Origin of the sequence: Streptomyces sp. NPDC087215, from assembly GCF_044744885.1 — a bacterium.
Taxonomy (GTDB): Bacteria; Actinomycetota; Actinomycetes; order Streptomycetales; family Streptomycetaceae; genus Streptomyces.
Genome location: NZ_JBIUZD010000008.1, coordinates 1 through 56951 on the forward strand (window position 1 = coordinate 1; position 56951 = coordinate 56951).

Genomic DNA, 56951 nt, shown 5'->3' on the forward strand with positions numbered 1-56951 from the left:
GGCCCGGGGAATACACCCGGGCCATATGATCACCCAAAGGCCGGTACGACAGACCCAGCGCCACAACCAACGCCACAAGCTGGAGCACCCCAGCAAGAACCGGACTCATCAGCGTACTCAGAACCTCTCGGGCTTGACGAGGGCCAGGACGAGATAGCCCAGCAGAGCGACCGCCACCACCAGACCGACAACATTCTCGGCACTCACAGCTTGGCCACCCCCTTGGCAATGAACGCCACCAGCGCGAAAACCGCGACCACAGTGACGACGAAGGCCAGATCGGCCATCGTGAGCTCCCGGTGAGAAAAGACGAGGAACGGTTCCTCGGACAGGATGAGGAAACCGTCCCCGGGGCCGTCCACCGCCGCCGTTGACGGGCCCCTAACGCCGTACGGGCCCGTCTTGACGCATCCCCTACGAGGGAGCGCCCCGCCGCCGCCTCGCCAGTGGCCGGGAACACACCTGTCTTCGGCCCAGAGCCATCGGCCGGGATGCCGTCAGTGCGGCCCGGCCACCTCGGCCCCCAGCCACACGGCGAGGAGTCCGGCGGTCAGGCTCCCGGCCACGTTGAGCGCCGCGTACGCCTTCGCCCCGCCCTCGTACAGCTTCAGCGTCTCGTACGAGAACGTCGAGTACGTCGTCAGGGCTCCGCACAGTCCGGTGCCGAGCAGGGCGTACGTGTGGGCGGAGGCGACGCCGCCGAGCAGCCCGAGCACGAACGAGCCGACGACGTTCACCACGAACGTGCCCCAGGGGAACACCGAGTCGGTCCGGGCGCGGACCGCCTGGTCCGTGAGGTAGCGCAGCGGGGCGCCGACGGCGGCGCCCACGACGACGAGCAGCCAGTTCACTCCCGCGTCTCCCCGCCCCCGGAACCGTCCCCGTCGCGGCCCGCGTACCGGACGACCTCGCAGGCGTCGAGGAGGACCAGACCCTCCGTCACCAGTTCGTCCAGCTGGGGGAGGAAGGCGCGGACCCGTTCCTCCGTGTCGACGATCAGGACCGCCACCGGCAGGTCCTCGCTCAGCGACAGGATGCGGGAGGTGTGGATGCGGGAGGAGGCGCCGAAGCCCTCGACGCCCCGGAAGACGGAGGCGCCCGCGAGACCGGCCGCGTGGGCCCGGTGCACGATCTCGGTGGAGAGCGGCTTGTGGTGCCAGGTGTCGTTCTCGCCGACGAGGACCGTCAGGCGCAGTGCCCTGCCCGTGAGCCGGGTCATCGTGCTCCCCTCTCTCCGGTGCGCGCCGCCACTGTCCGGGCGGCGGTGACGCCCGCCCAGACGGCGGCGAGCGCGGTGACGGCGGTGCCGCCGAGGTAGAGCACGGCGCGCTCCGTCTCCCCGGTGGCCAACAGCCGCTGGGTGTCGAGACCGTAGGTGGAGAAGGTGGTGTAGCCGCCGCAGAACCCGGTCCCGAGGAAGGGCCGCAGCAGGGGGTGCGGGGCGGTCATGGTCTCGGTGAGCAGCACCATGAGCACGCCGAGGAGGGCGCAGCCGGAGACGTTGACGGCGAAGGTCGTCCAGGGGAAGGCGTCCGTGGCTGTGGGCCAGGCGAGCGAGGCGGCGTACCGGGCGACCGCTCCGAGGGCTCCGCCCGCGGCCACGACCCCGACGACGGGCAGCCGGCCGCGGAGATCCATGCCTCAAGGGTACGAGGACGTCGAGGCGAGGCGCACAGGCGCGGCACCCGGCCTGGGGCATTTAACCGGGGTCCGGCCCGTGCAGCCTCGCTCTGCGATGGTCCGGCCACGCCCCGCGACCGGTCAAAGGGGCGTCGGAGAGTCTGTCAGATCCCCCCGTGGGGTATTCGGGGCGCTCCGGGCAGGGCCGGGGGCGGGTGCCGCGGAGGCGGCTGGACGGTGTTCCGCCACCCTCGGAAGGCACCCTTCTGACCTGCGACGACACGGCGAGGGGTGGCCGGACCACCATCCGGCGGCCGATTCGGGTGCCGGGTACACCTCGTCCCCGGGGGTGGTTCCGGGTGACCTTGGTGGAGCAGCGGGAGGGAGCTGCGCAACCTGAGGGCAGGAGTGTCGTGAGTACATCCGTCGCAACCAAGCGCAGGACCGCCGCCGGGCTCGTTCCGCCGGCCGCGCCCCTGGGCGTCGTCAGGTCAGCGGGCGCGGGGGGTTCGCGCGAGGACGTCTACGCCGAGCTGTGTGCCGCGCTGTTCTCCGGCTTCCCGCGCCGTGACCAGCGGTTGAAGGCCGAGCAGTATCTGCGGGGTCTGCTCACCGCGCAGGGCCGCAAGTCGATCCGGAACATCGCCGCGCAGATCGGGGGGCCCGCCGCCGAGCAGAGCCTGCACCACTTCGTGTCGAGTTCCACCTGGGACTGGCTGCCGATGCGGGCGGCGCTCGCCCGGCACCTGGAGCGGACGAGCTGTCCGCAGGCGTGGGTGGTGCGGCCGATGCCGATCCCGAAGGCCGGGGAGCACTCGGTGGGTGTGGACCGGCGGTTCGACCCGGAGCGCGGGCAGGTCTTCCACGGCCAGCAGGCGTTCGGGGTGTGGTTCGCAGGTGAGGAGCTGAGCGTTCCGGTCAACTGGCGGCTGTTCCTGCCGGACCCCTGGGTGAACGACCGCACGCGGCGCGACCGCGCGGAGGTTCCCCAGGAGGCGGGCGAGGAGACGCTTGAGGAGTGTGCGGTGGCGGTGGCGCTGGACGCGGCCCGCTGGCCGGACGTGGCCCGCAAGCCGGTGCTGCTCGACATCCGGGGCGGTGCGGGGCGGGCGGCCCTGACGCGGCTCGCGGGGGCGGGGGTGCCGGTGGTGGCGCGGATCGGTCCCGGCTCGCGGCTGGCGATCGCGGACCGTTCGCTGCCGGGCTTCGGCGCGGGTCCGCTGTCCGCCGTGCAGATCCTGGAGTCCCTCAAGGGGCTGCGGAGGCCGGTGAGCTGGGTGGACACGGTGGCGGGTGCGCGGACCTCGCGGACCTCGCTGGCGACGGCGGTCCGGGTGGCGCTGCCCACGCCGGGCGGGGAGCGGATGCGTCCGCTGGTGCTGCTCGGTGAGTGGGACGACCCCCGGCGGGCTCCGTCGCGGGTGTGGATCAGCGATCTGACCGGGTCGCCGGTGGGTTCCCTGCTGCGGCTGACGAAGCTGGCGCGCCGGGTGGAGCGGGACTTCGTGGAGATCGGCGAGGGGGCGGGGCTGCGGGACTTCGTGGGCCGCTCGTACCGGGGCTGGCACCGGCACATCACGCTGGCGTCGGCGGCGCACGCGGCGACGGCGCTGTCCAGCGCCGACTGGGACTCGGGCTACCGGTCGGGGCGTACGGCGAGCTGAGCGCCGGGCGCGGTGCTTCCCCGGCGGGCCTCGGGCCCCGCCGGGGATGCCTTGTGTCCGGTGGCGGGTCCCGGCCCTCCGGTGGCTCGGGCGTTGCCGCGGTGAGGGCGCGCGGGGCGCCGTCGGGGTGGTCCCGGCCTCCGGTGGTTCGGGCGGGCGTCGCGCTCAGGCGTTGCGCTCCGGCGGGCCGGGCGGCCTGCGGTGCGGGTCGGTGGCGGCGCGGCCCCGGGCGAGGACCTCGCGGGTGCGCTGGAGGCGGAGCGCGAGCTGGACCTCCAGGACCTGGCCGGGCTTCTGCCATTCGGGGCCGAGGAGTTCGCCGATGCGTTCCAGGCGGCGGGAGACCGTGTTGGGGTGGACGTGCAGGGCCTCGGCCGCGTTGGTGGGGCTGCCGCCGGAGGCGAAGTAGGCCTCCAGGGTGTGGGTGAGGTCGGTGAACCGTTCGGCGTCGTAGTCGAGGACGGGTCCGATGGCCGCCTCGACGAAGCCGTCGACGTCGTTGTCGTCGGAGAGCAGCAGCCCGAGGAAGCCGAGGTCCTGTACGGACGCGGCGGAGCCGGTGCCGCCGAGCGCGCTCATCGCGTCGAGGCAGCGGCCGGCCTCCTGGTGGAGCCGTCCGACGCCGTCGGGGCTCCAGCCGGGTCCGGCGGCGGCGACGGAGACGGGGTGCCCGAGCAGCGGGGACAGTTCGGCGGCGACGGCCTTGGCGGCGGCCGAGGCGTCGATGCCGGGGAGCAGCAGCACGATGCAGCCGCCCTGCACGGTCTTCAGTCCGGAGAGCCGGTACGCGTACGAGGACGCCCAGACCACGGCCCTGCCCTGCTCGCCGCCCTCCGGCCGGGCGAGCACGAGGACGTGGGCCTTGCGCAGGTCCACGCCGAGGCGGCGGGCGCGCTGGGCGATCTGCTGGGGGGCGTGCGGCGGGTCGGCGATGAGGTCGTCGAGGAGTTCGTCGCGGACGGGCCCTTCGGCGACGGCGGTGGAGCGGCGCATCAGGAGGAGGAAGGCGATGGACTGGGCGGCGAGTTCGAGGAGGCGTTCGTCCTCGCCGGTGAGTCCGCCCGCGGTCCGGACGACGAGGACGCCGAGGTCTTCGGAGCCCGCGATGACGGGGGCGACCCAGGTGTCGTCGGCGGCCGGGACGGGGCGGCGGCGGGCGTGCGCGTCGAGCGAGGCCTTGGCGACGGCCTTCTCGTCGAGTGCGGGGACGTCCCCGGCGGTGGCGAGGCAGCGGCCGCCCTGGTCGCGGACCATGACGGTCGCGTCGAGGGCGTCGGCGGCGGCCTTGGCCACGTTGCACAGGTCGCCGCCCGCGAGGACGAGGTTCATGATGCGGCTGTGGGCCTCGCTGACGTGCCGCATCCGGGTGAGGCTGGTGCGGACGCGGGCGCTGTCCCGTTCGAGTTCGGAGACCTCGGTGCGGGTGCGGTCGAGGAGTCCGGCCTTCTCCACGCCGAGGGCGGCGAGGTCGGCGAGGGCGGCGAGGAGCCCGACCTCTTCCGGCGTGTGGTGGCGGACGCGCCGGTCGGCGCCGTACAGGGCGCCGATCACGGTGTCGCCGCTGCGGAGCGGCGCCGCCATGACGGCGTGCAGGCCCTCGGCGCGCAGGGCGGCCTCCGCGGCCTCGTCGAAGGCCGGGGAGTGGATGCCGGTGCCGGTCCTGGCCGTGGGAGCGAAGCGTTCGTCGGCGAGGTGGTCGGCGGTCCAGACGGGTTCGCCGAGGAGCTGGACGAAGCCGCCGACGCCGTATCCCTCGGCGAACCGGAGGCCGGGGGCGAGCCGGGGGGCGCCCTCCCGGCCGACGGGGTGGTCGGCGAGGGCGCCGTCGGTGGTGTGGACGTAGCAGGCGCCGTGCGGGCCGCGCAGCGTCACGTACGCGAGGTCGAGGCCGAGGAGCAGCCGGGCGCGGTGGGTGATGACCCGCAGCAGGCCGTCGAGGTCGTACGAGGAGGTGAGGTCGCGGGCGGTGTCGGTGAGGGCGATGAGTCCGGCCTCGTGGCGGGGGTCGCGGCCCTGTCCGGCGCGGACCACTCCGGCGAGGGCGACGGCCCGTTCGAGCCGGTCGAGCGTGTCACCGTCGAGGCCGGTGGTGCGGGCCTCGGCGAGGAGGGCGTCGAACCGGGCGGGCGGTGCCTGGGCCGCGAGCAGTTCGAGGACCGTGAGCAGCGCGTGGGCACCACCGGCTCCGTCCGCGCCGTACAAGCTCATGGTCCCTACTCCCGTGATCGAGCGAAATCGGGCACCTGGGAGGAAACCCGTACTGCTCGCCGAAAATAATTCGGCTTCGGGAGTCGGTCAACGGTGAGCTGCCGGACTTCATTCCCCACCGGTAACTGTCGGCGGGCGGCTCTGGTTCCCGGGCGTCAGCCGACCGAGGAGCCGACGGGGACGAGACGTCCCCGGGTGGGGCTGAACTGGGTGGGCACGCGGGGCACGTACACGGGGAGGCCGGCGGTGTCCCGGACGGCGAGGACCGAGCGGCGGAGGCGGCGCAGCCGCGCGGAGGGTTCCATGCCGGTCTCGGCGAGGAGCGTGGCGTGGAGCCGGTCGAAGACGGCGAGGGCCTCGTCGTGCTGTCCGCAGCGCAGCAGGGCGACCATGTAGTGGGCGTGGAGGGGTTCGTTGGTGCGGTAGCGGGCGGTGAGGCCGGAGAGCTCGGGGACGAGTTCGGCGTGTCCGCCGAGGCCGAGCTGTGCCTCGGTCCACTGGTCGAGGACGCTGAGCCGGGAGGTCTCCAGGCGCTCGATCTCCCGGCGGAGGCGGGGTCCGGCGGCGACGCCCGCGTAGGGTTCGCCGCGCCAGAGGGCGAGGGCCTCGCCGAGGCGGAGGGCGGCGCGCGGGAGGTCTCCCGCTTCCATGGCCCGGTAGCCCGCTCCGGCCGCGCGCTCGAACTGCCAGACGTCGTTGGTGCCGCCGCCGGTGTCGAGGCGGTAGCCGCCGGGCTGGGAGACGAGGATCGCGTCGGCGGTGCGCCGGTCCGACCAGCCGGGCCGGGGTTCGGCCGGGGTGGCGCCGCGCAGCGCGCCCGCGATGAGGGCGCGCAACCCGGCTATGTGGGACTGGAGTTCGGCGCGGGCCCCGTGCGGGGCGCCGGACGGCCACAGTTCCTCGGTGAGGACCGTCACGGGGACGACCTGGTCGGCGCTGGCCGTGAGCAGGGCGAGGAGCTGACGGGGCGCCGCTGCGGTCGGGGTGATCGACACCCCGTGCTCGCGCACCGAAAGTCCCCCCAGAATCCGGACGTCCACCTTGCCCCCTCAGTGCCTGTGCGGTGTCTGTGTGCGGGATGACTCCCGATGATTAGAAAAGACCCCCGTAGGCATGTCAATAAGAAACCGGAGGGTACGGAATCCCGACCCCTGATATCGTGGTGATTCACCCTCTTTGTCCGGTTATTGAGGCGTAGTGATTTCGTCATTGGCGGGGACCGCACCCATGAAGGAAGGCTGTTTCCGGACTCACAGGTACGCTTTCGGGGGTCCTCGCAGCTGACAACGGGGTTCACACCTGCGATTTCCGGCCAGAAACCGGCCGCCGGGTACGGTCCGGAACAAGGCCCTCCTCACCCGACCGCTGCGGCGGTCAGCAGACCGAACGCGATGACCACCAGGGCCGTACGGATCCGGTGGAAGCCGTTCCAGCGCCGCTCGAAGGCGGCGCGCACGGCCGCCGGGTCGTCGCCGGGGCCTTCGGGGGCGGCCAGCGCGTTGTTGAGCGGGACGTTGCCGCCGACGGTGACCACGTGGTTGAGCAGCGCGCACACCAGTCCCGCGAGCACGAGCCACTTCTGGGCGTCCGTTCGCCCGCCGGCGGGCACGAGGAACGCGGCGACGGGGAAGGCGGCCACTCCGAGGAAGACCGTCATGAAGACGGCCCTCGGCACCGCTTCGTTGATCCGGCGCATCACCGTGACGAACTCGGCGTCCTCCAGCCGGGCGAGCGCGGGCATGATCCCGGTCTGGAAGACCAGCAGGAAACCGGCGTACAGACCGGTGCATCCGACGGCGAGGGCGAGCAGCAGGGAGGCCATGCGTCATTCTGACCGCCCACCGGCCCACCCGGGAGCCTTACGGGACCACAAGTGACACGTGTGACACGGGAGATGGGGGCGGATCGAGTCCGGCGTGGGGATGGAGAGACAGATGAGACGGGAGGGGGCCGGGGTGGGTCCAGTGCGGGGTCCGGTGCGGGGTCCGGGTGCCGGGACGGGTCCGGGGCGACCGGCCGGTGGCCTCACGGATGAGGGTACGGGTGCCGGAGTGACCGGCGGTTGGCCTCACGGGCGGGGGTACGGCGCCGGAACGCCCGATCACCGGCCCTACGAGTGGGGGCACGGGTGCCGGGGGCGCGAGCCGCTGGCCCCATGGGTACGGACGGGGAGGCCGGAGGGACCGGCGAGTGGCCCCCACCGGCACGGGACGGATGCCGGAAATGACCGGCCGTCGGCCCCGCGCGCAAGGGGTACGAGCGGCGGACCACTGGACTGACGGGTACGGGCGCCGGTACGGGTACGGGCGCCGGAACAGCGAGCCGTCGGCCCTACGCGTGAGGGGCGCGAGTCCCGGAATGAGCGGCCGAGGGCGCTACCGGCGAGGGGCAGCCGTGCGGATCGTCGGCAGCCGGGTCCCGGCCGCGCCGAAGGCGACGAGGGCGCCCTCGAGTCGTCGTCGCGGAGTCCGGAGTCCCTCGTCGAGCAGGTCAGGGAGCTCCTTGACGGGTCCGGGGCGACCGGGCTCGGCCGGGTGACCGGAGACGTCGGCGATGGGAGTGGGCGCGACGGCCGGGCGCGGGGCATGACGGTCCGTGTCCCGGGTGACGCGCCCGACCCGCGCCAGGGACCGGCCGTCACATCGACCGGCGTGCGCCCCTTCGAAGACCACCCCGGAACCGTTGCCTGCGGGGCGCGGGCGGTCGGGGCCGAAGCCGTCGACGAACGTCTCGGGGCGCACGGTCGCCGGATCGGGGCCACCTCCCGTCGAAGGGGTGACTGGCGTAGCCGCAGGAGGCGGTGTCGGCGCCGAGGGTGAAGGGGAGGGCGGGGGCGGACAGGTGGTCGGCGGGGCGGGACGCTCGCGCCCGTCTCCGGCCGGGGCTCCGGCCGGACGGACCGGGGGCGCCCCGCCCTCCGCTGCCACCCCAACCCCCGCCGTCGCCAACTCGGTCGGGGCACGGGGGAACAGCTGTGCCGGTCCCCCGAAGCGCGGAGACGGAGACGGAGGCGCTTCCGTCGCCGTCCGGGACGCGCGCCCGATCGTCAGTGCGGCGGTGAGGAGCGCGGCGATGGCCGGGAACCGCCTCCGTCTGCGGCGGATTCACCATGGCTCGCGTCGGCGCACATCATCTCCCCTTCTTCGTAAGGCACTTGTGAATGTGACGGTCGGGATGGCCGCGCGGAGCCGTCGGAGGAGTTGCGGATGCATCTCGGTGCGGCGACGGCGACCGGGGTGACGTGAGGTGGCATGGATTCGCCATCCTTCTCAACAGGGGTTGTCACCGTGTGCAGTCACATGCGTACATTGAGTGGACATCGGATGGGCGGGGGTGGTCAGCGGTGGCAGAGAGCGCGGGCTCCGTGATGCTCGCCCGTTCGGCGATGAACCGGGCCGCGACCGAGGGACAGCGGCCCGCGGGGCGACCGGTCCGGGGGGCGCGGCGCATCAGCGCGGCACTCGCCGGGCTGGCCGCTTCCACGCGGTACGAGCTGTTGACCTTCGACGACCCGGTCGCGTCCGCGGGCTGCGCGATCCCCGAGCCGTTCCTGGAGTTGGCGGGAGCGTGTATGCGGGCCGCGGCGGAGCGGGCCGGCGAGGTCAGACGGATCGTGCCTCGGCACGCGCTGTCCCGGATCGAGGACGGACTCCGGCTCCCCGGCCGGGCCCGGCTGGTCGAGGCGATCCCGTTCAAGCTGATCGTGGTCGACCGGACGGTGGCGGCGGTGCCGCTCGACCTCGAACTGCTCTACAACGGGCTGCTGCTGATCCGGGACCCGGTGATCGTGCAGGCCCTCGTCCGGACCCATCACGCCTGCTGGGCGGCGGCGGAGGAGCTGACGTACGTACCGCCGCCACCGCCACCGCCCCGCGATCTGCCTCCGCAGTTGCGTCCGGTGCTCGACGCCCTCCTGTCGGGGCTCACGGACGAGACGGCGGCGACCAGGCTCGGCATGTCGGCACGGACGTACAGCCGCCGGGTCGGGGAGCTGATGACGGCCCTCGGCACGACGAGCCGCTTCCGCGCGGGCGCGGAAGCGGCTCGAAGGGGGTGGCTGTGAGTGACCGACCGCCCGGGACCCGGCCCCTGACCCGGACCCCGGGCGGTCGGGTCGGCCCGGTGCGGGTCCGGTCGCCCGGGGCAGGTCCGGACGGGCCCGGGACGGGTGCCGGTCGGCCGGATGTAGTCCGGGCGGGTCTCCTCGGTCTAGGACACGATGTCCTTGCGGGCGAAGCCCCGGAAGGCTAGGGCGAAGAGGACCAGGGCGTACGTGAGGGAGATCGCCGTGCCCTTCACCATGCCGCCCCATTCCAGCTGCGGCTGGAGCGCGTCGATCCAGGCGAACTGCCAGTGCGCCGGAAGGTACTCGCGCCAGTCACCGAGAGCGGTCACCGCGTCGAGGACATTGCCCACGATGGTCAGACCGACCGCGCCGCCGACCGCGCCCAGCGGGGCGTCGGTGCGGGTGGAGAGCCAGAACGCGAGTCCGGCCGTGACCAGTTGGGACGCGAAGACGAACGCGACGGCGACCGCGAGCCGGAACAGGGCGTCCCCGGCGGGCACCGCGCCGCCGGTGGGGAGCAGCAGCGGCCCCCAGCCGTAGGCGACCGTGCCCGCCGCCAGGGCCACGACCGGCAGCAGCACCATCGCGGCGGCGCTGTAGCCGAGGGCGACGGCCAGCTTGGAGGCGAGCAGCCGGGACCGGGGCACGGGCGCGGCGAGGAGATAGCGCAGCGAGGACCAGCTCGCCTCGGAGGCGACGGTGTCCCCGCAGAACAGGGCCACGGGAATGACGAGGAGGAATCCGGCCGAGACGAAGAGGCAGGTCGCCGCGAAGTTGGCGCCGGAGGCCGTCGCCGTGTCCATCAGGGTGATGCGTCCGCTGCCGCCCTCCCGGTCGCCGCCGACCGCGAACGCGATGATCAGGACGAACGGCAGGGCGACCAGGATGCCGCCCATGACCAGGGTGCGGCGGCGCTTCCACTGGCGGAGGGCCTCGACGCGCAGCGGCAGGGTGCGCCCGGCGCGGTAGCCGGGTGCGGATTCCACGGGGGCCGTGGGGGTGTCGGGCAGCACGCTCATGCGGCACCTCCTCCGATCAGGGTCAGGAACGCGTCTTCGAGGCGCCGGTGCGGTCCGACGCCGGTCAGCGGCACGTCCAGGGCGACGAGTTCGCCGATGAGCAGGGTGGGTGCGATCCCGTCGAGCCGGACGAGGATGCCGCCGTCGGTACGGGTCGCCCCGGCCACGCCCGGAAGCGCGCCGATCTTCTCCACGAGGACGTCGTCGACGGGTCCTCCGAGCGTCACCAGGAGGGTGTCGCCGGAGCCGGTGATCTCCGCGACCGGGCCCGCCTGCACCAGTTGTCCCCGGTCCATGACGACGAGATGGGTGCAGGACTGCTCGACCTCGGCGAGGAGGTGGCTGGAGACGATGACGGTACGGCCGTCGGCCGCGTACCGGATCATGACCTCGCGCATCTCGCGGATCTGCGGCGGGTCGAGTCCGTTGGTGGGCTCGTCCAGGATCAGCAGGTCCGGCAGGCCGAGCATGGCCTGGGCGAGGGCGAGGCGCTGGCGCATCCCCTGTGAGTAGGTGCGGACCGCGCGTTCGAGGGCGCCGCCGAGGTTCGCGATGCGCAGGGCCTCGTCGACGTGGGCGTCCTCGGCGGGGCGGCCGGTGGCCTTCCAGTACAGGTCCAGGTTCTCCCGGCCGGAGAGGTGCGGCAGGAATCCGGCGCCCTCCACGAAGGCGCCGACCCGGGAGAGGACCGGGGCGCCGGGGCGGATCGCCTGGCCGAAGACCCGGATCTCGCCCTCGTCGGGGGCGATCAGGCCCATCAGCATCCGCAGGGTGGTGGTCTTGCCCGCGCCGTTCGGCCCGAGGAGACCCAGGACCTGGCCCTGTTCGACGCGGAACGACAGGTCCCGGACGCTGTACCGGTCGCCGCCCTTGTACTTCTTGGAGAGTCCGGTGATCACCAGGGGCACGGTGGCGAGGCCGGGGTCCGGTGCGGGGGCGCCGGTGCGGCGGCGGGCGGTGAGCAGCAGTCCGGCGGCGACGGCGAGGCCCAGGAGCGGCAGGCCCCAGACCCACCAGGGCAGGGTGACGGCCTGGGTGTCGAGACCGGGGGCGGTCGGGACGGTGAGCGGGCCGTCGACGGCGACGGTGTATCCGGCGGGGACGAGCGGGGAGGCGTAGCCGAGGTCGGTGGCGGCGACCACGAGCCGCAGCCGGTGCCCGGACTCCACCTCGTGGTCGATCGCGGGCAGGGTGAGCGTGACGGTCCGGCCGGAAGTGGCGTCCGCGACGCGGACGGGCGCGACGAGCTGGGCGGGCAGCACCTGCTGGCGCCCGTCGGGCCCGACGTCGTACACCTTGGCGAAGAGGACGGCGGAGCCGTCCGCGGCGGTGGAGGTCACCTTGACGCGGACGGTCGGGGTGCCGGTGATCCGGAGCTGTCCGGTCAGCGGTGCGCTGTCGAAGCGGGCGTACTGGCCGGGGAAGTCGAGGGAGAGGCCGACGCCGAGGGAGGAGAGGCCGGAGAGGCCGCCGCCGAGTCCGGGGACGGCGGAGACGGCGGGCGGTGTGGCGCCCGCGGGGTTGGTGAAGCTCTGCGGCCCTCCGGTGAGGGTGATGCCGGTGGGGCCCGCGGTGAGTCCGGGGTAGCGGTCGGCGGTGGCGGCGCGCAGGGTGGCCCGCCCGTCGGTGGAGTCGACGCCTCCGGTACGGCTGACGCGGAAGGCGGGGCCGGTGTCGACGGAGGTGTCGCGCTTCAGCCAGCGGTCGAACCAGGTGTTGACGCGCTGTTCGACGCGGTCGGTCTCGCGGTCGCCGCCGTCGTGGCCGCCGGAGATCCAGTCGACGGCGACGGGGGCGCCGTTGGCGGTGAGGGCGCGGGCCGCGGCGTCGGACTGGGCGAGGGTGAAGAGGGAGTCCGACTGGCCCTGGACGAGGAGGGTGGGCACCTTGATCCGGTCGGCGACGGCGGAGGGGCTCCGGGCTTCGAGGAGGGCGCGGGCGGCGGCGTCGGGCTTCCCCGCGACGGCGACGCGCTGGTAGAGGCCGCAGAGTTCGGGGGTGAAGCGGCCGCAGGCGGACCCGGCCCGCTGCCCCGGCCCCTCGGGACGGTCTCCGGTGGAGAAGAAGATCCCGGCCCAGAGCTTCTTGAAGACACCGTCGGGGAACAGCGCGTCGGCGAGGTTCCAGTAGGTGATCCGGGGGGCGACGGCGTCGACGCGCGGATCGTGTCCGGCGGCCAGCAGCGAGATCGCGCCGCCGTAGGAGGCGCCGGTGACGCCGACGCGCGGATCACCGGGCTTGTCGAGGAGGACCTCGGGGCGGTCGGCGAGCCAGTCGATCAGCTTCCGGACGTCCTTGACCTCGTGCTCGGGGTCGTTGAGTCCGATCTCGCCGGTGGAGGCGCCGAAACCACGGGCGGACCAGGTGAGGACGGCGTAGCCGTCGCGGGCCAGCCCTTCGGCCTGGGCGCGCACGTCGTCCTTGGAGCCGCCGAAGCCGTGGCCGAGGAGGACGGCGGGGCGGCGCCCGGCGCCGTCGCCGGTGAAGTAGGAGGTGTCGAGCCGGACGCCGTCGAGGTCGAGCGTCCGGTCCGCGCGGTGCACGGGGGCCGGATCGTCCGAGGCGACGGCGGTCCAGGTGCCGGCGCCCGCGAGAACGGCGAGGACGGCGGTGACCGCGGCCCACCGGGGAATTCGGAGTCGCATGGCATCGAGCCTAAGCGGGCCGCCTGTGTGCCGGAGCTGCCCGGGGGCGGAGCCGTCTCCCCTCCTGGAGTCGTACGCGCCCCGGGGGCGTACCACGGGCGCGGTACGCGGAGCGGTCGGACCCGGCGGGCGGGGCGGGTCGGTCGTCACCGGTCCGGATACGGCTCCGGGCCCCCCGGGGCGCGGTCGTTCGCGTCTCGGGGGCCCGGTCCGCCCGGGGTGGATCAGTGGTTGCGGGGGAAGCCCAGGTCGACGCCCGACGGGGCGTCGGACGGGTCCGGCCAGCGGGTGGTGACGACCTTGCCTCGGGTGTAGAAGTGCACGCCGTCGGTGCCGTAGATGTGGTGGTCGCCGAAGAGCGAGTCCTTCCAGCCACCGAACGAGTGGTAGCCGACGGGGACCGGGATCGGCACGTTGACGCCGACCATGCCCGCCTCGACCTCCAGCTGGAAGCGGCGGGCGGCGCCGCCGTCACGGGTGAAGATCGCGGTGCCGTTGCCGAACCGCGAGGCGTTGATGAGGGCGAGGCCCTCCTCGTACGTGTCGGCGCGCAGCACGCAGAGCACCGGGCCGAAGATCTCGTCCTGGTAGGCGGCGGCCGTGGTCGGCACGTGGTCCAGGAGGGACAGGCCGATCCAGTGGCCGTTCTCGTGGCCCTCGACCGTGTAGCCGGTGCCGTCGAGGACGACCTCGCAGCCCTCGGCCGCCGCGCCGGTGACGTAGGAGGCGACCTTGTCGCGGTGGACGGCCGTGATGAGCGGGCCCATCTCGGAGGTGGGGTCGTTGCCGGGGCCGATCTTGATCTGCTCGGCGCGCTCGCGGATCTTGCCCACCAGCTCGTCGCCGATGGAGCCGACGGCGACGACCGCGGAGATCGCCATGCAGCGCTCACCGGCGGAGCCGTACGCCGCCGAGACGGCCGCGTCGGCCGCCGCGTCGAGGTCGGCGTCCGGGAGGACCAGCATGTGGTTCTTCGCGCCGCCGAGCGCCTGGACGCGCTTGCCGTTGGCGGAGGCCGTGGTGTGGATGTGACGGGCGATCGGGGTCGAGCCCACGAAGGAGATCGCGGCGACGTCCGGGTGCTCAAGGAGGCGGTCCACGGAGACCTTGTCACCGTTCAGGACGTTGAAGACACCGTCCGGGAGACCCGCCTCGGCGAACAGCTCGGCGAGCTTGAGGGCCGTCGAGGGGTCCTTCTCGCTCGGCTTGAGGACGAAGGTGTTGCCGGTCGCGATGGCGATCGGGAACATCCACATCGGGACCATGGCCGGGAAGTTGAAGGGCGTGATGCCCGCGACGACACCCACCGGCTGGCGGATCGAGGCCACGTCCACGCGGTTGGCGACCTGGGTGGACAGCTCGCCCTTGAGCTGGGTGGTGATGCCGCAGGCCAGGTCGACGATCTCCAGACCGCGGGCGACCTCGCCGAGGGCGTCGGAGTGGACCTTGCCGTGCTCGGCGACGATCAGCTCGGCGATGGCGTCCCGGTTGGCGTCGAGCAGCGCGCGGAACTTGAAGAGGATCGTGGTGCGCTGGGCGAGCGAGGAGGTGCCCCAGGTCGCGAAGGCGTCCTTGGCGGCGCCGACGGCGGCGTCCACCTCCTCGACGGAGGCGAGGGCGACACGGGTGGTCACGGCGCCGGTGGCCGGGTCGGTGACCGGGCCCCAGTTGCCCGACGTGCCCTCGACGGTCTTGCCACCGATCCAGTGGTTGACGGTCTTGACGGTGTTCGTCATGACGAAATGCTCCTTCAGAGATGGCGGCGTCGGGCGGTGACGTGCCGGTCGTACTCCTCCCGGGCCTTGACCGCCGACGGGCGGGTCGAGGTCTCGGCCACGGGCACATCCCACCACGCCTGGGCCGGGGGCGGGCCCGACACAGTGTCGGGCGTTTCGGTCTCGACGTAGACACATGTGGGAACCGTCGCCGCCCGCGCGTCCGCGAGGGCTTCTCGCAGGTCACGCACGGTGCGGGGGCGGAGCACCCGCATCCCGAGGGAGGCCGCGTTGGCACCGAGATCGACGGGGAGCGGGGGTCCGGTGAAGCCGCCGTCGGCGTCCCGGTGGCGGTAGTCGGTGCCGTACCGCTCGGCCCCGACGGACTCGGAGAGCCCGCCGATGGAGGCGTAGCCGTGGTTCTGGAGGACGATCAGCCGCAGCGGCAGGCGTTCCTGCACGGCGGTGACGATTTCGGTGGGGTTCATCAGATACGTACCGTCGCCGACGAGGGCCCAGACGGGCCGGTCGGGCGCGGCGAGCAGGACGCCGAGGGCGGCGGGGATCTCGTAGCCCATGCAGGAGTAGCCGTACTCGACGTGGTACTGGTCGGACGAACGGCTCCGCCACAGCCGGTGGAGGTCGCCGGGGAGCGATCCGGCGGCGTTGACCAGGATGTCGCGGGCGTCGACCAGAGTGTCGAGTACGCCGAGGACCTGGGTCTGGGTGGGGCGGGCGTTCTCGTCGGGGACCGCGTAGGCGGCGTCGACGCGTTCCTGCCAGCGCCGCTTGGAGAAGGTCCACCGGACGAGGTCCTGGCGGTGGTCGCCGAGCGCCTCGGTGAGGGCGGTGAGGCCCTCCCGGGCGTCGGCGACGAGCGGCCGGGCGCCGAGCTTGTGGGCGTCGAAGGAGGCGATGTTGAGGTTGAGGAAGCGGGTGCCGTCCCGGAAGAGGGTGCCGGACGCGGTGGTGAAGTCGGTGTAGCGGGTGCCGACGCCGATGACCAGGTCGCTGGTGCCGGCGAGTTCGTTGCCGGTGGCGCTGCCGGTGTGGCCGATGCCGCCCGCCTCGCAGCGGTGGTCGTACGGCAGGACGCCCTTGCCCGCCTGGGTGGTGACGACGGGCAGGTCGGCCCGCTCGGCGAGGATCCGCAGCGCCTCCTCGGCACGGCTGTGCCTCACCCCTCCCCCGGCGACCACCAGCGGACGCCGGGCGGTCCTGATCGCCCGTACGGCGGCGTCGAGTTCGGCCGTGTCGGGGCGGGGGCGGCGGACGTACCAGATCCGTTCGGCGAAGAACTCCTCCGGCCAGTCGTACGCCTCCGCCTGGACGTCCTGGGGCAGCGCGAGCGTCACCGCGCCGGTCTCCACGGGGTCGCTGAGGACCCGGACGGCGGCGAGGGCGGCGGGGATCAGGGCCTCGGGGCGGCCGACCCGGTCGAAGTACTTCGAGACGGGGCGGAGGCAGTCGTTGACCGAGACGTCTCCCGCGTACGGGACTTCGAGCTGCTGGAGCACCGGGTCGGCGGGGCGGCCCGCGAAGGTGTCGCCGGGCAGCAGCAGCACGGGGAGGTGGTTGACGGTGGCGAGGGCGGCGCCGGTGACGAGGTTGGTGGCGCCGGGACCGATGGAGGTGGTGACGGCGTGCGCGGAGAGCCGGTTCGACTGGCGGGCGTAGCCGACGGCGGCGTGCACCATGGCCTGCTCGTTGCGGCCCTGGTGGAAGGGCATGAGCCGGGGGTCCTCGACGAGTGCCTGGCCGATCCCGGCGACGTTCCCGTGGCCGAAGATGCCCCAGGTGGCGGTGATCAGACGCTGCCGGACGCCGTCGCGTTCGGTGTGCTGGGCGGCGAGGAAGCGGATCAGCGCCTGGGCGACGGTCAGCCGGATGGTCATGCGTATCCCTCGGTGTGGTCCGGGTGGAAGCTGATCCGCCAGGCGCGCTCGGCGCCGGGGCCCGCCATGACGTTGAGGTAGTACAGGGCGTGGCCCGGCTGGGCGACGGAGGGGCCGTGCCAGCCGTCCGGCACCAGGACGACGTCGCCGTCGGCGACTTCGGCGAGGAGATCGGCGCCGCCGGGCCGGGAGGGCGAGATCCGCTGGTAGGCGAGGCCGTGGGGGCCCTCGATCTCGTAGTAGTAGATCTCTTCGAGGACGGACTCGGTGCCGGGGCGGTGCTCGTCGTGCTTGTGCGGCGGGTAGGAGGACCAGTTGCCGCCGGGGGTGACGACCTCGACGGCGATGAGCCGGTCGCAGGCGAAGGCGTCGGCGGAGCCGAAGTTCCGCACCTCGCGGGCGCGGTTGCCGCTGCCCCGGGTCTCGACGGGAACCTCCGGCGCGGGGCCGTAGCGGGCGGGGAGTCGTCGCTCGCACTTCGCTCCTGCCAAAGCGAAGCGGCCTCCCGCGCCGGAGGCGATCTGGGCGTGGGCGTCGCGCGGTACGTAGACGAAGTCGGTCACTCCGTCGAACACGCCGGTGCGGCCCTGGAGTTCGAAGATCTCTCCGTCGACGCGCACGCTACAGGCCCCGGAGAGGGGAAGCACGGCCCATTCACAATCCCCGCTCTCGAACGAGTGGATCCCGCCAGGCCCGAGGGTGAGGACGCGCAGGGCGGAGTACTCCCATCCGGCCCGCGCGGGATCGACGTCGACGGCGTACGGCCCCCGGGCGGCGGTCCCGGCGGGCAGATGGAGCGAGGGGAACGACCCGTGGGCCGGTACGGGGGCGGGGCCCGCGGCACCGCCCGGACCGGGGGCGGGGGCGGAGGTGGCACGCGGACCGGGGGCGGAGCCGGGGCCGGGGGCGGGACGCGGACCAGGGGCGGAGCCGGGACCTGCGGCGCGGGCGGGGCTCGAACCAGGTCTCGGGGCGGTGCCGGTGCCGGGGCCGGGACTCGGCCGAGAGGCGGGGCCGGGGGCTGCGGCACGACCCGGCCCGGCGCTCGCGCCGGGGCGCGCGCCAGGGCTGGGATCGGGGATCGGACCGCTGATCGGACCGGGGCTCCGACCAGGATTCGGTTCGGCGTTCGGCTCAGGAAGCATGGCGCATCCCTACCCCTTCCCCGCGATCGTCCCCGCGCCGGAGTCCGCGCCGGTCTCCGCGCCGGAGTCCGGTGTCGCGGGCGTACGGGTTCCCCCGCTCGGCCGCGACACCGGAGCCGTGGCCGGGTCCGTACGGTCGGCGACCGGGCGCCCGGGGAACGGGCCCGGGGCGGTGGCGGGGTCCGCGCCCGCGCGAGGGGCCGGGTCCGAGCCCTGGTCCGAGTCCACGTCCGAGCCCCGGTCCCGGTCCCGGTCCCGGTCCCGGTCCCGTCCGAGCGTGCCCGTGCCCGTCGTCAGCGCCTCGGTGATCTCGGGGGCGTACGGCATCGCCGACGAGCAGGCGAGACGGCCCGCGACGATCGCCCCGGCGGCGTTGGCCCGGCGCAGGACGGTCCCGATGTCCAGACCGGCCAGCAGCCCGTCCACGAGCGCCCCGCCGAACGCGTCGCCCGCGCCGAGCCCGTTGACGACCTCCACCGGCAGCGGCGGGACCTCCGCGCCGGTCCCGTCGGCGGCGAGCGCGAGGACTCCCCCCGGGCCCTGCTTCACCACGGCCAGCCGCAGCGCCCCGCCCGCCGCGTCGAACAGCGCGCGGGCCGCCGCCCGGGGGTCGCGCTCCCCGGTCGCCACCTCGCACTCGTCGAGGTTGCCGACGGCGACGGTGGCGTGCCGCAGCGCCTCGGCGTAGTGGGGCCGGGCCTCCGCCGGGTCCGCCCAGAACATCGGCCGCCAGTCCAGGTCGAGGACGGTCACCTCGCGGCCGGATCTGGCCCGTAGCGCCGCGAGGGTCGCGGTCCGGCTCGGCTCGGCGCACAGGCCGGTGCCGGTGGCCCAGAAGACCCGGGCGGCGCGGATCGCGTCGAGGTCCAGCGCGTCCGCGCGGATCTCCAGATCGGGGGCCTTGGGGCGCCGGTAGAAGTACAGCGGGAAGTCGTCGGGCGGGAACAGCTCGCAGAAGGTGACGGGCGTCGGGTGCTCCGCGGCCTCGGTCACCCAGCGGTCGTCCACCCCGAACTCCCGCAGCGCCCGGTGGAGATAGACGCCGAAGGGGTCGGCCCCGGTACGGGAGACGAGGGCGGTGCGGCGGCCGAGCCGGGCGGCGGCCACGGCCACGTTGGCCGGGGAACCGCCGAGGAACTTGGCGAAGGTCTCGGCCCGGTCGAGGCCCACCCCCGTCTGGAGCGGGTAGAGGTCCACGCCCAGGCGGCCCATCGTGATCAGGTCGTACGGCTCCGACTCCACCCGCGCCACCTCTCGCGTCCGGCTTTCCGTCCCGGTCCGGCCCTCCCGGGTCCAGTCGTCCCAGGTCTAGCCGTCCGCCGGGAGGCGTGTCAACGATATGTCCGGACATTCGGACGACGTGACGGACCGGGTCCGCCTCCTTGACGGTGCTCAGGGGCCCCGGTCAAGGTGGCGGACATGACGAAGCCGTCCCCGCAGTCGTCGCCGTCCCGCATCCGGATCGGGTCCGCCCCGGACTCCTGGGGGGTGTGGTTCTCCGACGATCCCCGCCAGGTGCCCTGGCAGCGTTTCCTCGACGAGGTGTCCGGCGCGGGGTACGGGTGGATCGAACTGGGCCCGTACGGCTATCTGCCGACCGATCCGGCCGTCCTGGCCGAGGAGACCGCGCGGCGCGGTCTGCGGGTCTCGGCGGGAACGGTCTTCACCGGGCTCCACCAGGGGCCGGACGTCTGGGAGCGGACGTGGGCGCACGTCGCCGAGAACGCCGCCCTCGCGCAGGCCGTCGGCGCGGGCCATCTGGTGGTCATCCCGTCGTTCTGGCGGGACGACCGCACCGGCGAGGTCCTGGAGGACCGGACGCTCACGGCGGGCCAGTGGCGGGACCTGACCCGGCTCACCGAACGGCTGGGCCGGGAGGTCCGCGAGCGGTACGGGCTGCGGATCGTGGTCCACCCGCACGCCGACACCCATCTCGACGGCGAGGAGAGCGTGAGCAGGTTCCTCGACGCCACCGACCCGGACGCGGTCGCGCTCTGCCTGGACACCGGGCACTACGCCTACGCGGGCGGCGACAGCGTCAAGCTGATCGAGACCTACGGCGAGCGGATCGGCTATCTGCACCTCAAGCAGGTGGATCCGGAGATCCTGGCCGGGGTGGTGGCCGAGGGGGTGCCGTTCGGGCCCGCGGTGGCCCGGGGCGTGATGTGCGAGCCGCCGTCCGGGGTGCCCGCCCTGGAACCGGTGCTCGCCGCCGCGGCGGCCCTGGACGTCGACCTGTTCGCGATCGTCGAACAGGACATGTACCCCTGCGAGCCGGACACGCCCTATCCGATCGCCCTGCGCACCCGGGACTTCCTCCGCTCCTGCGGGGTGTGACGCCCCGCCGGGCCTCCTGCTTCCCGGCCCCTGTCCGGGAGCGAGGACACGCCGGGGTCCGGTTGCTCCTTTTCCGTCACGCGCGTCCGCTCTTCGTCACACATGTCTCCATTACGCGGGTCTTCCGTCACAGACGCTCTACAGCCGGGCCCCTCCTGCCCGGGGAACCGTTGCAGGGGGCACAGGCTCAGTGATCGCCAACGCACGTCCGCAGCGCCTCCGAACGGCACCCCCGCCGCCGCTGCGCGGCGCGCAGGGAGGTACCAGGCATGACGGACAGAAGGCTCTGGTCGTACAAGGACATCGCCGCACACATCCGGGTGCAGCCGGACACGGTCCGCTCCTACCGGAAGCACGGACTCCTTCCCGCTCCCGACCTCGTCGAGTCGGGCAAGCCCTACTGGTACGCGGACACGATCCGCTCCTGGGTCGCCAGCCGCCCCGGCAACCGGGGCCGCCGCGACTGACCCCGTGCGGACGGCGCCGGGCCCGGAGTTCCTCCCGGGCCCGGCGTCACCACGTGGGGGGGGGGGACGGGGAGCGCCTCGTCCCGGCGCCTCAGAAGATCAGGTCGTAGATGTTCCAGCCGTTGCCGACCGGGGTGCGGACCGGCCCCGGCACGATGGCATCGCTCTTGCGGACCCCCTGGTAGAGCCAGAGCTTGCCGCTCCGGTCCCGGGCCACGACATCATCGAAGTAGTCACGCGGTCCGAGGTCGGCCGTGCCCGCGACGGCCGTGTAGATGTTCCAGCCGCCGCCGACCTTGAAGGGCCACCGGAAGGGGTAGCCCTCGGGGCCCAGGGGGCCGTCGCTGGTCTCGTCGTACTTCCAGAGGACACCGGCCTTGTCCCGCGCCAGCGGCCCGCCCCCGTAGCCGATCACGCTGTTGTAGATGTTCCAGCCGCCGCCGACCTTCTTGCGGGGGATGAACGGGACCCTGCCGCTTTGGTCCCGCTCGTAGTTCCACAGGACGCCGCTCTTGTCCCGGGCGACCAGGGCGCCGTTGCTCCGGCCGACCAGCGAGGTGTAGATGTCCCACCCGGCGCCGACGCGGACCCTCGGCGCGAAGGGTGCTTCGGGGTTGTTCGTGCCCTTGTAGTACCAGAGGACACCCGCCTTGTCCCGGGCCACGAGCTCCCCCGTGCCGTCTCCCCGGGGACTGATGATCGGGACGACCGCCGTGTAGACGTTCCAGCCGCCTCCCACCTTCTTGCGGGGGAAGAAGGGCCGGTCGGTGTGGCCGGTGCCGTCGTACCGCCAGAGCACGCCGTTCTTGTCACGGGCGTGCAGGGCCCCGATGTACCGCCCTTCCGGGGTACCGAGGCCGAAGTCGAGACCGGCGGTGCCCGTCGCCACCACGGCGCCGGTGGAGTCCTTCAGCTGCACCGGGGCGTCGAGGGGACCGACCCACGCCTGGTCCGAGGAGGTGTCGATGGTGACCTGGTAGGTGAGGGTCGGCGCGGCCTCCGTGACCGGCAGCTTCAGCCGTACCGGGTACGGGTAGTCCTCGCCGTCGAGCCACGGCGGGTCCCATTCGCAGGTCGAGAACGCCCCGCCGTTGACCGCGCAGGTGGAGTGCAGCGCCGCCGCCAGCCGGTGCGGGCTGGGACCGGCGGGCGGGAAGGACCGCACGGGCAGGCCGATGTCGGCCCGCACCGGGCCGGTGACCCCGGCCGGCAGCGTGACCTTGAGCCGCAGGGTGACCGGCCCCTCGATGCCCGCCGGGACTCTGAGGCGGCCCCCCTCCTGGACGACCGTGCCCACTTCGGCCGCCGATGCCGGCACGGCGGTCGATGCCGTGCGGGCCACCGGGGCGGCGGCGGCCACCCCTCCCCCTATCGACGAGGTCAAGCCGACGACGAGTGTCGTCGCCAGGACCAAGGTCGCTCGTGTGCGCTCCACAATTCCCCCTGATGTTCTTCTCAAGCACGCGACGAAGCGGCTTCCCGCCGCTTCTCGTACACCCCTTGGACATCCGGGGCCGGGGAATGGTTGCGCCCGTCCGACTCACTGATTCCGAAGCGGTCGTGGAAGCGGCGCAGCGGGCCGGGGGCCCACCAGGTGAGGCGGCCGGTGAGCTTCATGACGGCGGGGACGAGGAGGCTGCGGACCACCATGGCGTCCATGAGGACGGCGAGGGCCACGCCGAGGCCGAGCATCTTGGTGTTGGTGACCCGGGAGGTCCCTATCGCGACCATGACGACGGCGAGGATGACGGCGGCGGCGGTGATGAGCCCGCCGGTGCGGCTCAGTCCGAAGCGGATGGAGTGCTCGTGGTCGCCGGTGGCGTCGTACTCCTCCTTGACGCGGGAGAGCAGGAACACCCCGTAGTCCATGGAGAGTCCGAAGGCGACGCAGAACATGAGGACGGGCAGGGTGGTCTCTATGTCGCCGGTCGGGGTGAAGCCGAGGAGTCCGGCGAGGTGTCCGTCCTGGAAGACCCAGACGACCGCGCCGAACATCGCGGTGAGGCTGAGCGCGTTGAGGACGACGGCCTGGACGGGGACGAGGACGCTTCCGGTGAGCAGGAAGACCAGCAGCAGGGTGACGACCACGATGATGCCCGCCGCCCAGGGCAGCCGCTCGGCGAGGGCGTCCTTGGAGTCGACGAGGGCGGCGGCCTGTCCGGTCACGGAGGTGTCGAACGGGGCCGGTGCGGCGCGCAGTTCGGCCACGGTCCGCTGGGCCCCGGCCCCGACGCCCTCCCCTTCGGGCACGACGGTGAAGAAGGCGTGTCCCGGGCCCGCCGTCACGGGTCCCTCGGCCCGTGCGACCCCGTCGAGGGCGGCGATCCGCTCGCGGTAGGCGGTGTACTGCGCGGGGGTGGCAGGGCCCTCGGCGAGGACGGTGAGTCCGCCGCCCGGGTTCCCCGGGAAGCCGTGCCGCAGTTCGTCCTGGACGATCCGGGAGGAGGCGGTGGCGGGGAGCTGGCGGTCGTCGGCGGTGCCGAACTCCACGCCGAGGAAGGGCAGTCCGAGGAGGACGAGTCCGGCGGTGGTGAGGACGGCGAAGACCGGTGCCCTGCGCATCACGAGCGCGGCGGTCCGTGCCCAGCCCGCGCCCTCCGCGCTCCGCCCCGGGGCGTCCGGGCGGGGCGCGCGGCCCCGGCGCAGGAGGCGTCGCAGGTCCAGTGCGTTCACCCGGTCGCCGAGCAGCACCAGGGCCGCCGGGAGCAGGGCGAGCGCGGCGACCGCCGCGAGCAGGACGACCGCGATCCCCGCGTACGCGAAGGAGCGCAGGAAGTACTGCGGGAAGACGAGCATCGCGGAGAGCGAGGCGGCGACGGTCAGGGCGGAGAAGAGGACGGTCCGTCCCGCGGTGCGCAGGGTGGCGCGGACGGCGGTGCGCGGGTCGGCGCCCGTGGCCAGTTCCTCGCGGTGGCGGCGGACGATGAACAGGGCGTAGTCGATGGCGAGTCCGAGGCCGAGGGCGGTCGTCAGGTTCTGCGCGAAGACGGAGACGTCGGTGAACTCGGTGATGCCGCGCAGGACGGCGTTGGCACCCAGGATGGCGACGATGCCGACGCCGAGCGGGAGGAGGGCGGCGACGGCGCTGCCGAAGACCATGACGAGCAGGACGAGGGTGAGCGGCAGGGCGATGAGCTCGGCCCGCAGCAGGTCCTCCTCGATGGTCTTCTGCATCTCGTGGCGGACCGCGAGCCCGCCGCCGAGGGAGACCTCGACCGGCCCGTGGGTACCCCGGTAGGAGGGGGCGATCCGGTCGAGCACGGCGGCGGCGGCCTTCTCCTCGCCGCCGATCCTGGCGGCGATCACGGCCTTCCGGCCGTCCTCGGAGCGGAGGGCGGGCGAGCCGGTGGACCAGTAGGAGCCGACGCCTTCGACGCCCGGCTCGGCGTCGAGCCGGGCGGCGAGCCCACGGGCCTCGGCGGCGGCGGCCGGGGCGTCGACGCCCTCGGGTCCGGCGTCCACGAGGAGCAGCAGATTGGGCTGGGAACCGGGGAAGCGGTCTTCCAGGACCCCGGTCGCGTAGGTGGATTCGGCGGCCGGGTCCTCCCAGCCCCCGCTGCCCATCCGGTCGGCGACGCCGCTGCCCGCGAGGACGGCGAGGGCCGTCAGGACGAGGGCCACCAGGAGCGTGAGCCGTGGGCGTACGGTGACGAACCTCGTCCATCCCCCGGCCTCCGGGCCCCGCCCCGGCCCGCCCCCGCGCGCTGTTTTCTTGACTTCGGCCATGACGAGGTGTCCCCTTCACCTGACCCGTGCACTCGCTTCCGGGCAGGTCACACAGGTCACCCGTTGCCATAGACTGGCAAACACGAGCGACCGCTCGCGTTCCCCCAAGAATGCGAGCGACCACTCGTGTTTGTCAATCGCGTTGAGGAAAGCTGGGGACAGCCATGTCCGAGGACGTGCCCGACGACCTGTCCGGAGGCAGCTCCGGAGAACCGCGACCGCGCCGCCGCCAGGCACGCGGCGAGCGCCGTATCGCCCAGTTGCTCCAGGCCGCCGCGAACGCCTTCTGCGCCAACGGCTACACGGCGACCAGCACCAACGCGATCGCCCGTGAGGCCCGGGTCTCGCCCGGCACGCTCTACCAGTACTTCCCGAACAAGGAAGCCATCGCGATCGAGCTCGGCGGGCTCCTCCTGCACCGGATGCGCGAGGCCCACGGCCAGGCGTTCACCCCGGAGAACCTCGACCTGCCGCTGCCCGCGCTGATCGACGCGGTGATCGACCCCATGGTCGAGTTCAACTGCGCCAACCCGGCCTTCCTCGCCCTGATGCACGGCTCCGAGGTCCCCGGCCGCATCGCCGAGGAGCACGACGAGCTGCACGACTCGCTGCTCTCCCGCGCCCGCGAGTTCATCGCCCACAAGGCCCCCCGCCTTCCCGTGGACGAGCAGACCCGGATCGCCGCCATGTCCTTCTCCGTGGTCAAGGGCGGCCTGGCGCTGGTCCTCGCCTCCCCCGAGGGCCCCGAGCGGGACGCGACGATCGCCGAGCTGAAGAAGGTCCTCCTGCGCTATCTGGCCCCGGTGGCCGAGTCCTCGCCCACACCCTGACCCGGCGAGGCGGGCGGGACGCCGGGGGCGGCCCGGCGGAGAAGACCCCGCCGGAGAAGACCCCGGCGGAGAAGGCCGACGGAGAAGACCCGACCCGCCGCCCGGCCCCTCACCCAGCCCCCTCACTCAGCCCCTCCCACCCCCTCACCACGCCTCCGAGCCCCCGCCCCGGTCGGCGGGCAGCGCCTCCTTCCCCGCCTCCGCCCGCGCCTTCAGGGCGAACAGCGGGAAGAGGAGCACCGAGAACATTCCCGCCCCGACCAGCGCCGCCGCCTCGCCCGCCGTCATCGTCCCGTCGTCCACCCCGATGGTGGTGATGGCGACGACGAGCGGCAGCGCGGTGGAGCCGTACAGGACGAGCCCGCCCCGGTCCTTCAGGCCGAGGTCGCGCGGGGCCAGGAACCAGATCGGCCCGCCGCGCACCACGAGGAACAGCAGCAGGAAGACCGGCAGCAGGAGCAGGCTCCGGCCGCCGTCGAGCAGCGAGCCGAGATCGAACTCGATCCCGGTGACGACGAAGAAGACGGGCACGAGGAAGCCGAAGCCGACCGCCTCGACCTTCTCCAGGATCTGCGGCCCGTACGCGGGCGCCGCCCCGGCCAGCACGAGCCGGGTGATCAGTCCCGCCGCGAAGGCGCCGAGCAGCACGTCGAGCCCGAGGGCCTCCGAGGCGCCCAGCATCAGGGCGAGCAGCAGGAAGACGAACCGCACCGCGAACTGGCCGCTGCTGTGCAGGGTCCTGGCGATCACCCGGGAGAACCACGGCGGGCGGGGCCGCAGCGCCCACAGCACGGCCCCCGCGGTGAGCGCGGCGAAGACCGCGAGGAGCACGGTCGACTCGCCCGCGCCGCGCCCGCTGAGCAGCAGCGCCATCGCGATGATCGGGCCGAACTCGCCGACCGCGCCGAAGGCCATGACGACGGTGAGGAAGATCAGCATGGTGAGGCCGAGTTCCGAGAGTCCGTCGACGAGTTCGCTCGGGCGGGCCCAGTCGAGGACGGCGGGGCCGACGAGGATGCCGAGCAGGATCTCGAAGATGGCGAGGGGGACGGGGAGCCTGCGGCTGACCCCGTAGGCGAGCAGCGGCGCCAGGACGGCGATCGCCATGATCAGGACGAGCGTGGTCCCCGAATGCGACATATCGGGTGTTTACCATAGGCTCCGGTCAGACGGACCGCAGGCGGAGGGACTTGGAGGATTTCCCGTGCACGACTACCCGCCCGGCACACGCACACCGGCACCCGCGCCGCCGCCCCCGGCGGCGCCCCCCGTCCCGCCACCGCGCCCCGGCCTGTGGAAGCGCTGCCTCTGGGGCGGTCTGGCGCTCTGGGTGCTGACGGCGATCGTCACCTACGTCACCGAGAACACCACCCTTCTCCCCACCCTCATCCTGCTCGGCAGTTTCCTCGTCCCGGCGGTCTTCGTGCTCTGGGCGTACGAGCGGCACGGCCGGGACCTCGGGGTGCCGGTGATCCTGGGCTGCTGCGTCACCGGCGGCGTCCTGGGGGTGCTGGGCGCCTCGGTCATGGAGTACTACCTGCTCCACCCGTCCCTGTGGATGTTCGTCGGGGTGGGCCTGATCGAGGAGGCCGTGAAGCTGGCGGCGCTGATGTTCGTGCTGCGCCACCGCCCCGGAGTGCGGGGCGTCCGCGCCGGGCTCGTGCTCGGCGGCGCGGTCGGCTTCGGCTTCGCCGCCTTCGAGAGCGCCGGGTACGCGTTCAACGCCGCCGTCACCATGGACGGCATCGACCTGCGCTCGCTCCTGGAGACGGAGATCCTGCGCGGGCTGCTCGCCCCCTTCGGGCACGGCCTGTGGACGGCGATCGCGGGCGGGGTCCTGCTGGCCCACCGCCGCCCCGACGGCCGCTTCCGCTTCGCGGGCCCGGTCATCGGGACGTACCTCGGCGTGGCGGCGCTGCACGCGCTCTGGGACTCGATGCACGGCATCGCGCTCTGGCTGGTGCTCCAGCTGACCACCACCGGCCTGGACCGCTCGCTCTTCGCGCAGGGGTACATCCCCCGGCCCACGGCCCAGCAGGAACACCTCTTCACCCTGTTCTCGGTGGGCGGTCTCGTCCTGGTGACCCTGGCCGGACTCCTCTGGCTGAGATCGCTGGCGCGGTCCGAACGGGACCCTGGTGGAATTTATACCCCCTAGGGGTATAATCTGGCGATGTACGGACCTGAACCCACGAGGAGATCCCGATGTCCGCAGAGACGCAGACCGAGCTGACCACCGCCTACCAGGTCAAGGGCATGACCTGCGGCCACTGCGAAGGCGCCGTCACCGGTGAGATCTCCGCACTGCCGGGCGTCTCCTCCGTCACCGCCGTCGCCGCCACCGGAGAGGTCACCGTCGTGTCCGTCGCCCCCCTCGACGTGGAGGCCGTCCGCGCCGCCGTCGACGAGGCCGGGTACGAGCTGGTCTGACCCCGCACCGCCGCCGTCCCCCCGGGGCCGTACCGTCACCGGGTACGGCCCCGCTCCCGTTGGGAATCGCCCATGACGACGTCCACGACCACCGAGCTGACGATCGGCGGCATGACCTGTGCCTCCTGCGCCGCCCGCGTCGAGAAGAAGCTCAACCGGATCGACGGGGTGACCGCCACGGTCAACTACGCCACCGAGAAGGCCCGCGTCGAACATCCGCCGGACATCGGGGTCGACGAGCTGATCGCCACCGTCGAGAGGACCGGCTACACCGCCGAGGAACCCCCGCCGCCGGAGCCCGCGCCCACCGCCGGGGCCGGGTCCGGTGACGGGTCCGGGTCCGGTGACGCGGACACGCGGGACCCCGAGCTCGCCGCCCTCCGGCAGCGCCTCACCGTCTCCGCGCTCCTCTCCGCCCCCGTCGTCCTTCTCGCCATGGTCCCCGCGCTCCAGTTCGACGACTGGCAGTGGCTCTCCCTGACCCTCGCCGCCCCCGTCGTCGTCTGGGGCGGCCTGCCCTTCCACCGGGCCGCCTGGACCAACCTCCGGCACGGCGCCGCCACCATGGACACCCTGGTCTCCATCGGCACCCTCGCCGCCTTCGGCTGGTCCCTCTGGGCCCTCTTCCTCGGCGACGCGGGCGAGCCCGGGATGCGGCACGGCTTCGACCTCACCGTCGACCACTCCACCGGCTCCTCCGCGATCTATCTGGAGGTCGCGGCGGGCGTCATCACCTTCATCCTGCTCGGCCGCTGTCTGGAGGCCCGCGCCAAGCGCAAGGCGGGCGCGGCGCTGCGGGCCCTGATGGAACTCGGCGCCAAGGACGTCGCCGTCCTCCGCGACGGCACCGAGGTACGCGTACCGGTCACCGAGCTGCGGACCGGCGACCTCTTCGTCGTACGCCCCGGGGAGAAGATCGCCACCGACGGGACCGTCGCCGAGGGCTCCTCCGCCGTCGACGCCTCCCTCCTCACCGGCGAGTCCCTGCCCCTCGACGTCACCGAGGGCGACACCGTCACCGGCGGCTGCGTCAACGTCTCCGGGCGGCTCGTCGTCCGCGCCACCCGCGTCGGCGCCGACACCCGGCTCGCCCGGATGGCGAGGCTCGTGGAGGACGCCCAGAACGGCAAGGCCGAGGTCCAGCGGCTCGCCGACCGGATATCCGCCGTCTTCGTCCCCGTCGTCCTGCTCATCGCCCTCGGCACCCTCGTCACCTGGCTGCTCGTCACCGACGACCCCACGGCCGCCTTCACCGCCGCCGTCGCCGTCCTGATCATCGCCTGCCCCTGCGCCCTCGGCCTCGCCACGCCCACCGCCCTCCTCGTGGGCACCGGCCGGGGCGCCCAGCTCGGCATCCTCATCAAGGGTCCCGAAGTCCTGGAGTCCACCAGCCGGATCGACACGATCGTCCTCGACAAGACCGGCACCGTCACCACCGGCCGGATGTCCCTGACGGACCTCCACGTGTACGAGGACGCGGGCACCGACGAGGACACCCTCCTGCGTCTCGCCGGGGCCCTCGAAGACGCCTCCGAGCACCCGGTGGCCCGCGCCGTCGCCGCCGGGGCCGCCGAACGCCTCGGCCCCCTGCCCACCCCCAAGTCCTTCGAGAACGTCCCCGGGCTCGGCGTCCGGGGCTCCGTCGACGGCCGTCTCGTCCTCGTCGGACGCGCCGCCCTGCTCACCGCCGAGGGCGTCGAGGTCCCGGAACGGACCGGCCCCGGCGCCGTCCACGTCGCCTGGGACGGGATCGCCCGGGGCACCCTGACCGTCGCCGACACCGTCAAGGACACCAGCGCCGAGGCGGTCACCCGGCTGCGCGCGCTCGGACTGCGCCCGGTGCTGCTCACCGGCGACCACCGGGCGGCGGCCGAGGCCGTGGCCGCCGAGGTCGGCATCGACGAGGTGATCGCGGAGGTCCTGCCCGAGGAGAAGGCCGGGGTGGTCCGGCGGCTCCAGGAGGAGGGCCGGACCGTCGCCATGGTCGGCGACGGCGTCAACGACGCGGCGGCCCTCGCCACCGCCGACCTGGGCCTGGCCATGGGAACGGGCACCGACGCGGCCATCGAGGCCGGCGATCTGACCCTGGTACGGGGGGACCTGCGGGTCGCGGCCGACGCGATCCGGCTCTCCCGCCGGACCCTCGCCACCATCAAGGGCAACCTCGGATGGGCCTTCGGCTACAACGTGGCGGCGCTGCCGCTCGCCGCGGCCGGACTGCTCAACCCGATGATCGCGGGCCTCGCCATGGCCTTTTCGTCCGTCTTCGTCGTCTCCAACAGCCTGCGGCTGCGCAGGTTCATGTGATTTCACCTACGTGTGACGCACAGGACCTTCACAACGAGACCTAGATCACAGATATTGGGGGGTAACCATCTGGGCTGTTCGCGAGTCTAAGTGGGCGATGCCGAAGAACGTCTTGGGGGACGTTCGGTGGGACGTCTTGGGGGATGTCCCACAGGCAAGCTGTTGGCCGGGGCACGTGCACCGGGGAGCTTTGAGCGGCCCTCCCGTACGTACCCCGGCAGACCGCGTCGCGCCCGACCCGCGTAGCCTCTGCTGACACGCAGACGCCCGGCCCGGATCCCGTGGGGGGAATCCGCTCCGGGACATGGGAAGCGCCCCGCTCGTCGACCCGTGGGGGGATCGACGGCGCGGGGCGCTTCTCTTTTTCGTCCGGCCCGGCCCACCCGCCGGGGCGCTTCGGCCGGTGGCGGGCGGGGGCGGGACGCGGACGCGCCCCGCCGGCCTGCCTGGCCGCGGGGCGCGTCGCTCACCTCAGGGGGGGAGGTCCCGTTCAGCGGGCCTCGACCGGGACGAAGTCGCGCAGGACCTCACCGGTGTAGATCTGGCGCGGGCGGCCGATGCGGGAACCCGGCTCCTTGATCATCTCGTGCCACTGGGCGATCCAGCCCGGCAGGCGGCCGAGCGCGAACAGCACGGTGAACATCTCCGTCGGGAAGCCCATCGCGCGGTAGATCAGACCCGTGTAGAAGTCCACGTTCGGGTAGAGGTTGCGCGAGACGAAGTACTCGTCGGAGAGCGCGTGCTCCTCCAGCTTCAGCGCGATGTCCAGCAGCTCGTCGGACTTGCCGAGGGCCGACAGGACATCGTGCGCCGCCGCCTTGATGATCTTGGCGCGCGGGTCGAAGGACTTGTACACCCGGTGGCCGAAGCCCATCAGGCGGACGCCGTCCTCCTTGTTCTTCACCTTGCGGATGAAGGAGTCGACATCGCCGCCGTTGGCCTGGATGCCTTCCAGCATCTCCAGGACCGACTGGTTGGCGCCGCCGTGCAGGGGGCCCCAGAGGGCCGAGATGCCCGCGGAGATCGAGGCGAACATGTTCGCCTGCGAGGAGCCGACCAGACGCACGGTGGACGTCGAGCAGTTCTGCTCGTGGTCCGCGTGCAGGATGAGCAGCTTGTCGAGGGCGGCGACGACGACCGGGTCCAGGTCGTACTCCTGCGCCGGCACCGAGAAGGTCATCCGCAGGAAGTTCTCGACGTAGCCGAGGTCGTTGCGCGGGTAGACGAACGGGTGACCGATCGACTTCTTGTACGCGTACGCGGCGATCGTCGGCAGCTTCGCGAGCAGCCGGATCGTGGAGAGGTGGCGCTGCTCCTCGTCGAACGGGTTGTGGCTGTCCTGGTAGAAGGTGGACAGCGCGGAGACCACCGAGGACAGCATCGCCATCGGGTGGGCGTCCCGGGGGAACCCACGGAAGAAGTTCTTGACGTCCTCGTGGACCAGCGTGTGCTGCGTGATCTCGTTCTTGAAGGTCGCCAGCTCGTCGACCTTCGGCAGATCGCCGTTGATCAGCAGGTACGCCACCTCAAGGAAGGTGGAGCGCTCGGCCAGCTGCTCGATCGGGTAACCGCGGTACCGGAGGATCCCCTGCTCTCCGTCGAGATAGGTGATCGCGGATTTATAGGCGGCGGTGTTGCCGTATCCGCTGTCCAGGGTGACCAGACCGGTCTGGGCTCGGAGTTTCCCGATGTCGAAGCCCTTGTCACCGACGGTGCTCTCGACCACCGGGTAGGTGTATTCACCGTCCGCGTACCGCAGTACTACAGAGTTGTCGCTCACGTCATCCCTCACCGACGTAGTGCCTCTTTTCGAGGTGCCCTGACTGTCTCTACCATCCCCCATTTGGCTCAGGAGAGTGCACTCGGGGTCGACCATTGGGCCAATTGGCGGCACTCAGTGCCGCCAACCTTCACATCCTGCCCCGTTCGCCCCGGTTCCGGAAGCCCTCCGTGATCTTTCACACCAGGGCGCCACCTGTGAGCCGGTGGGCCAGTGCGGTAAAGCGCCGCCCCGCCGAGACCGTACGGACCGCCTGGGCGATGGCCCGGCGCGAACCGACGAGGACGACGAGCTTCCGGGCCCGCGTCACGGCCGTGTAGAGCAGGTTCCGCTGAAGCATCATCCAGGCACTCATGGTGACCGGAATGACCACCGCCGGATACTCGCTGCCCTGCGAGCGGTGGATGGTGACCGCGTACGCGTGGGCGAGTTCGTCCAGCTCGTCGAAGTCGTACGGCACCTCCTCGTCCTCGTCCGTGCGCACGGTCAGCCGCTGCTCGTCGGCGTCCAGGGCCGTGACGACGCCGACCGTACCGTTGAAGACCCCGTTGGCCCCCTTCTCATAGTTGTTGCGAATCTGGGTGACCTTGTCGCCGACCCGGAAGACCCGGCCGCCGAAGCGCTTCTCCGGAAGGTCCGGACGGGCCGGGGTGATCGCCTGCTGGAGCAGCCCGTTGAGCGCGCCCGCGCCCGCCGGACCCCGGTGCATGGGGGCCAGGACCTGGATGTCCCGGCGCGGGTCGAGGCCGAACTTGGCCGGAATGCGCCGGGCCGCGACCTCGACGGCGACCCTGGCGGCGTCCTCCGTCTCCTCCTCCGCGAAGAGGAAGAAGTCCGGCAGTCCGGTGGTCTGCGGCGGGGTGCCCGCGTTGATCCGGTGCGCGTTGAGCACCACCCCGGACTCCCGGGCCTGCCGGAAGATCCGGGTCAGCCGCACCGCCGGTACGGGGCTCCCGGGGGCGAGCAGATCCCCCAGGACCTCCCCGGCACCGACCGAGGGGAGCTGGTCCACGTCCCCCACGAGCAGCAGATGGGCACCCGGTGCCACCGCCTTGGCCAGCTTGTTCGCCAGGAGCAGGTCGAGCATGGAGGCTTCGTCCACCACCACCAGATCGGCGTCGAGCGGCCGGTCCCGGTCGTAGGCCGCGTCCCCGCCCGGCTTCAGCTCCAGGAGCCGGTGGACCGTGGACGCCTCGGCGCCGGTCAGCTCGGCGAGCCGCTTGGCCGCCCGGCCGGTGGGCGCGGCGAGGACGACCTTGGCCTTCCTCGCGCGGGCCAGCTCCACCACGGACCGGACCGTGAAGGACTTGCCGCAGCCGGGCCCGCCGGTGAGGACGGCGACCTTCTGGGTCAGGGCGAGCCGTACCGCCTCCTCCTGCTCGGGGGCGAGGGAGGCCCCGGTGCGGTCGGCGAGCCAGCCGAGGGCCTTGTCCCAGGCCACGTCCCGGAAGCCCGGCATCCGGTCCTCCTCGGCTCGCAGCAGCCGCCGCAGCTGCCCGGCGAGGGACAGCTCGGCCCGGTGGAAGGGGATCAGGTACACGGCGGTGACGGGCGTCCCCTCCGGGCCCGGCACGGTCTCCCGTACGACCCCCTCGGGGTCCTCGGCCAGCTCGGCGAGGCACTCGATGACGAGCCCGGTGTCCACCTGGAGGAGCTTCACGGCGTCGGCGATCAGCCGCTCCTCGGGCAGGAAGCAGTGGCCCTGGTCGCTGGACTGCGACAGGGCGTACTGGAGCCCGGCCTTGACCCGGTCGGGGCTGTCGTGGGGGATGCCGACGGCCTGGGCGATCTTGTCGGCGGTGAGGAAGCCGATGCCCCACACGTCGGCGGCGAGCCGGTAGGGCTGGTTCCGCACGACGGAGATGGAGGCGTCCCCGTACTTCTTGTAGATGCGGACCGCGATGGACGTGGAGACGCCGACGCCCTGGAGGAAGACCATGACCTCCTTGATGGCCTTCTGCTCCTCCCAGGCGGCGGTGATGTTCTTCGTCCGCTTGGGGCCCAGGCCCGGCACCTCGATCAGCCGGGCCGGGGCCTCCTCCAGGACGTCGAGGGTGTCGAGCCCGAAGTGCTGGGTGATGCGGTCGGCGAAGACCGGCCCGATGCCCTTGACCAGACCGGAGCCGAGATAGCGGCGGATGCCCTGGATGGTGGCGGGCAGCACCGTCGTGTAGTTGTCGACGGTGAACTGCTTGCCGTACTGCGGATGGGAGCCCCAGCGGCCCTCCATCCGCAGCGACTCCCCCGGCTGCGCGCCGAGCAGCGAACCGACCACGGTGAGCAGGTCCCCGGCCCCGCGCCCGGTGTCGACGCGGGCGACCGTGTACCCGTTCTCCTCGTTGGCGTAGGTGATGCGCTCCAGCACCCCTTCGAGCACCGCCGGCCCCGGACCACGACCCTCATTGGACATGCCCCGACGGTAGCGAAGGGCTCGGACAGTGCGGCGGCCCGCCTGTCCGGATCGTCAGCGCTCCCGCCGTACGAGCTGTCCTCCCCGGCTGTCCGCGACCCGTTTCACGTCTCTCAGCGCCCCGGTCAGGCAGCGCGCGAGGTAGCGCAGTTCACCGCTGGACGCCCGGCTGTCCGCGAGCAGTTCGGCGGCGTGGGCGAGGAGGTCACCGGCCATCCCGAGCTGGAGGGCCTCGATGTCGTCGGCGAGCCGGGTCACCCTGCCGGTGCCGTCGGACACCAGGTAGCAGGGGCGGCCGTCCTCCCCCGTCCAGGGCAGCAGCCGTCCGGCGTTCACCAGATCACCCCGGACGGGAGCACCGGTGGCGTACGGAGCTCCGCTCCCGGCCGGGGGATCCCGAGAAGGCCCCTGACCGGGCCCTGGACGTACACGCAGGAGTACGGGTGGGCGGCCCGGGACGGGACCGGCCGGAGGCACGCCGCCCTCCATCGGGAGGGACGGAGGCACCGGGCGAGCGCCTCCGTCAGCTGTGCGAGGCGAGAGGACATGGGGACCCGCTTTCGTCGCTTTGTGTGTCGAATCCCTCACAGAGTGGGGTCACCTCTGGCTACGCTTCCAGGGGAAGAGCCTTGACAGCGCATCGGTCAGGTCGGGGAGTCGCACGCATGGAACAGGGACGCAAACCGCGTACACAGCGTCAGAAGTACGGGGAGGAGCTGAGGCTGCGGCGGATCGCCGCCGGTCTCACCCAGGAGGCGCTGGGCGACCTCGTCGTCTGTTCGCCCACGCTGATCAGCCACTTCGAGGCGGGGCGGCGGCTGCCGAGCATCGAGGACGCACGGCGGATCGACCACGCGCTGGGAACGGACGGGTTCTTCACACGGTGGCTGGAGGATCTGGAGTCGAAGTACGCGGACCATTTCGCGGCGGCGGCAGAACTGGAGCAACAGGCATCTTTGATCCAGCAGTTCGCCCTCTCTCTGGTCCCTGGGGTGCTCCAGACCGACGACTACGCGCGCGCTCTCTTCCGCGCCTACCACCCGAACCATACGGCCGAGCAGCTTGACGAGGCCGTTGTCATCCGAACAAAGCGCCGGAAGCTGCTCGACCAGCCGACGCACCCTGTTGTGTGGACGCTGCTCGACGAGGCGGTACTGCGGCGCAAGGTCGGCAGCCCGGACATCATGACGGAACAACTGCGCAAGATCGCGAACATGGCCGAATCGGGTCGGCTGCGCCTGCACGTCATTCCGTACGCCGTCGGGGCGCACGCGCTTCTGGAGAGCTATCTCACCCTCATGAGCTTCGAGGATTCCGCCCCCTTGGCTTACGTCGAAGGCTTCCTCACCGGGAACTTGATGGATGATCCGGCGCTGGTGAACGCCAGCCAGACGTCCTACGCTCTGGCTTTGAGCGACGCGTTGTCGCAGCAGGAGTCACTGGCCCTCGTCAGGGCGGCAGCCGAGGAGCACGCACATGGACCGCAGTGAGCACACCGTCCCCGACTCGTCCTCCCTCACCGGATGGTTCAAGTCCAGCTACAGCGGCGGCGGTCAGGGCGACTGCGTCGAGGTCGCCCGTGGCCACGTCGGCGCGCCCGTCCGGGACAGCAAGACCGCGACCGGCCCCGCCCTCGTCTTCTCGGCCAGCGGCTGGTCCACCTTCGTCACCGCCGTCAGGGACGGACGCTTCCCCGCCTGACCCAGCAGAGGAGTACGCACATGGACCGCAGTGAGCACATCGTCCCCGACTCGTCCTCCCTCACCGGATGGTTCAAGTCCAGCTACAGCGGCGGTGATCAGGGCGAATGCCTCGAACTCGCCCGTGGCCACATCGGCGCACCCGTCCGGGACAGCAAGACCGCGACCGGCCCCGCCCTCGTCTTCTCGGCCGACGGCTGGTCCACCTTCGTCACCGCCGTCAGGGACGGACGCTTCTCCGCCTGAGCCGCCGGGACCCGAAGGGCCGGAGACCAGCGGCAGAAGGGGTCACGACCGGTTCAGGAAACCCTCGCGGAGCTGCGGATCGCGCAGAAGGGCCAGTACATCGCCCTCACCCGCGAAGAGCGCCTCGGCCGCGGGGTGCCCGGACTGGTGGAACATCGCGACGAGCACGTCGGCGAGCGGGCGGTTCCAGGAGACCTGGACGATCTCCCTCGCCTTGTCGTGCCGCCCCTTGTCCGTGACGACGCGCCACAGTTCCAGGGCGTGCCGGGACGTCGCGTAGGCGTCCACTCGTCCCTTGACCAGGACCGGTCTGCTGTTCAGCCCGAACACGTCGATGCACGCCTGGCCCTGTGGCGTCCTCGCCCTGTACTCACCGAGGGGAAGCACCAGACGCAGGTGGTCCAGCGGATCCCCCGAGGTGGGGTCGAGCAGGAGCGGGGCACCGTCTCCGTCGGTCGGGAACAGGTCCCGCTTCTGGTTGCTGTTGCAGTACGAGCAGGCCAGCAGATGGTTGGGCCAGTCGAAGGTACGGAGCGGAGTACGGCTCTTCGGGTCGAAGTGATCGATGTCCGTCCCCTGGCTGTCACCGCAGTACATGCACCGCGCATGGCCGGGCGCCATCTCCGTGAGCGCGGCGAGGAGCACGGGACGTACGCTCCGCCGGGCGCCCCAGAGGCACCTGGCCTTGTCCTTACGGGCCTTCTCCGTCGCCTCTGCCGCGATCTTCTCGGTGTACTCCCCCAGTCGCGTCACCGTCTCCGGCGGCAGCGCGGTACGCCGAAGCCGGATCATCGCGCGCCTCCCTCCGCGATCTCGTGCGAGAGCCGCTGGAGACGGGCGGACATCTCGTCCAGACGGGCCGTCGGTGAACTGGTGAGCAGGCCCTTCAGCTCCTCGTAGCGGGAGAGGGTCTCCTCCGACGTGTCACCGTCGTAGACGCTCGCCTCCAGCTCCACGAGCTCGGCCCGCAGCCGCTCGGCCCGTTCGGAGTACGGGGTGTCCAGGCCGAACAGCTCGGAGAGGACCGCGTCGTCCCCGCTGCCGAAGACCACGCGCTCGTACAGGTCCCGCGTCACCACTTCCGGCGCGGCCTCCTCGTCCACTCCGGGGAGACGGATCAGACCGCCGGGGTCGGCCGCCTGACAGATGTACGGGCTGTGCGTGGTGACGACGAACTGGATGCGGGGGAAGCGCGAGGTCAGCCACGGCCCGATGCGACGCTGCCAGCTGACGTGGAGGTGGGCGTCGATCTCGTCGATGATCACGACTCCGGGGACGCGGACCGTCCGGAGGCCCTCGCCGTCCCCGGGGAACGCCGCCTCACCGAACGCGTCGTGGATCTGCTTGAGCAGATCGACGACGAGGGAGGCGACCGTACGGAACCCGTCGCTCATCTCGCGCAGGGGGAAACGCTGTCCGTCGCGGGTGACCCAGAGCCCCTCGGAGTCCACGTCGTCCACGCGGTATCCGTCCGGCAGGAGCCCGTCTCCCAGGATGGACAGGGCCGCCCTCTTCAGGGCTTCGGCGCCTTCCTTGCCCTCCAGCGCGCGCAGGTGCTGCTCGATCAGCCAGGCGACGCCCTCGGCGAGGGAGGCGTCCTCGTGGAACAGGCTGGCCTGGCGGGCGACCGGGCCGGAGGCCAGCATCAGCCGCTGTACGTCTCCGGAGCCGCCCGCCATCCGCCGGAACGGCCCGTACGCGGCGCAGAACCAGCCCGTGGGGTTGTCGGCCCACGGGCCGCGCCGGGCCGGTGTGGTTGCCGGTGCCTTCCTGTACCGGACTTCCTCCAGCGCGGGCCGCGCGCCACGGCGGACACCGCTCGCCTCGCCCGGCGCGGTCCACTGGACCCCGGTCCAGAACTCGTCCACGGTCCTTCCCCCGGAACTGAACCTGTCGAAGCTCCGGTCTCTCACGATCTCCGCCTCGGCCAGGCCGACCCCCGTCCCCCGGGCGATCCAGTTCTCGAAGCCCTGGACGAGTCCGCGCGCCGCCACCGGGCCGCTCAGGGCCAGGGCCAGGGCACGCAGCAGGGTCGTCTTGCCCGATCCGTTGCGGCCCGCGAGCACCGTCCACCCGGCGTGACTGCCGTCGGGCCGGGTCAGCTCCAGGTCGACCGTGCGGGGCCCGTGGAACGACTTGATGTTCTCGATGTGGATCCTGCTGACGTACATGGAGTCGTGTCCGTTCGCTCGGTCCTGAAGGCGGAACCAGGGCAGGAGACGACCTGCCGACCCGGACGGCCGATTCTACGGAAGGCGGTGGGGATCTCCCGGGCCCGCGCGGCCGCGCCGGGACGGCCCCGCCCCCGAGGCCCCCGGGGGCTCGACGTGCCGACCCGCCCCACCCGTCATAGCGTGGTCCGCATGAGCGACGGATCTTTCCAGGACGACGTCCTGAACGAGCTGGGCGACGATCGGCTCCAGGAGATCGCCGGGGTGCTCGGCACGGACGCCGCCGGAGCCCGGGAGGTCGTGGGCAGTTCGGTCGCCGAGCTGTCCGGCGAGCTGCGCCTGGCCGCCTCCGAACCGGGCGAGGCGGACGAGGTCCGCGCCGCCGTCGACGAGGTCGCCTCCTCCGAACCCCCGCTCCGGGGCGTCGCCGCGTTCGGCGGGCTGATGGGCGGCGGCCTGATGGCCGGGCTCCTCACCCGGCTGGCCCGACCCGCGGCGAGCGCCGTGGCCAAGCGCACCGGCATCCCCCCGGCCACCGCCGACCGCGCGGTCCAGCTCCTCGTCCCGGTCGTCCTGGCGGTCCTCACCAAGCGCGCGGCCGGGAAGAAGAAGGGTGGTCTCGGGGACCTGCTGGGCGGGCCGAAGAAGTAGCCCCCGGCGTACGGCCCGCCCGGCGACTGCGGACGGGCCGCGCCGGGCGGTGGCGGGCGGTGGCGGGCCCCGACCGGCGCGGGCCGTACGGGCGGAGTCCGCCGCGCCCCGGGGGTCAGATCTTCAGGAACGCCTCCAGCGTCTCCTCCAGGACCTCCACGCCGTCCCTCGCCCACAGGTCCTCGTTGAAGATCTCCACCTCCACCGGGGCCGTCCAGCCCGCCTTCCCCGTCAGGTCGCACCAGGCGCGGAGGTCGATCGCGCCGGTGCCCAACTGGCCCCTGCCGGTGAGGACGCCCGCCGGGAGCGGGGTCGTCCAGTCGGCGAGCTGGAAGGAGTGGAGGCGGCCCGTCCGGCCCGCGCGTTCCACCGCCGCCGGGGCCCGGTCGTCCCACCACAGGTGGTACGTGTCGACCACCACGCCCACCTGCTCCGCCGGGAAGCGCTCCGCGATGTCCAGGGCCTGGTCCAGGGTGGAGACCGCGCACCGGTCGGCCGCGTACATCGGGTGGAGGGGCTCCACCGCGAGGCGGACCCCGCGCTCCCCCGCGTACGGGGCGAGTTCGCCGATGGCCTCGGTGACGCGGGCGCGCGCCGAGGGCAGGTCCGGGCAGTCGGGGGTGAGTCCGCCGGAGACCAGGACGAGGGTGTCGGTGCCGAGCGTCACGGCCTCGTCGATCGCCGCCCGGTTCTCCGCGAGCCAGCCGTCCGAGGTGAAGAAGCCGCCGCGGCACAGGGTGGTGACGGTGAGGCCCGCGTCCCGCACGAGTTCGGCCGCCGCCGCCACCCCGTACTCCTGGACCGGTTCGCGCCACAGGCCGACGGCGCCGATCCCGAGGCGGACGCAGTGCGACACCAGCTCGGGCAGGGCGAGCTGCCTGACCGTCATCTGGTTGACGCTGAGACGGCCGGGGTTCACCGGATGCCCCCGTGGACGGCGAGCAGGGACCTCATGCGGTCCTCCGCGAGGCCCGGATCGGGGAACAGGCCCAGCTGGTCGGCGAGTTCGTAGGCGCGCGCGAGGTGCGGCAGGGAGCGGGCGGACTGGAGGCCGCCGACCATCGTGAAGTGCTCCTGGTGCCCGGCCAGCCAGGCGAGGAGGACCACGCCCGTCTTGTAGAAGCGGGTCGGGGCCTCGAAGAGGTGGCGGGACAGCTCCACCGTGGGGTCGAGGAGCGCCCGGAAGCCCTCCGTGTCACCGGTGTCCAGGGTCCGCACCGCGTGCGCCGCCAGCGGCCCCAGCGGGTCGAAGATCCCCAGCAGGGCGTGGCTGAAGCCCCGGTCGTCGCCCGCGATCAGCTCGGGGTAGTGGAAGTCGTCGCCGGTGTAGCAGCGGACGCCCTCCGGGAGACGGCGGCGCAGTTCGACCTCGCGCCGGGCGTCGAGGAGGGAGACCTTGATGCCGTCGACCTTGTCGGGGTGGGCGGCGACGACCTCCAGGAAGGTCTCCGTCGCCGCGTCCAGATCGGCCGAGCCCCAGTAGCCGTCGAGCGCCGGGTCGAACATCGGGCCGAGCCAGTGCAGGATCACCGGCTCGGTCGACTGGCGCAGGAGGTGGCCGTACAGGTCGAGGTAGTCGTCCGGGCCCCGCGCGGCGGAGGCGAGCGCGCGGGAGGCCATCAGGACGGCCCGGGAGCCGGTCTCCTCGACGAGCGCGAGCTGCTCCTCGTACGCCTCGCGGACGGCCGGCAGACCGGCGGGGCCGGTGAGCCGGTCGGTGCCGGTGAGCTGGTCGGTGCCGACGCCGCAGGCGATCCGGCCGCCGACGGCCTTCGCCTCGGCGGCCGAGCGGCGGATCAGCTCGGCCGCGCCCGCCCAGTCGAGGCCCATGCCGCGCTGGGCGGTGTCCATGGCCTCGGCGACCCCGAGGCCGTGGGACCAGAGGTGGCGGCGGAAGGCGAGGGTGGCGTCCCAGTCGACGGCCGCGGGGGCGTCGGGAGCGGTGCGGGCGAAGGGGTCGGCGACCACGTGGGCGGCGGCGAAGACCGTGCGGGAGGCCGGGGGGCCGGCCGGGGCGAGGGCGAGGGGCGCGGTGCGGGGCTCGTGCTCCCGGGTTCCGCCGTCGGGTCCGGGGAGCCGGATCACAGGGTCACCTCGGGGACGTCGAGGCGGCGGCCCTCGGCGGCTGAGCGCAGGCCGAGTTCGGCGAGCTGGACGCCCCGGGCGCCCGCGAGGAGGTCCCAGTGGTAGGGCTCGCCGAGGACGACGTGCCGCAGGAACAGCTCCCACTGGGCCTTGAAGCCGTTGTCGAACTCGGCGTTGTCGGGGACCTCCTGCCACTGGTCGCGGAAGGACTCGGTGGCCGGGATGTCGGGGTTCCAGACGGGCTTGGGGGTGGCCGAGCGGTGCTGGACGCGGCAGCCGCGCAGTCCGGCGACGGCGGAGCCGTGGGTGCCGTCGACCTGGAACTCGACGAGTTCGTCGCGGTGGACGCGGACGGCCCAGGAGGAGTTGATCTGGGCGACGGCGCCGCCCTCCAGCTCGAAGACGCCGTAGGCGGCGTCGTCGGCGGTCGCCTCGTACGGCTTGCCGTCCTCGTCCCAGCGGCGCGGGACGTGGGTGGAGACATGGGCGCTGACGGAGGTGACGCGGCCGAACAGCTCGTGGAGCACGTACTCCCAGTGCGGGAACATGTCGACGACGATGCCGCCGCCGTCCTCGGCGCGGTAGTTCCAGCTGGGGCGCTGGGCGTCCTGCCAGTCGCCCTCGAAGACCCAGTAGCCGAACTCGCCGCGCACGGAGAGGATCTCGCCGAAGAAGCCGCCGTCGACGAGGCGCTTCAGCTTGCGGAGTCCCGGCAGGAAGAGCTTGTCCTGGACGACGCCGTGGCGGACGCCCCTGGCCTCGGCGAGGCGGGCGAGTTCGAGGGCGCCCGCGAGGCCGGTGGCGGTGGGCTTCTCGGTGTAGATGTGCTTCCCGGCTCCGATGGCCCGGGTGAGGGCGTCGGCGCGGGCGGAGGTGACCTGGGCGTCGAAGTAGATGTCGACGGTGTCGTCGGCGAGGACGGCGTCGAGGTCGGTGGACCACTCGGTGAGGCCGTGGCGCTCGGCGAGGGCGCGCAGGGCGGGTTCGCGGCGGCCGACGAGGACGGGCTCGGGCCAGAGGGTCTCGCCGTTCCCGAGGTCCAGGCCGCCCTGTTCGCGGAGGGCGAGGATCGAGCGGACGAGGTGCTGGCGGTGTCCCATGCGTCCGGTGACGCCGTTCATGGCGATGCGGACTGTCCTGCGTGTCACGAAAGGTTCCTCTCCCCGGCGTTCCGCGCCCCGATAGAAAGCGCTTTCCATCGCCGATGACGCTAGCCTGCCGACATCGCCGTCGACAAGGCCCCGGAGGTACGCACCCGATGACCGTCACCCTGGCGGACGTGGCCGCCCGCGCACGGGTCTCCCCCGCCACCGTCTCCCGCGTCCTCAACGGCAACTACCCGGTCGCCGCGACCACCCGCGACCGGGTCCTGCAGGCCGTCGACGAGCTGGACTACGTCCTCAACGGACCCGCCAGTTCGCTCGCCGCCGCCACTTCCGACCTGGTCGGCGTCCTCGTCAACGACATCGCCGACCCCTTCTTCGGGATCATGGCCGGGGCCGCGCAGAGCGCCATAGGCGAGACCGGTTCCGGGCGCGGCGGCGGCGAGAAGCTCGCCGTCGTCTGCAACACCGGCGGGTCCGCCACCCGCGAACTGACCTACCTCACCCTGCTCCAGCGGCAGCGGGCCGCCGCCGTCATCCTGATGGGCGGCTCCCTGGAGGACCCCGAGCACCTGGCGGCCACCACGGTGAAGCTCGCGAAGCTCGCGGAGGCCGGGACCAGGGTCGTGCTGTGCGGGCGCCCGCCCGCGCCCGGCGACACGCCCACCGCCGCGCTCGCCTTCGACAACCGGACCGGCGCGCGGCTCCTCACCGAGCACCTGCTCGGTCTCGGCCACCGGCGCGTCGGGTACGCGGCGGGCCCGGTCGACCGCACGACGACCCGGCACCGGCTCGAAGGACACCGGGAGGCGCTCGCGGCGGCGGGGGTCCCGGAGGGGCCGACGGTCCACGGGGCGTACGACCGGCGGGCCGGATACGACGCCACGGCCGAGCTGCTCGCCCGTGACCCCGGGCTCACGGCGGTGGTCGCCGCCAACGACACGGTGGCGCTGGGCGTCTGCGCGGCGCTGCGCGAGCGGGGCCTGTCCGTCCCCGGGGACGTGTCCGTCGCGGGCTTCGACGACCTGCCGTTCTCGATCGACGCGGTGCCGTCCCTGACGACGGTCCGCCTCCCGCTGTACGAGACGGGCGTACGGGCGGGCCGCCTGGCCATGGGCACGGAGACCCCGTCGGGGGACGGCCCGGAGACGGTCCCGGCGGAGCTGGTCGTACGGGGGTCGACGGGGGCGCCACGGGGGTGAGGGGGCCCGGCGGGCGGCGGACGCGGTGCGGCCCGACGGGCCGGACGGCACAGGTGCGGTACGGGACGGCCCGGGGCCCGTACGAGCTCGGCCCGGTACGTCCCGGGAGTCCGGGCTTCGGCCCGGCGCGGGTGAGCGGCTGGCTCCCGGCTCGGTGCGGGAGGCGGTGAACCGTCGGGCCTTCCCGGTGCGATGCCCCCGGTGCGACGTCCCCGTGGGCGGGCCGGGCGGCGGCCCCGGGCGGGGCGAGCCCGGCCGAGGTCGGCCGCGCCGGGCATCGGGGCCGTACGGTCGGCCCAGGGCTGTCGGGCCGGGGGCCCCGGACTCAAGGGCACGAGGGCACGAGGGCAGGCGGTCAGGCCCGGGGTCCAGGGCCGTACGGCCGCGCCCCCAGGCTCAGGGCCGTACGGCCGCGCGCCCCCCGCTCAGGGTCGTAGCCCCGTGGCCGTCAGGACCGCGTCCACCGTCTCCTCCACCGTCAGGTCCGCGTTGTCGAGCCAGACGCCCTCGTCCGCGAGTTCCGCGCGCATCGCCTCGTCCAGGAACGCCCAGTTCGTCGTCAGGCGCTTGTCGCGGGCGTTGTTCCGTTCCCATGCCTTCTCCGGGCCCGGGGCCAGGATCACCGTGTGGAGCGGGGTCCGCCCGCTGTGGGCCCGGTAGAAGTCCAGGTGGGAGCGGCGCACCACCACGTCGTCGATGACCGGGAGGAAACCGGCGGCGGCGAAGCTGTCCGCGAGGAGGGTCGCGTTGCGGGCGCGCAGCAGGATCTGCCGGTCCGCCTCCGGGTCGCCTTCGGGGGTGGGCCACCGGCAGCCGCTCACGACGAGGGACTGGAGGGCGTCCACCTCGATGTGCGCGGCGCGGGCGAAGCGGGCCGCGAGGGCCGCCGCGACGGTCGACTTGCCGCTGCCGGGGATGCCCGCGAGGAGGACCGCTCCGGGCACGGGCACGGGGGCGTCGACGGTGAGGTGCTCGAAGGTCATACGGGCCTTTCCTCGTGGGCGGGACCCGAGGAGGCTACGGGGACGGGCGCCTCCTGCGCCACGGGGTTCCCGGGCTCGGGCCGCCGCTTCCGGCCGGGGGCGAGAGATTTCCCGCCGGGGGCGGGCAACTTCCGGCCGGGATCGGGGGACTTCCGGCCGGGGGCGAAGGAGGTGAGGGCCACCCCGCCGACGAGCAGCGCCGCCGCGCACCAGCGGGCCGGGCCCACCCCCTCGCCGAGGAAGAACGCCGCCGAGGACATGCCGAAGACGGGCACGAGGAGGGAGAAGGGGGCCACGGAGGAGGCGGGATACCGGCGCAGCAGCCAGCCCCAGGCGCCGAAGCCGAAGACGGTGGTGATCCAGGCGACGTAGACGATGACCCCGGCACCGGCCGGGTCGAGCGCGCGCAGCGCGGCGAGGTCCCGCTCGGGCCCTTCGAGGAGGAGGGAGAGGGCGAGCAGCGGCAGCACGGGCACGGTGCTGACCCAGACCATGAAGTTGAGCGCGTCGGGCGGGGCCGCCTTGCGGGTCAGGACGTTGGAGACGCCCCAGCAGGCCGCCGCCGCGATCACCAGGCCGAAGCCGAGGAACGATCCGGCGGCGCCCCCTCCGGCCTCGGAGGCGGCGGCGACGCCGATGCCCGCGAGGGCGACGCCCATGCCCGCCAGCTGGCGGGGGCGGGGGCGTTCGCCGAGGGCGGCGAAGGCGAAGAGGGCGGTGAAGACGGCCTGGACCTGGAGGACGAGGGAGGACAGTCCGGCGGGCGCGCCGAGGTCCATGCCGGTGAAGAGCAGCCCGAACTTGGCGACGCCCAGCGCGAGTCCGACGCCCACGATCCACTTCCAGGCCACGGTGGGGCGGCCCACGAAGAAGACGGCGGGCAGGGCGGCGGCGAGGAAGCGGAGGGCGGAGAAGAGCAGCGGCGGGAAGTGGTCGAGGCCGATCTCGATGACGACGAAGTTCACTCCCCAGACGGCGGCGACGAGGGCGGCGAGGGCGAGGTGGGCGGGGCGCATGGCGTCGAGCATGGCCGCCGCCGACCGTGTAGCACCAGCACGGGTTCCTTCATGGTGGGATGTAGCGGTACTACATCCATGGAGGACCGCACCCCCAGGAGGGTTTCCGTGCTGGATCTCGGCCGTCTCCGCGCCCTGCACGCCGTCGCCGTCCACGGCGGCGTCGGCGCCGCCGCCGCCGCGCTCGGCTACACGCCGTCGGCGGTCTCCCAGCAGATCGGGAAGCTGGAGCGGGAGACCCGTACGACCCTGCTTGAACGCAGCGGGCGGGGCATCCGGCTCACCGACGAGGCGCACCAGCTCGCGGGCACGGCACAGCGGCTGCTCGCGCTCGTGGAGGAGGCGGAGGTGCGGCTGGAGGAGCGGCGCGGGCTGCCTTCGGGGCGGCTCTCGATCGCCTGTTTCGCGAGTGCGGCGCGCGGTCTGATGCCCCGGGCGCTCGCGGAGCTGACCCGGCTCCACCCGGACCTGGACGCGCGCCTTTCGGAGGTGGACCCGCACCTCTCGGTCGATCTGGTGGCGCGGGGCGTGGTGGACCTGGCGGTGGCGCACGACTGGGACATCGCGCCGCTGCCCGCGCCGCCGGGGGTCGAGCAGGCGGTGATCGGGGACGACCGGTGCGACCTCCTGGTGCACCGGGAGCATCCGCTGGCGGGCCGGGTGTCGGTGCGGCGGGAGGAGCTGGCGGCGGAGCGGTGGATCTCGCAGCCGCCGGGGACGGTGTGCCACGACTGGCTGACGCGGACGCTGCGGACGACGGGGTTCGAGCCGCTGATCGCGCATCGGGCGGAGGAGAACCACACGCAGGTGGCGCTGGTGGCGGCCGGTCTGGGGATCGCCCTGGTGCCCCGGCTGGGGCGCGGGGCGCTGCCGCCGGAGGTGGTGGCGGTGCGGCTCGACCCGATGCCGACGCGCCGGCTGCACGCCATGTGGCGGACCGGGGCGGCGCGGCGCCCGGCGATCCGGGAGACGGTCCGTACGCTCCAGGAACTCTGGCCCGGGATCGCCGCCGTGGGTGATTCCCGCACGGGTCCTTGACCTGGCAGTTACTTTCGGGCTATCCGTGACTCCGTGGAAGTTTCCTTCACCGGACGCCTCCGCACGAGTCCTCCCCCCGCACGGCCGGAAGGAGCATCAGTGCACCACCGCGCCCCCACCTCCCTCTCCACTCCCACTCCCTCCAGACGCACCCTTCTCACGGTGACCGCCGCCGCCGTCGCGGCGACCGCCACCGGGGCGGGCACCGCCACCGCCCGCACCGCACGCGAACGGCCCGACGACCGGAGGCTCCGGCGGATCGTCGACCGGATGTCCCTGGCGGAGAAGGTCGGCCAGCTCTTCGTGATGCGGGTGTACGGGCATTCCGCGACCGCCCCCGACCAGGCGGACGTGGACGCCAACCTCCGGGAGATCGGCGTACGGACCGCCGCCGAGCTGGTCGAGCGCTACCACGTCGGCGGGATCATCTACTTCACGTGGGCCCACAACACCCGTGACCCGTTCCAGATCGCCGAGCTGTCCAACGGCATCCAGCAGGCGGCGCTCGCCCGGGGCTCCCGGGTCCCGGTGCTGATCTCGACCGACCAGGAGCACGGCATCGTCTGCCGGGTGGGCGAGCCCGCCACCCTGCTGCCCGGGGCGATGGCCCTGGGCGCCGGGGGCTCGCGCGCGGACGCCCGCCGGGCGGCCTGGATCGCGGGCGCCGAACTGGCCGCGATCGGCATCCGGCAGAACTACGCCCCGGTCGCGGACGTCAATGTGAACCCGGCCAACCCGGTCATCGGGGTCCGGTCCTTCGGCTCCGACCCGGCGGCGGTCGCCGGGCTGGTCACCGCGCAGGTCCAGGGCTACCGGCGGGCCGGGGTGGCGGCGACCTCGAAGCACTTCCCCGGACACGGGGACACCGCCGTGGACAGCCACTACGGGCTGCCGACGATCACCCACACCCGGGAGGAGTGGGAGGAGCTGGACGCCCCGCCGTTCCGGGCGGCCGTCGCGGCGGGCATCGACTCCATCATGACCGCGCACATCGTGGTCCCGGCGCTGGACCCGAGCGAGGACCCGGCGACCCTGTCCCGGCCGATCCTCACCGGGGTCCTGCGCGAGCGGCTCGGCTACGACGGGGTGGTGGTGACCGACGCCCTCGGCATGGAGGGGGTGCGCACCAAGTACGGCGACGAGCGCGTCCCGGTGCTCGCCCTGAAGGCGGGCGTGGACCAGCTCCTCAACCCGCCGAAGCTGGACGTGGCCTGGAACGCGGTCCTGAAGGCGGTCGAGGACGGCGAGCTGACGGAACGGCGGCTCGATGAATCGATCCTGCGCGTGCTGCGCCTGAAGGCGGGGCTGGGCCTCCTCCGGAATCCGTACGTGACCCGGGCGGGCGTCGCCCGGGTGGTCGGGAACCCCGCGCACCTCGCCCAGGCCGACCGGATCGCGGAGGCCACCACGACGCTCCTGGTCAACGAGGGCGGCTTCCTGCCGCTGAGCCCGGCACGGCACGGCTCGGTCCTGGTCGTCGGCGCCGATCCGGCGTCCCCGTCCGGGACCACGGGCCCGCCGACCGCGACCCTGGCGACGGCCCTGCGCGAGCTGGGGTTCACCGCGACGGCGCTCTCGACCGGGACCGCTCCGACGGCGGCGCGGATCGAGGAGGCGGTGGCCGCTGCGGCCGGGAAGGACGTCGTCCTGGTGGGGACGTACAACGTCACCGGGGCCAGTGCGCAGCGGACGCTGGTCGCGCGGCTCGCGGCGACCGGGGTGCCGGTGGTGACGCTCGCGATCCGCAACCCGTACGACGTGGCCCGGCTGTCCGGGCAGCGGGCGACGCTCGCCACGTACGCGTGGACCGATGTCGAACTCCGCGCGGCCGTACGGGTGCTGGCGGGCCGGGCCCGGCCGGTGGGACGGCTCCCGGTCCCGGTCCAGAGCGCGGACGACCCGACGAAGGTGCTCTATCCGGTCGGGTACGGGCTGTCGTACCGCTGACGGCACCTCACCCGAACGGTCGGGTACGGGCTGCCGAGGTGCTGACGGCATGTCACCCGGACGACCGGCACGGGCCGTCGAGGCGCTGACGGTGTCCCGCCCCGCCGGGCGGGACACCGGACACGGCACCGGCAGGGGGGCGCGCCGCCGGACGCGCCCCGCTGCCGGTGACCGTGGTCAGCCGGGTGTCACGGCCGCAGGCCGTGCTCCTTCGTCGCGTCCTCGTCGACCGGCTTGTCGATGCGGGCGTCGAAGCGGGCGAGGGGCTGCGCCGCCGCGACCGCGGGGGCGGGGACTCCGGCCCAGGCGAGGATGCGGGCGGTGGCCTTCTCGCGCTCGGCGTCGACCAGACCGGCCACGTTCGCCCCGTGGTTGGCGCCCGGCGCCGTGTACACGTAGCTGTCGCGCGCCTTCTTGCCGAGATGGAACTTCTCCGAGCCCCACGGGTCGTTGCCGCCGTAGACGAAGAGCATCCGGTCCGCGTTGTTGCGGACCCAGTTGTCGACGTCCCGCATGGCGTGCGGCTGGAACTTCATCGGGATCTCGCGCGGCACGAAGTTGCGGGCGGGCTGGTAGCCGTAACGGCTGAGGCCCTTGAGGTGGGGCTGCTTGATGCTGGGCGAGCCGAGCTGGGTGGCCGCCTGGTAGTAGTACGGCGTGTACGGCTCCAGGCCCTGGTCGGTGTAGGCGGACCAGCCGGAGTAGGCGTCGATCGTGTCGTAGACGGTGTCGTCGCTCGCGGTCTTCGCGTCCGGGATCTGGTCGCAGACGTCCTGGCCGTAGTACTGCCAGAAGCCCCACACGAAGTCGAGGACGACGGCCTCGTACGCCTTGTCGACGGTGCCGATCGTGTGGAAGGTGGCGCCCTGCGCCTCGGCCCACGCCTTGTACTTGGCCTGGAGCGGGGCGCGGCGGACGAGGGCCTCGCGCTGCATTCCGTTGAGGCGGTCGCGGCACTCCTTGGTGCCGACGGTCGCGAAGAAGCGGTCGTAGGCCGAGTCCTCCTTGTCGACCACGTCGTTCGGGGCGACGTAGGCGACGACGCCGTCCATGTCACGCGGGTAGAAGCGCTCGAAGTAGGTGGCGGTCATGCCTCCCTTGGAGGCGCCGGTGGAGAGCCACTTCTGGTCGTAGATCTTCTTCAGGGCGGTGAAGATCCGGTGCTGGTCGCTGGCCGCCTGCCAGATGTCGAGCTTCGACCAGTCGGCGGGCTGCGGACGCGACGGCGTGAAGAAGCGGTACTCCATGGAGACCTGGTTGCCGTCGATGATCCGGGTCGGTTCGGCACGGCTCGGGGCGGTGCTGAGCGAGTAACCGCTGGTGCGGAAGACCGTGGGGCGGGCCGTGTCCTTGTGGAGGACGGAGATCCGCTGGTCGAACGTACCGGCCCAGGGGCGGCGGTGGTCGATCGGCTGCTTGTAGTTGAGGACGAAGAAGCGGTAGCCGGCGACCGGCTTCTCCTCGATCAGGCTCATCCCGGGGATCGCCAGGATGCGGTCCTTGATGTCCGTGCTCTGCGAGTCCGCGACGGCCGTGCGGCTCGTGTCGGTGTCCGCGGCGGTGGCCACACCGGTCGAGCCGACGGTGCCTATGAGCAGCGAAAGAGCCGCGGCCCATCTCAGCGACTTGCGCATTCGTCCTCCCCTTGATTCACAACGGTGCCGTGAACCTAGCGGGGGTGACGTGTGGACCGCCAGACCCAGTTGGTCCTTACCCTTGGACTTTCCTTCGCATCAGCACAGGATCCAGCCGGTGGCGGTGCCCCGTCCGGCCACCGAACCTGCCGCGCGGACACAGCGGTTGAGGGCGTGGACGGTGACGGGCCCGGCCTGCCGGTCGAACCGTCCGGACCGGACGGCGGGCCTTGCGCCACGCGGCTGGAGGGAGACGGACATCGCCCGGTGGACGCCGGGCCGTTTGGCGACGGTGACCGCGCAGGCGTAGTGGCGGGTCCGGTAGAGCCGCAGCTCGCCGGTGGAGAAGGAGACGGTCTTGGCGGGCCGCCCCCGGCAGACGCTCGCCGCGTCGGCGGCGTCGGCCCCGGAGAACGGCCCGGCACCGGGCAGGACGAGCAGCATGACGGCGGCGAGCCCGGTCACGAGGACCCGGACCGCCCACCGCCCCGGCCGGACGGCCGCCGTGTCCCTGCCCATGTGACCCCTCTCCGGGAAGATCCGCGTACGGGCGTACGACGCGCCCCGAGGCGGAACGGTTGCCTCCGGGGCTCCCGGGGGCGAGGGACCCCTAAGCTCGGCGGCAAGATCGTTTCAGGACCTTCCGAAGGCCGAGGAGCCCGGACATGGGGATCATGAAGAACCTGGCGAGGACGACGGTGACCGGCGCGGTCGCCCTGGGAGCGGCGCTCGTCCTGCTGCCCGGACAGGCGAGCGCCGACGAACCCGCCTGGTGGTACGACATCCGGAACGTCAACAGCGGGCAGTGCCTGGAGATACCGGGCGGCCAGACCCACAACGGCGCCCCGGCCCAGCAGTGGGGCTGCAACGGGGGCCTCAACCAGCGCTGGATCCACCACGAACGCAGGAACGCGGACGGCTCGGTCTCGGTGCGCTACGAGAACGCCCAGGCGCGCGGCAAGTGCCTGGAGGTCGCCGACTGGCGCACCGACCCGGGCGCACCGCTGCGGGTCTGGGACTGCCACGCGGGCGCGAGCCAGTGGTGGACCGACATCCCGTACACGAACAGCACCGTGCTCCGGAACGACCACAGCGGTCTCGTCGCCGACGTCTCGGGCGACAGCACCGCGTACGGGGCGCCGGTCGCCCAGTGGAACAACAAGGTGTGGGAGTCCCAGAACGCCAACCAGCGCTGGCGCTTCTTCGGCTACTTCTGACGGTCCCGCACGGCGGGGGGCGGCCGGGGACCGGGTCCCGGCTCCCCCGCCGCCTCCCGGGTCACGGGCCGCCCGGCCGGGGCACGGATGGGCCTGCCGGTCCCGCCGCCCCCGGTCACACCCGCTCCGGCTCCCCCTCGTCCACGCTCTCCTCGCCGACGAAGGTGCTCCACAGCGACGCGTACCGGCCGCCGAGCGCCAGGAGTTCCCGGTGGGTGCCGTCCTCCACGATCCGGCCGCGGTCCATGACGACGACCCGGTCGGCGCGGGCCGCCGTGGTCAGCCGGTGGGCCACGACCAGCGTCGTCCGGCGGCCCACGAGCCGCTCGGTGGCCTGGTTGACCTGCGCCTCGGTGGCCAGGTCCAGGGCCGCCGTGGCCTCGTCGAGGAGCAGCACGTCCGGGTCGACCAGCTCGGCGCGGGCCAGGGCGACGAGCTGGCGCTGCCCGGCGGACAGGTCGCGGCCCCGCTCGGCGACCTCGTGCAGATAGCCGCCGTCGAGGGTGGCGATCATGTCGTGGGCGCCGACCGCGCGGGCCGCCGCCTCCACCTCCGCGTCGCTCGCTCCGGGACGCCCGTACGCGATGGCGTCACGGATCGTCCCCGCGAAGAGGTACGCCTCCTGCGGGACGACGCCGAGCCGGTGCCGGTACGCCGTGAGGTCCAGGTCCCGCAGGTCGGTGCCGTCGGCGGTGACCCGGCCGCCCGTCGGGTCGTAGAACCGGGCGACCAGCTTGACCAGGGTGGACTTGCCCGCTCCGGTCTCGCCGACGAACGCGACGGTCTGGCCGGCCGGTATCCGCAGGTCTATGCCGGACAGCGCGGTCTCGTCCTTCGGGGCCCCGTCCTCGCCCCCGTACGCGAAGGAGACGTTCTCGAAGGCGATCTCGCCGCGCAGCGACGGCACGTCGAGGGGGGCGCCGGGGGCGGCGGTGGACGTCGGCTCCCGGAGGAGTTCCTGCATCCGCTTCAGGGAGACGGCGGCCTGCTGGTAGCCGTCGAAGACCTGGGAGAGCTGCTGCACGGGTGCGAAGAACAGGTCGATGTAGAGGAGGTAGGCGACGAGCGCGCCGGTGGTGAGCGTGCCCCCCTCGATCCGGTTCGCGCCGACGATCATGACGGCGGCGGCGGCGGCCGAGGACAGCAGGGTCACGAACGGGAAGTAGACCGATATCAGCCACTGGCCCCGGACGCGGGCCTCGCGGTACGCGTCGCTGCGCTCGGCGAACCGGGCCGTGCCGGACCGCTCGCGGCGGAACGCCTGCACGATCCGGAGCCCCGAGACCGACTCCTGGAGGTCGGCGTTGACCACGCTGATCCGGTCGCGCGCCAGTTCGTAGGCCCGCACGCTGGAGCGGCGGAAGTAGTACGTGGCGACGGCGAGGACCGGCAGGGTGGCGAAGACCACCAGGGCGAGCTGGAGGTCGAGGACGAGCAGCGCCACCATGATCCCGAAGAAGGTGACCACCGAGACGAAGGCGGTGACCAGGCCCGTCTGCAGGAACGAGGACATGGCGTCCACGTCGGTGGTCATCCGGGTCATGATCCGGCCGGTCAGCTCGCGCTCGTAGTAGTCGAGGCCGAGCCGCTGGAGCTGGGCGAAGATCTTCAGCCGCAGCGCGTAGAGGACCCGCTCGCCGGTGCGGCCGGTCATCCGGGTCTCGGCGGTCTGCGCCACCCACTGCACGAGGACCGTCACCAGGGCCAGCGCGGAGGCCGCCCAGACGGCCCCGATCGCGAGCTGGTTCACCCCCTCGTCGATGCCGTGCCGGATCAGGACCGGCAGCAGCAGGCCCGCGCCCGCGTCCATGGCGACCAGGCCCAGGCTGATGAGGAGCGGCACGCCGAAACCGCGCAGCAGCCTGCGGAGCCCGTAGGACTCCTCGGGCGAGACGGCCCGGGTCTCGTCGACGTCCGGCGTGTCCTCGGCGGGCGGCAGGGCCGCGACGGCGGCGAGCAGTTCGGGGGTGGCCCCGGGCACTGTGCTGTCCCGGCTGTCCCGGCTGTCCCGGCTGTCCCGGCTGTCCCGGCTGGGCTTCTCCTCCCGTATCCACAGGGCCGGGGTGATGCCCCGCTCGGCGTCGAACTCCGCGTCCAGCTCGGCCCGCAGGGTGTGGTCCTCGGGCGGTACGACGGCGGTGGGGTGGCCGGGCGAGACCGCGCCCAGTTCCTCGGGGTCGGTGAGGAGGCGGCGGAAGAGCGGGGAGCGGGCCTCCAGCTCGGCGTGGGTGCCGATGTCGGCGAGCCGCCCGTCCTCCAGGACGGCGATGCGGTCGGCGAGGCCGAGGGTGGAGCGGCGGTGGGCGATGAGGAGGGTGGTCCGGCCCGCCATGACCGACCTCAGGGCCTCGTGGATCTCGTGCTCGACCTTGGCGTCGACGGCGGAGGTGGCGTCGTCGAGGAGCAGCAGCCGGGGGTCGGTGAGGATCGCGCGGGCCAGCGCGACCCGCTGGCGCTGGCCGCCGGAGAGGGTGAGGCCGTGCTCGCCGACCTTGGTGTCGTAGCCCTCGGGCAGTTCGGCGATGAACCGGTCGGCGCGGGCGGCACGGGCGGCGGCCTCGATCTGCTCCCGGGTGGCGTCGGGGCGGCCGTAGGCGATGTTCGCGCCGACGGTGTCGGAGAAGAGGAACGAGTCCTCGGGGACGAGTCCGACGGCGGCGCGCAGCGAGTCGAGGGTGAGTTCGCGGACGTCGTGGCCGCCGACGAGGACGGCGCCGCGCGAGACGTCGTAGAAGCGGGACAGGAGCAGGGAGACGGTGGACTTGCCGGAGCCCGAGGCGCCGACGAGGGCGACGGTCTCGCCGGGCCGGATCTCCAGGGAGAAGCCGTCGAGGACCGGGTGGCCGTCCCGGTAGGAGAAGCTCACGTCGTCGAACTCGACGCTGGCGGGGGCGTCGGCCGGGAGTTCCTTGGTGCCGTCCTCGACGAGCGGCTCGGTGTCGATGAGGTCGAGGACCCGGTCGACGCCCGCGCGGGCCTGCTGGCCGACGGTGAGGACCATGGCGAGCATCCGGACCGGGCCGACGAGGGACGCCAGGTACGCGGAGAAGGCGACGAAGGTGCCGAGGGTGATCTGGCCCCGGTAGGCGAGCCAGCCGCCGAGCGCGAGGACGGCGACCTGGCCGAGGGAGGGGACGGCCTGGAGCGCCGGGGTGTAGCGGGAGTTCAGCCGGATCGTACGGAGACGGCCCGCGTAGAGCTTGCGCCCGGCCTCGCGGATCTTGCCGGTCTCCTGGTCCTCCTGGCCGAAGCCCTTGACGACCCGGACGCCGGTCACGGCGCCGTCGACGACCCCGGCGACGGTGGCGGCCTGCTGCTGCGCGTACCAGGTGGCGGGATGGAGCCGGGTACGGCTGCGCCGGGCGATGTACCAGAGGGCGGGCGCCACGGCGAGGGCGACGAGGGTCAGCGGCAGGGACAGCCAGGCCATGACGGCCAGGGATATGAGGAAGAGCAGGACGTTCCCGAGGGTCATCGGGAGCATGAAGAGCAGGCCCTGGATCAGCTGGAGGTCGCTGGTGGCCCGGCCGATGACCTGCCCGGTGGACAGCTCGTCCTGCCGCCGCCCGTCGAGCCGGGTGATCGTCGCGTACATGTCGGTGCGCAGGTCGTGCTGGACGTCGAGCGCGAGGCGTCCGCCGTAGTAGCGGCGGACGTAGGTGAGGGCGTAGACGAGGACGGCGGCGCCGATGAGGAGGCCGGTCCAGACGCCGAGGCCCCGGGTCTTCGTCCCGATGACGTCGTCGATGATCACTTTGGTGACGAGCGGCACCATCGCGAGCACGGCCATGCCGAGCAGCGAGGAGCCGAGCGCGAGCAGTGTGTTGGTCCGGTACCGCCACGCGTATCCGGCGAGCCTGCGCGCCCAGCCCCGCGATTCTTCCCCTTGTTCTTCCCCGACCGCCGCCACGAAGGTCCTCCCGTCCGTCCCGCTGTATCGCCTGCGCCAACACCCCCGACGTGCGATTTCATCCCGCTGTAACAATTCGGCGGAACGTTTCGGGCGCACTCGGGGCGCGCCGGGGGCGCTGCGGGGACGTTCCCGGCGCTCGCCCGGCGCGTTCGTGGGGCCCGTGGGCCGAACGGGGAACGGTGTGGCGAGTGTCCGCCAGGTGTGCGGGTTCGGCGTTCTCGCGGGTAGGAAGGTGGTGACGGAGAGTGACGCCATGGAGGGAGTGCTGTGGGGCGGATCGAGGACGGGAAGCCGTACCGGTGGGGGCAGGTGTACGCGGCACTGCTCGCCGTGAAGGGACTGGCGGAGAGCGGCCGGGTCGAGCCGGTGCCGGAGCGGCGGCTGAGGGCCGCGGCGGGCAGACCGCTGGGCGAGTTCGAGGCGCTGCTCCCGCACCTCGGGCTCCAGATCCTGGCCGCCCGGCAGAAGGGCGGTGCGGTCGCCGGGGCCACGGCGACCGCCGCCGGAGACGTGGCCCGGTTCATGCCGCCGGAGCGGATGGCCTGGAGCGGGCTCGGCCCCGCCGAGGCCGCCGGCTTCCAGCAGGGGTACGAGGAGCGGATCGCCGCCTACCGGAAGGAGTGGGAGGCGCTGGTGAGGTGAGGGGCCCCGGCCCTGGGCGGGGCCGGGCAAGGGGTGGGCCGGGGCGGGGCAGGGCCAGGCAGACCCGGGACGGGGCCGGGGCGGGCCCAGCTCCGGCTCCGGCTCCGGCTCCGGCCCCCGGCTCGGTTCGGTTCGGCTCCGGTTCCGGCCCCGGCTCCTCCCGTCCCTCCGGCGGGCGGACCCCCGGTCAGAGGTGGGTCGGGGCGAACATCCTGAGGAGGGCCGGGAGGACGACGACCGAGGGGCCCGGGGTGGCGAGGGACTTGGTGAGGTCCTCCGTCAGGGTCTCCGGGCTCGTCAGGGCGGCGGGGACCCCGAAGGACTCCGCCAGGGCGACGAAGTCAGGGCGGGCCAGCTCGGTGCCGGTGGCCTCGCCGAACGCGTCGGTCATGTACTCGCGCAGGATGCCGTAGCCGCCGTCGTCGACGATCAGCCAGGTCACGTCCAGGCCGTACTGCCGTGCCGTCGCCAGCTCCGCGATCGAGTACATCGCGCCGCCGTCGCCGGAGACCGCGAGGACCGGGCGGCTCGGGTCCGCCGCGGCGGCGCCGAGGGCTGCGGGGAAGCCGTAGCCGAGGCCGCCCGCGCCCTGGGCGGAGTGCATCGTGTTCGGGTGCCGGGCGTCGAAGGCCGACCAGGCCCAGTAGGCCAGGATCGTCATGTCCCAGAAGCTCGGGGAGCGGTCCGGGAGCGCCTCACGGACGGCCGCGACGAGCCGCTGCTCCAGGCCGAGGTCCTGGGCCTCGATCCGCTCCCGGACCTTGGTGAGGACGGCCGCGACCCGCTCGGGGGCGGTGGGGTCCCGTCGCTCGGGGACGGTCTCCAGGAGGGCCTGGAGGGCGAGGCGGGCGTCGGCGTGGATGCCGAGCGCCGGGTGGTTGGACTCCAGCTTCCCGGCGTCGGCCTCGATCTGGATCACCCGGCCGCGCGGGGCGAAGGTGTGGTAGTTCGAGGACAGTTCGCCGAGACCGGAGCCGATGACGAGGAGGACGTCGGCGTCCTCCAGGAAGTCGGTGGTGTGCCGGTCCTCCAGCCAGGACCGGAGCGAGAGGGGGTGCTCCCAGGGGAAGGCGCCCTTGCCGCCGAAGGTGGTGACGACGGGGATGTCCAGGCGCTCCGCGAGCGCGAGGAGCTTGCCG

At 73.0% G+C, this 56951-nt stretch carries 49 protein-coding genes (1 of these 49 running past the window's edge); 17 read left to right on the forward strand and 32 right to left on the reverse strand.

Annotated features, from left to right (window positions below; translation table 11 throughout):
• Positions 1-117: 117 nt before the first annotated feature.
• The 5 genes from kdpF to crcB (ACIO92_RS21020) all read right to left on the reverse strand — a co-directional run bounded on the left by kdpF (position 118) and on the right by crcB (ACIO92_RS21020) (position 1638).
• The gene (kdpF, locus tag ACIO92_RS21000) at positions 118-207 is read right to left on the reverse strand and encodes a K(+)-transporting ATPase subunit F (protein ID WP_402282877.1); all 90 of its coding nucleotides are present in this window, start codon (positions 205-207) and stop codon (positions 118-120) included.
• Positions 204-362: a hypothetical protein gene (locus tag ACIO92_RS21005; RefSeq protein ID WP_402282875.1), complete on the reverse strand. Its 159-nt coding sequence runs from the start codon at positions 360-362 to the stop codon at positions 204-206. The genes kdpF and ACIO92_RS21005 overlap by 4 nt, the downstream gene beginning before the upstream one ends.
• Before the next feature lie 135 nt (positions 363-497).
• Positions 498-851, reverse strand: a complete 354-nt coding sequence (crcB, locus tag ACIO92_RS21010; RefSeq protein WP_366441182.1) for a fluoride efflux transporter CrcB — start codon at positions 849-851, stop codon at positions 498-500.
• Positions 848-1219, reverse strand: a complete 372-nt coding sequence (locus tag ACIO92_RS21015; RefSeq protein ID WP_366441181.1) for a DUF190 domain-containing protein — start codon at positions 1217-1219, stop codon at positions 848-850. Before ACIO92_RS21015 ends, crcB (ACIO92_RS21010) begins: the two co-directional genes overlap by 4 nt.
• Entirely contained in the window at positions 1216-1638 is a 423-nt protein-coding gene (crcB, locus tag ACIO92_RS21020; protein ID WP_401237348.1) for a fluoride efflux transporter CrcB, read from the reverse strand. The genes ACIO92_RS21015 and crcB (ACIO92_RS21020) overlap by 4 nt, the downstream gene beginning before the upstream one ends.
• A gap of 395 nt (positions 1639-2033) precedes the next feature.
• On the opposite strand from crcB (ACIO92_RS21020), the gene ACIO92_RS21025 reads away from it, so the two are divergent.
• Positions 2034-3284 (forward strand): transposase, encoded by a 1251-nt coding sequence (locus ACIO92_RS21025; RefSeq protein ID WP_366441179.1) that lies wholly within the window; start codon positions 2034-2036, stop codon positions 3282-3284.
• A 165-nt stretch (positions 3285-3449) separates the two neighbouring features.
• Here the strand turns inward: ACIO92_RS21025 and ACIO92_RS21030 are convergent, their stop codons facing one another.
• The 4 genes from ACIO92_RS21030 to ACIO92_RS21045 all read right to left on the reverse strand — a co-directional run bounded on the left by ACIO92_RS21030 (position 3450) and on the right by ACIO92_RS21045 (position 8233).
• Entirely contained in the window at positions 3450-5492 is a 2043-nt protein-coding gene (locus ACIO92_RS21030) for a helix-turn-helix domain-containing protein (RefSeq protein ID WP_366441178.1), read from the reverse strand.
• Positions 5493-5647: 155 nt separating this feature from the next.
• Positions 5648-6532: a BTAD domain-containing putative transcriptional regulator gene (locus ACIO92_RS21035; protein ID WP_401237347.1), complete on the reverse strand. Its 885-nt coding sequence runs from the start codon at positions 6530-6532 to the stop codon at positions 5648-5650.
• A 314-nt stretch (positions 6533-6846) separates the two neighbouring features.
• Positions 6847-7314, reverse strand: a complete 468-nt coding sequence (locus tag ACIO92_RS21040; RefSeq protein ID WP_402282871.1) for a DUF1772 domain-containing protein — start codon at positions 7312-7314, stop codon at positions 6847-6849.
• Positions 7315-7867: 553 nt separating this feature from the next.
• A complete protein-coding gene (locus ACIO92_RS21045) occupies positions 7868-8233 on the reverse strand; it encodes a hypothetical protein (protein ID WP_402282869.1) in 366 nt (121 codons plus the stop codon).
• A 602-nt stretch (positions 8234-8835) separates the two neighbouring features.
• Between ACIO92_RS21045 and ACIO92_RS21050 the strand changes: the two genes are divergently transcribed.
• Positions 8836-9555: a DNA-binding response regulator gene (locus tag ACIO92_RS21050; protein ID WP_366441175.1), complete on the forward strand. Its 720-nt coding sequence runs from the start codon at positions 8836-8838 to the stop codon at positions 9553-9555.
• 146 nt (positions 9556-9701) lie between these two features.
• Here ACIO92_RS21050 and ACIO92_RS21055 read toward each other — a convergent pair whose 3' ends face one another.
• The 6 genes from ACIO92_RS21055 to iolC form a co-directional block, all read right to left on the reverse strand.
• On the reverse strand, positions 9702-10577 hold the full coding sequence (locus ACIO92_RS21055; RefSeq protein WP_401237346.1) for an ABC transporter permease: 876 nt from the start codon (positions 10575-10577) through the stop codon (positions 9702-9704).
• A complete protein-coding gene (locus ACIO92_RS21060) occupies positions 10574-13222 on the reverse strand; it encodes an alpha/beta fold hydrolase (protein WP_401237345.1) in 2649 nt (882 codons plus the stop codon). Before ACIO92_RS21060 ends, ACIO92_RS21055 begins: the two co-directional genes overlap by 4 nt.
• Positions 13223-13446: 224 nt before the next feature.
• Positions 13447-14958 carry a CoA-acylating methylmalonate-semialdehyde dehydrogenase gene (gene mmsA / locus ACIO92_RS21065; RefSeq protein ID WP_366441172.1) on the reverse strand — a complete coding sequence of 504 codons (1512 nt, stop codon included), beginning with the start codon at positions 14956-14958 and terminating at the stop codon, positions 13447-13449.
• Between the two features lie 14 nt (positions 14959-14972).
• The gene (gene iolD / locus ACIO92_RS21070; protein WP_402282865.1) at positions 14973-16832 is read right to left on the reverse strand and encodes a 3D-(3,5/4)-trihydroxycyclohexane-1,2-dione acylhydrolase (decyclizing); all 1860 of its coding nucleotides are present in this window, start codon (positions 16830-16832) and stop codon (positions 14973-14975) included.
• Positions 16829-17623: a 5-deoxy-glucuronate isomerase gene (iolB, locus tag ACIO92_RS21075; RefSeq protein ID WP_366441196.1), complete on the reverse strand. Its 795-nt coding sequence runs from the start codon at positions 17621-17623 to the stop codon at positions 16829-16831. Before iolB ends, iolD begins: the two co-directional genes overlap by 4 nt.
• A gap of 363 nt (positions 17624-17986) precedes the next feature.
• A complete protein-coding gene (gene iolC, locus ACIO92_RS21080) occupies positions 17987-19189 on the reverse strand; it encodes a 5-dehydro-2-deoxygluconokinase (protein WP_402282884.1) in 1203 nt (400 codons plus the stop codon).
• 207 nt (positions 19190-19396) lie between these two features.
• On the opposite strand from iolC, the gene ACIO92_RS21085 reads away from it, so the two are divergent.
• Together ACIO92_RS21085 and ACIO92_RS21090 are read left to right on the forward strand one after the other, a co-directional pair.
• Positions 19397-20314, forward strand: coding sequence for a sugar phosphate isomerase/epimerase family protein (locus ACIO92_RS21085; protein ID WP_402282864.1), 918 nt, complete (start codon positions 19397-19399; stop codon positions 20312-20314).
• 269 nt (positions 20315-20583) lie between these two features.
• Complete coding sequence (locus ACIO92_RS21090) at positions 20584-20781, forward strand: MarR family transcriptional regulator (protein WP_351782377.1); 198 nt, start codon at positions 20584-20586, stop codon at positions 20779-20781.
• Between the two features lie 91 nt (positions 20782-20872).
• Here the strand turns inward: ACIO92_RS21090 and ACIO92_RS21095 are convergent, their stop codons facing one another.
• Positions 20873-22216: a tachylectin-related carbohydrate-binding protein gene (locus tag ACIO92_RS21095; protein ID WP_366441169.1), complete on the reverse strand. Its 1344-nt coding sequence runs from the start codon at positions 22214-22216 to the stop codon at positions 20873-20875.
• Between the two features lie 20 nt (positions 22217-22236).
• Positions 22237-24507 carry an MMPL family transporter gene (locus ACIO92_RS21100; RefSeq protein WP_401237341.1) on the reverse strand — a complete coding sequence of 757 codons (2271 nt, stop codon included), beginning with the start codon at positions 24505-24507 and terminating at the stop codon, positions 22237-22239.
• 164 nt (positions 24508-24671) lie between these two features.
• Here ACIO92_RS21100 and ACIO92_RS21105 point away from each other — a divergent pair, with 164 nt between their 5' ends.
• Positions 24672-25337, forward strand: a complete 666-nt coding sequence (locus ACIO92_RS21105; protein WP_402282861.1) for a TetR/AcrR family transcriptional regulator — start codon at positions 24672-24674, stop codon at positions 25335-25337.
• 144 nt (positions 25338-25481) lie between these two features.
• On the opposite strand, the gene ACIO92_RS21110 is transcribed toward ACIO92_RS21105, so the two are convergent.
• Positions 25482-26477: a cation:proton antiporter gene (locus ACIO92_RS21110; RefSeq protein ID WP_402282859.1), complete on the reverse strand. Its 996-nt coding sequence runs from the start codon at positions 26475-26477 to the stop codon at positions 25482-25484.
• Positions 26478-26541: 64 nt separating this feature from the next.
• On the opposite strand from ACIO92_RS21110, the gene ACIO92_RS21115 reads away from it, so the two are divergent.
• The 3 genes from ACIO92_RS21115 (at position 26542) to ACIO92_RS21125 (ending at position 30074) form a co-directional block, all read left to right on the forward strand.
• Positions 26542-27495 carry a PrsW family intramembrane metalloprotease gene (locus tag ACIO92_RS21115; protein WP_401237339.1) on the forward strand — a complete coding sequence of 318 codons (954 nt, stop codon included), beginning with the start codon at positions 26542-26544 and terminating at the stop codon, positions 27493-27495.
• Between the two features lie 47 nt (positions 27496-27542).
• Positions 27543-27767, forward strand: coding sequence for a heavy metal-associated domain-containing protein (locus tag ACIO92_RS21120; protein WP_366441165.1), 225 nt, complete (start codon positions 27543-27545; stop codon positions 27765-27767).
• Between the two features lie 72 nt (positions 27768-27839).
• Positions 27840-30074, forward strand: a complete 2235-nt coding sequence (locus tag ACIO92_RS21125) for a heavy metal translocating P-type ATPase (protein WP_402282856.1) — start codon at positions 27840-27842, stop codon at positions 30072-30074.
• A gap of 490 nt (positions 30075-30564) precedes the next feature.
• Here the strand turns inward: ACIO92_RS21125 and ACIO92_RS21130 are convergent, their stop codons facing one another.
• The 3 genes from ACIO92_RS21130 to ACIO92_RS21140 form a co-directional block, all read right to left on the reverse strand.
• On the reverse strand, positions 30565-31854 hold the full coding sequence (locus ACIO92_RS21130) for a citrate synthase (protein ID WP_351782392.1): 1290 nt from the start codon (positions 31852-31854) through the stop codon (positions 30565-30567).
• Between the two features lie 178 nt (positions 31855-32032).
• Positions 32033-34264, reverse strand: coding sequence for an ATP-dependent RecD-like DNA helicase (locus ACIO92_RS21135; protein ID WP_402282854.1), 2232 nt, complete (start codon positions 34262-34264; stop codon positions 32033-32035).
• A gap of 54 nt (positions 34265-34318) precedes the next feature.
• Positions 34319-34600, reverse strand: a complete 282-nt coding sequence (locus ACIO92_RS21140) for a hypothetical protein (protein WP_366441163.1) — start codon at positions 34598-34600, stop codon at positions 34319-34321.
• A gap of 329 nt (positions 34601-34929) precedes the next feature.
• Here ACIO92_RS21140 and ACIO92_RS21145 point away from each other — a divergent pair, with 329 nt between their 5' ends.
• From ACIO92_RS21145 to ACIO92_RS21155, 3 genes are read left to right on the forward strand one after another with little or no spacing between them, the layout of a single operon-like run.
• Positions 34930-35754: a helix-turn-helix transcriptional regulator gene (locus ACIO92_RS21145; protein WP_366441162.1), complete on the forward strand. Its 825-nt coding sequence runs from the start codon at positions 34930-34932 to the stop codon at positions 35752-35754.
• Positions 35741-35965, forward strand: coding sequence for a DUF397 domain-containing protein (locus ACIO92_RS21150; protein ID WP_402282852.1), 225 nt, complete (start codon positions 35741-35743; stop codon positions 35963-35965). The genes ACIO92_RS21145 and ACIO92_RS21150 overlap by 14 nt, the downstream gene beginning before the upstream one ends.
• A 20-nt stretch (positions 35966-35985) precedes the next feature.
• Positions 35986-36210, forward strand: a complete 225-nt coding sequence (locus ACIO92_RS21155; RefSeq protein WP_401237335.1) for a DUF397 domain-containing protein — start codon at positions 35986-35988, stop codon at positions 36208-36210.
• Positions 36211-36252: 42 nt separating this feature from the next.
• On the opposite strand, the gene ACIO92_RS21160 is transcribed toward ACIO92_RS21155, so the two are convergent.
• Together ACIO92_RS21160 and ACIO92_RS21165 are read right to left on the reverse strand one after the other, a co-directional pair.
• Positions 36253-37002: an HNH endonuclease gene (locus ACIO92_RS21160; protein WP_366441159.1), complete on the reverse strand. Its 750-nt coding sequence runs from the start codon at positions 37000-37002 to the stop codon at positions 36253-36255.
• Positions 36999-38381, reverse strand: a complete 1383-nt coding sequence (locus ACIO92_RS21165; protein ID WP_366441158.1) for an ATP-binding protein — start codon at positions 38379-38381, stop codon at positions 36999-37001. The genes ACIO92_RS21160 and ACIO92_RS21165 overlap by 4 nt, the downstream gene beginning before the upstream one ends.
• Before the next feature lie 192 nt (positions 38382-38573).
• Here ACIO92_RS21165 and ACIO92_RS21170 point away from each other — a divergent pair, with 192 nt between their 5' ends.
• A complete protein-coding gene (locus ACIO92_RS21170; RefSeq protein WP_366441157.1) occupies positions 38574-39032 on the forward strand; it encodes a DUF937 domain-containing protein in 459 nt (152 codons plus the stop codon).
• A gap of 115 nt (positions 39033-39147) precedes the next feature.
• Here ACIO92_RS21170 and ACIO92_RS21175 read toward each other — a convergent pair whose 3' ends face one another.
• Genes ACIO92_RS21175 through ACIO92_RS21185 form a run of 3 tightly spaced genes read right to left on the reverse strand, consistent with a single transcriptional unit; the run spans position 39148 to position 42265 of the window.
• The gene (locus tag ACIO92_RS21175; RefSeq protein ID WP_402282848.1) at positions 39148-39921 is read right to left on the reverse strand and encodes a sugar phosphate isomerase/epimerase family protein; all 774 of its coding nucleotides are present in this window, start codon (positions 39919-39921) and stop codon (positions 39148-39150) included.
• A 26-nt stretch (positions 39922-39947) separates the two neighbouring features.
• Positions 39948-41117: a dihydrodipicolinate synthase family protein gene (locus tag ACIO92_RS21180; RefSeq protein ID WP_366441155.1), complete on the reverse strand. Its 1170-nt coding sequence runs from the start codon at positions 41115-41117 to the stop codon at positions 39948-39950.
• A complete protein-coding gene (locus ACIO92_RS21185) occupies positions 41114-42265 on the reverse strand; it encodes a Gfo/Idh/MocA family oxidoreductase (RefSeq protein ID WP_366441154.1) in 1152 nt (383 codons plus the stop codon). Before ACIO92_RS21185 ends, ACIO92_RS21180 begins: the two co-directional genes overlap by 4 nt.
• 110 nt (positions 42266-42375) lie before the next feature.
• Between ACIO92_RS21185 and ACIO92_RS21190 the strand changes: the two genes are divergently transcribed.
• Entirely contained in the window at positions 42376-43422 is a 1047-nt protein-coding gene (locus ACIO92_RS21190; RefSeq protein ID WP_366441153.1) for a LacI family DNA-binding transcriptional regulator, read from the forward strand.
• A gap of 425 nt (positions 43423-43847) precedes the next feature.
• On the opposite strand, the gene ACIO92_RS21195 is transcribed toward ACIO92_RS21190, so the two are convergent.
• Positions 43848-44405 carry an AAA family ATPase gene (locus tag ACIO92_RS21195; RefSeq protein ID WP_366441152.1) on the reverse strand — a complete coding sequence of 186 codons (558 nt, stop codon included), beginning with the start codon at positions 44403-44405 and terminating at the stop codon, positions 43848-43850.
• Positions 44402-45421: an EamA family transporter gene (locus ACIO92_RS21200; RefSeq protein WP_402282845.1), complete on the reverse strand. Its 1020-nt coding sequence runs from the start codon at positions 45419-45421 to the stop codon at positions 44402-44404. Before ACIO92_RS21200 ends, ACIO92_RS21195 begins: the two co-directional genes overlap by 4 nt.
• A 108-nt stretch (positions 45422-45529) precedes the next feature.
• Here ACIO92_RS21200 and ACIO92_RS21205 point away from each other — a divergent pair, with 108 nt between their 5' ends.
• Together ACIO92_RS21205 and ACIO92_RS21210 are read left to right on the forward strand one after the other, a co-directional pair.
• A complete protein-coding gene (locus tag ACIO92_RS21205) occupies positions 45530-46459 on the forward strand; it encodes a LysR substrate-binding domain-containing protein (RefSeq protein WP_366441150.1) in 930 nt (309 codons plus the stop codon).
• A gap of 162 nt (positions 46460-46621) precedes the next feature.
• Positions 46622-48406, forward strand: a complete 1785-nt coding sequence (locus ACIO92_RS21210; RefSeq protein ID WP_401237330.1) for a glycoside hydrolase family 3 protein — start codon at positions 46622-46624, stop codon at positions 48404-48406.
• Between the two features lie 188 nt (positions 48407-48594).
• Here the strand turns inward: ACIO92_RS21210 and ACIO92_RS21215 are convergent, their stop codons facing one another.
• Positions 48595-50040, reverse strand: a complete 1446-nt coding sequence (locus ACIO92_RS21215) for a S28 family serine protease (protein ID WP_366441148.1) — start codon at positions 50038-50040, stop codon at positions 48595-48597.
• Between the two features lie 99 nt (positions 50041-50139).
• On the reverse strand, positions 50140-50484 hold the full coding sequence (locus ACIO92_RS21220; protein WP_401237356.1) for a hypothetical protein: 345 nt from the start codon (positions 50482-50484) through the stop codon (positions 50140-50142).
• 221 nt (positions 50485-50705) lie between these two features.
• Between ACIO92_RS21220 and ACIO92_RS21225 the strand changes: the two genes are divergently transcribed.
• Entirely contained in the window at positions 50706-51257 is a 552-nt protein-coding gene (locus tag ACIO92_RS21225) for an RICIN domain-containing protein (protein WP_401237329.1), read from the forward strand.
• 115 nt (positions 51258-51372) lie between these two features.
• Here the strand turns inward: ACIO92_RS21225 and ACIO92_RS21230 are convergent, their stop codons facing one another.
• Complete coding sequence (locus ACIO92_RS21230) at positions 51373-55167, reverse strand: ABC transporter ATP-binding protein (protein ID WP_402282842.1); 3795 nt, start codon at positions 55165-55167, stop codon at positions 51373-51375.
• 270 nt (positions 55168-55437) lie between these two features.
• Between ACIO92_RS21230 and ACIO92_RS21235 the strand changes: the two genes are divergently transcribed.
• Positions 55438-55812, forward strand: coding sequence for a hypothetical protein (locus ACIO92_RS21235; protein WP_366441144.1), 375 nt, complete (start codon positions 55438-55440; stop codon positions 55810-55812).
• A gap of 187 nt (positions 55813-55999) precedes the next feature.
• Here the strand turns inward: ACIO92_RS21235 and ACIO92_RS21240 are convergent, their stop codons facing one another.
• A protein-coding gene (locus ACIO92_RS21240; protein WP_366441143.1) for a thiamine pyrophosphate-binding protein crosses the window boundary here: on the reverse strand, positions 56000-56951 show its 3' portion. 731 nt of this gene lie beyond the right edge of the window; 952 of the gene's 1683 nt are visible here — the last part of the coding sequence; its start codon lies beyond the right edge, outside the window; the stop codon is at positions 56000-56002.

Coding starts and splice junctions, on each gene's coding strand:
- iolC (WP_402282884.1), bottom strand. CDS start 19,189: ATGGGCCGCCTGGGCGTGGACCTCTACCCGCTCCAGACGGGGGTGGGC.
- ACIO92_RS21175 (WP_402282848.1), bottom strand. CDS start 39,921: ATGACGGTCAGGCAGCTCGCCCTGCCCGAGCTGGTGTCGCACTGCGTC.
- ACIO92_RS21060 (WP_401237345.1), bottom strand. CDS start 13,222: ATGCGACTCCGAATTCCCCGGTGGGCCGCGGTCACCGCCGTCCTCGCC.
- ACIO92_RS21125 (WP_402282856.1), top strand. CDS start 27,840: ATGACGACGTCCACGACCACCGAGCTGACGATCGGCGGCATGACCTGT.
- ACIO92_RS21040 (WP_402282871.1), bottom strand. CDS start 7,314: ATGGCCTCCCTGCTGCTCGCCCTCGCCGTCGGATGCACCGGTCTGTAC.
- ACIO92_RS21190 (WP_366441153.1), top strand. CDS start 42,376: ATGACCGTCACCCTGGCGGACGTGGCCGCCCGCGCACGGGTCTCCCCC.
- ACIO92_RS21170 (WP_366441157.1), top strand. CDS start 38,574: ATGAGCGACGGATCTTTCCAGGACGACGTCCTGAACGAGCTGGGCGAC.
- ACIO92_RS21015 (WP_366441181.1), bottom strand. CDS start 1,219: ATGACCCGGCTCACGGGCAGGGCACTGCGCCTGACGGTCCTCGTCGGC.
- ACIO92_RS21110 (WP_402282859.1), bottom strand. CDS start 26,477: ATGTCGCATTCGGGGACCACGCTCGTCCTGATCATGGCGATCGCCGTC.
- ACIO92_RS21100 (WP_401237341.1), bottom strand. CDS start 24,507: ATGGCCGAAGTCAAGAAAACAGCGCGCGGGGGCGGGCCGGGGCGGGGC.
- ACIO92_RS21155 (WP_401237335.1), top strand. CDS start 35,986: ATGGACCGCAGTGAGCACATCGTCCCCGACTCGTCCTCCCTCACCGGA.
- ACIO92_RS21200 (WP_402282845.1), bottom strand. CDS start 45,421: ATGCGCCCCGCCCACCTCGCCCTCGCCGCCCTCGTCGCCGCCGTCTGG.
- ACIO92_RS21215 (WP_366441148.1), bottom strand. CDS start 50,040: ATGCGCAAGTCGCTGAGATGGGCCGCGGCTCTTTCGCTGCTCATAGGC.
- crcB (WP_401237348.1), bottom strand. CDS start 1,638: ATGGATCTCCGCGGCCGGCTGCCCGTCGTCGGGGTCGTGGCCGCGGGC.
- ACIO92_RS21165 (WP_366441158.1), bottom strand. CDS start 38,381: ATGTACGTCAGCAGGATCCACATCGAGAACATCAAGTCGTTCCACGGG.
- ACIO92_RS21150 (WP_402282852.1), top strand. CDS start 35,741: ATGGACCGCAGTGAGCACACCGTCCCCGACTCGTCCTCCCTCACCGGA.
- ACIO92_RS21145 (WP_366441162.1), top strand. CDS start 34,930: ATGGAACAGGGACGCAAACCGCGTACACAGCGTCAGAAGTACGGGGAG.
- ACIO92_RS21090 (WP_351782377.1), top strand. CDS start 20,584: ATGACGGACAGAAGGCTCTGGTCGTACAAGGACATCGCCGCACACATC.
- ACIO92_RS21055 (WP_401237346.1), bottom strand. CDS start 10,577: ATGAGCGTGCTGCCCGACACCCCCACGGCCCCCGTGGAATCCGCACCC.
- ACIO92_RS21030 (WP_366441178.1), bottom strand. CDS start 5,492: ATGAGCTTGTACGGCGCGGACGGAGCCGGTGGTGCCCACGCGCTGCTC.
- ACIO92_RS21120 (WP_366441165.1), top strand. CDS start 27,543: ATGTCCGCAGAGACGCAGACCGAGCTGACCACCGCCTACCAGGTCAAG.
- ACIO92_RS21105 (WP_402282861.1), top strand. CDS start 24,672: ATGTCCGAGGACGTGCCCGACGACCTGTCCGGAGGCAGCTCCGGAGAA.
- iolD (WP_402282865.1), bottom strand. CDS start 16,832: ATGACCATCCGGCTGACCGTCGCCCAGGCGCTGATCCGCTTCCTCGCC.
- ACIO92_RS21160 (WP_366441159.1), bottom strand. CDS start 37,002: ATGATCCGGCTTCGGCGTACCGCGCTGCCGCCGGAGACGGTGACGCGA.
- ACIO92_RS21135 (WP_402282854.1), bottom strand. CDS start 34,264: ATGTCCAATGAGGGTCGTGGTCCGGGGCCGGCGGTGCTCGAAGGGGTG.
- ACIO92_RS21225 (WP_401237329.1), top strand. CDS start 50,706: ATGGGGATCATGAAGAACCTGGCGAGGACGACGGTGACCGGCGCGGTC.
- ACIO92_RS21220 (WP_401237356.1), bottom strand. CDS start 50,484: ATGCTGCTCGTCCTGCCCGGTGCCGGGCCGTTCTCCGGGGCCGACGCC.
- ACIO92_RS21085 (WP_402282864.1), top strand. CDS start 19,397: ATGACGAAGCCGTCCCCGCAGTCGTCGCCGTCCCGCATCCGGATCGGG.
- ACIO92_RS21195 (WP_366441152.1), bottom strand. CDS start 44,405: ATGACCTTCGAGCACCTCACCGTCGACGCCCCCGTGCCCGTGCCCGGA.
- mmsA (WP_366441172.1), bottom strand. CDS start 14,958: ATGACGAACACCGTCAAGACCGTCAACCACTGGATCGGTGGCAAGACC.